The organism is Pseudomonas sp. ZY71 (genome assembly GCF_036542145.1).
GTDB classification, from domain to species: Bacteria; Pseudomonadota; Gammaproteobacteria; order Pseudomonadales; family Pseudomonadaceae; genus Aquipseudomonas; species Aquipseudomonas koreensis_A.
This window is the reverse complement of record NZ_CP144274.1, coordinates 4,302,681-4,360,351: the sequence shown is the minus strand read 5'-3', so window position 1 is coordinate 4,360,351 and position 57,671 is coordinate 4,302,681. Positions and strand designations below refer to the sequence as shown.

48 protein-coding genes and 1 pseudogene (2 of these 49 cut by a window edge) are annotated in these 57,671 nt (G+C 60.3%); 28 read left to right on the top strand and 21 right to left on the bottom strand.

Annotated elements, in window-relative coordinates; genetic code table 11:
- Positions 1-140 carry the 5' end (the start) of a 2-aminoethylphosphonate--pyruvate transaminase gene (locus VY732_RS19295; RefSeq protein WP_077573677.1) on the bottom strand. The gene continues 970 nt to the left of window position 1, outside the view, so 140 of the gene's 1,110 nt are visible here — the first part of the coding sequence; the start codon lies at positions 138-140; its stop codon lies off the left edge, out of view.
- A gap of 112 nt (positions 141-252) precedes the next feature.
- Here VY732_RS19295 and VY732_RS19290 point away from each other — a divergent pair, with 112 nt between their 5' ends.
- The gene (locus tag VY732_RS19290) at positions 253-1,119 is read left to right on the top strand and encodes a LysR substrate-binding domain-containing protein (RefSeq protein ID WP_331691520.1); all 867 of its coding nucleotides are present in this window, start codon (positions 253-255) and stop codon (positions 1,117-1,119) included.
- A 107-nt stretch (positions 1,120-1,226) separates the two neighbouring features.
- On the opposite strand, the gene VY732_RS19285 is transcribed toward VY732_RS19290, so the two are convergent.
- The gene (locus VY732_RS19285) at positions 1,227-2,105 is read right to left on the bottom strand and encodes a LysR family transcriptional regulator (RefSeq protein WP_110719328.1); all 879 of its coding nucleotides are present in this window, start codon (positions 2,103-2,105) and stop codon (positions 1,227-1,229) included.
- Between the two features lie 281 nt (positions 2,106-2,386).
- On the opposite strand from VY732_RS19285, the gene VY732_RS19280 reads away from it, so the two are divergent.
- Together VY732_RS19280 and VY732_RS19275 are read left to right on the top strand one after the other, a co-directional pair.
- Complete coding sequence (locus tag VY732_RS19280) at positions 2,387-3,712, top strand: MFS transporter (protein WP_331691519.1); 1,326 nt, start codon at positions 2,387-2,389, stop codon at positions 3,710-3,712.
- A gap of 72 nt (positions 3,713-3,784) precedes the next feature.
- On the top strand, positions 3,785-5,176 hold the full coding sequence (locus VY732_RS19275) for an FAD-dependent oxidoreductase (protein WP_331691518.1): 1,392 nt from the start codon (positions 3,785-3,787) through the stop codon (positions 5,174-5,176).
- A 29-nt stretch (positions 5,177-5,205) separates the two neighbouring features.
- Here VY732_RS19275 and VY732_RS19270 read toward each other — a convergent pair whose 3' ends face one another.
- Positions 5,206-6,603, bottom strand: a complete 1,398-nt coding sequence (locus VY732_RS19270) for a type VI secretion system Vgr family protein (protein WP_331691517.1) — start codon at positions 6,601-6,603, stop codon at positions 5,206-5,208.
- Between the two features lie 222 nt (positions 6,604-6,825).
- Here VY732_RS19270 and VY732_RS19265 point away from each other — a divergent pair, with 222 nt between their 5' ends.
- Positions 6,826-7,530 carry a YebC/PmpR family DNA-binding transcriptional regulator gene (locus VY732_RS19265; protein WP_102901638.1) on the top strand — a complete coding sequence of 235 codons (705 nt, stop codon included), beginning with the start codon at positions 6,826-6,828 and terminating at the stop codon, positions 7,528-7,530.
- A gap of 112 nt (positions 7,531-7,642) precedes the next feature.
- Here the strand turns inward: VY732_RS19265 and VY732_RS19260 are convergent, their stop codons facing one another.
- Positions 7,643-8,956 (bottom strand): leucine-rich repeat-containing protein kinase family protein, encoded by a 1,314-nt coding sequence (locus VY732_RS19260; protein WP_331691516.1) that lies wholly within the window; start codon positions 8,954-8,956, stop codon positions 7,643-7,645.
- 215 nt (positions 8,957-9,171) lie between these two features.
- On the bottom strand, positions 9,172-10,302 hold the full coding sequence (zapE, locus tag VY732_RS19255; protein ID WP_331691515.1) for a cell division protein ZapE: 1,131 nt from the start codon (positions 10,300-10,302) through the stop codon (positions 9,172-9,174).
- A 305-nt stretch (positions 10,303-10,607) separates the two neighbouring features.
- Between zapE and VY732_RS19250 the strand changes: the two genes are divergently transcribed.
- The 7 genes from VY732_RS19250 (at position 10,608) to VY732_RS19220 (ending at position 17,033) form a co-directional block, all read left to right on the top strand.
- Positions 10,608-11,111, top strand: a complete 504-nt coding sequence (locus tag VY732_RS19250) for a Csu type fimbrial protein (RefSeq protein ID WP_177412570.1) — start codon at positions 10,608-10,610, stop codon at positions 11,109-11,111.
- A gap of 99 nt (positions 11,112-11,210) precedes the next feature.
- A complete protein-coding gene (locus tag VY732_RS19245; RefSeq protein WP_331691514.1) occupies positions 11,211-11,744 on the top strand; it encodes a Csu type fimbrial protein in 534 nt (177 codons plus the stop codon).
- Positions 11,745-11,764: 20 nt separating this feature from the next.
- A complete protein-coding gene (locus tag VY732_RS19240; protein ID WP_064389251.1) occupies positions 11,765-12,301 on the top strand; it encodes a Csu type fimbrial protein in 537 nt (178 codons plus the stop codon).
- 4 nt (positions 12,302-12,305) lie between these two features.
- Positions 12,306-12,806, top strand: a complete 501-nt coding sequence (locus VY732_RS19235) for a Csu type fimbrial protein (RefSeq protein WP_331691513.1) — start codon at positions 12,306-12,308, stop codon at positions 12,804-12,806.
- Positions 12,807-12,839: 33 nt separating this feature from the next.
- Positions 12,840-13,628, top strand: a complete 789-nt coding sequence (locus tag VY732_RS19230) for a fimbrial biogenesis chaperone (protein ID WP_137219373.1) — start codon at positions 12,840-12,842, stop codon at positions 13,626-13,628.
- 79 nt (positions 13,629-13,707) lie between these two features.
- Complete coding sequence (locus VY732_RS19225; RefSeq protein WP_331691512.1) at positions 13,708-16,065, top strand: fimbria/pilus outer membrane usher protein; 2,358 nt, start codon at positions 13,708-13,710, stop codon at positions 16,063-16,065.
- Positions 16,062-17,033 carry a Csu type fimbrial protein gene (locus VY732_RS19220; RefSeq protein WP_123594159.1) on the top strand — a complete coding sequence of 324 codons (972 nt, stop codon included), beginning with the start codon at positions 16,062-16,064 and terminating at the stop codon, positions 17,031-17,033. The genes VY732_RS19225 and VY732_RS19220 overlap by 4 nt, the downstream gene beginning before the upstream one ends.
- A 123-nt stretch (positions 17,034-17,156) precedes the next feature.
- On the opposite strand, the gene VY732_RS19215 is transcribed toward VY732_RS19220, so the two are convergent.
- The gene (locus tag VY732_RS19215) at positions 17,157-17,912 is read right to left on the bottom strand and encodes an anti-sigma factor family protein (RefSeq protein WP_331691511.1); all 756 of its coding nucleotides are present in this window, start codon (positions 17,910-17,912) and stop codon (positions 17,157-17,159) included.
- Entirely contained in the window at positions 17,909-18,415 is a 507-nt protein-coding gene (locus tag VY732_RS19210; RefSeq protein WP_077573661.1) for an RNA polymerase sigma factor, read from the bottom strand. Before VY732_RS19210 ends, VY732_RS19215 begins: the two co-directional genes overlap by 4 nt.
- Positions 18,416-18,572: 157 nt before the next feature.
- Between VY732_RS19210 and VY732_RS19205 the strand changes: the two genes are divergently transcribed.
- Together VY732_RS19205 and VY732_RS19200 are read left to right on the top strand one after the other, a co-directional pair.
- Positions 18,573-19,679 (top strand): catalase family peroxidase, encoded by a 1,107-nt coding sequence (locus tag VY732_RS19205; RefSeq protein WP_331691510.1) that lies wholly within the window; start codon positions 18,573-18,575, stop codon positions 19,677-19,679.
- Positions 19,676-20,221, top strand: a complete 546-nt coding sequence (locus tag VY732_RS19200; RefSeq protein ID WP_331691509.1) for a cytochrome b — start codon at positions 19,676-19,678, stop codon at positions 20,219-20,221. The genes VY732_RS19205 and VY732_RS19200 overlap by 4 nt, the downstream gene beginning before the upstream one ends.
- Here VY732_RS19200 and VY732_RS19195 read toward each other — a convergent pair.
- A complete protein-coding gene (locus VY732_RS19195) occupies positions 20,218-21,411 on the bottom strand; it encodes an MFS transporter (RefSeq protein ID WP_331691508.1) in 1,194 nt (397 codons plus the stop codon). The two genes, VY732_RS19200 and VY732_RS19195, sit on opposite strands and share 4 nt — an antisense overlap.
- 148 nt (positions 21,412-21,559) lie before the next feature.
- Complete coding sequence (locus VY732_RS19190) at positions 21,560-22,711, bottom strand: M14 family metallopeptidase (RefSeq protein ID WP_137219379.1); 1,152 nt, start codon at positions 22,709-22,711, stop codon at positions 21,560-21,562.
- A gap of 96 nt (positions 22,712-22,807) precedes the next feature.
- Between VY732_RS19190 and VY732_RS19185 the strand changes: the two genes are divergently transcribed.
- On the top strand, positions 22,808-22,978 hold the full coding sequence (locus tag VY732_RS19185; RefSeq protein ID WP_331691507.1) for a hypothetical protein: 171 nt from the start codon (positions 22,808-22,810) through the stop codon (positions 22,976-22,978).
- A gap of 211 nt (positions 22,979-23,189) precedes the next feature.
- On the opposite strand, the gene VY732_RS19180 is transcribed toward VY732_RS19185, so the two are convergent.
- Positions 23,190-23,528 (bottom strand): DUF6124 family protein, encoded by a 339-nt coding sequence (locus VY732_RS19180; protein ID WP_077573656.1) that lies wholly within the window; start codon positions 23,526-23,528, stop codon positions 23,190-23,192.
- A gap of 130 nt (positions 23,529-23,658) precedes the next feature.
- Between VY732_RS19180 and VY732_RS19175 the strand changes: the two genes are divergently transcribed.
- A complete protein-coding gene (locus tag VY732_RS19175; RefSeq protein WP_077573655.1) occupies positions 23,659-24,318 on the top strand; it encodes a LexA family protein in 660 nt (219 codons plus the stop codon).
- Positions 24,319-24,358: 40 nt separating this feature from the next.
- Here the strand turns inward: VY732_RS19175 and VY732_RS19170 are convergent, their stop codons facing one another.
- The 4 genes from VY732_RS19170 to VY732_RS19155 all read right to left on the bottom strand — a co-directional run bounded on the left by VY732_RS19170 (position 24,359) and on the right by VY732_RS19155 (position 30,018).
- Positions 24,359-26,308 (bottom strand): acetyl/propionyl/methylcrotonyl-CoA carboxylase subunit alpha, encoded by a 1,950-nt coding sequence (locus VY732_RS19170; RefSeq protein WP_331691506.1) that lies wholly within the window; start codon positions 26,306-26,308, stop codon positions 24,359-24,361.
- The gene (locus tag VY732_RS19165) at positions 26,305-27,117 is read right to left on the bottom strand and encodes a gamma-carboxygeranoyl-CoA hydratase (protein ID WP_331691505.1); all 813 of its coding nucleotides are present in this window, start codon (positions 27,115-27,117) and stop codon (positions 26,305-26,307) included. The genes VY732_RS19170 and VY732_RS19165 overlap by 4 nt, the downstream gene beginning before the upstream one ends.
- A 117-nt stretch (positions 27,118-27,234) precedes the next feature.
- A complete protein-coding gene (locus VY732_RS19160; RefSeq protein WP_331691504.1) occupies positions 27,235-28,842 on the bottom strand; it encodes a carboxyl transferase domain-containing protein in 1,608 nt (535 codons plus the stop codon).
- A 12-nt stretch (positions 28,843-28,854) separates the two neighbouring features.
- Positions 28,855-30,018 carry an isovaleryl-CoA dehydrogenase gene (locus VY732_RS19155; RefSeq protein WP_008082097.1) on the bottom strand — a complete coding sequence of 388 codons (1,164 nt, stop codon included), beginning with the start codon at positions 30,016-30,018 and terminating at the stop codon, positions 28,855-28,857.
- A gap of 294 nt (positions 30,019-30,312) precedes the next feature.
- On the opposite strand from VY732_RS19155, the gene VY732_RS19150 reads away from it, so the two are divergent.
- Positions 30,313-32,010, top strand: a complete 1,698-nt coding sequence (locus VY732_RS19150; RefSeq protein WP_331691503.1) for an AMP-binding protein — start codon at positions 30,313-30,315, stop codon at positions 32,008-32,010.
- A gap of 667 nt (positions 32,011-32,677) precedes the next feature.
- Here the strand turns inward: VY732_RS19150 and VY732_RS19145 are convergent.
- The 3 genes and pseudogenes from VY732_RS19145 to VY732_RS19135 all read right to left on the bottom strand — a co-directional run bounded on the left by VY732_RS19145 (position 32,678) and on the right by VY732_RS19135 (position 35,227).
- Positions 32,678-33,577, bottom strand: coding sequence for a hydroxymethylglutaryl-CoA lyase (locus tag VY732_RS19145; protein WP_331691502.1), 900 nt, complete (start codon positions 33,575-33,577; stop codon positions 32,678-32,680).
- A 145-nt stretch (positions 33,578-33,722) separates the two neighbouring features.
- Positions 33,723-34,120: pseudogene (locus VY732_RS19140) on the bottom strand (MerR family transcriptional regulator).
- Positions 34,121-34,297: 177 nt separating this feature from the next.
- Positions 34,298-35,227 carry a LysR family transcriptional regulator gene (locus tag VY732_RS19135; RefSeq protein WP_016986544.1) on the bottom strand — a complete coding sequence of 310 codons (930 nt, stop codon included), beginning with the start codon at positions 35,225-35,227 and terminating at the stop codon, positions 34,298-34,300.
- A gap of 185 nt (positions 35,228-35,412) precedes the next feature.
- Between VY732_RS19135 and VY732_RS19130 the strand changes: the two genes are divergently transcribed.
- Positions 35,413-36,642: an acyl-CoA dehydrogenase gene (locus VY732_RS19130; protein WP_123594170.1), complete on the top strand. Its 1,230-nt coding sequence runs from the start codon at positions 35,413-35,415 to the stop codon at positions 36,640-36,642.
- Between the two features lie 137 nt (positions 36,643-36,779).
- Here VY732_RS19130 and VY732_RS19125 read toward each other — a convergent pair whose 3' ends face one another.
- Positions 36,780-38,114, bottom strand: coding sequence for a phosphate ABC transporter substrate-binding/OmpA family protein (locus VY732_RS19125; protein ID WP_331691501.1), 1,335 nt, complete (start codon positions 38,112-38,114; stop codon positions 36,780-36,782).
- A gap of 188 nt (positions 38,115-38,302) precedes the next feature.
- Positions 38,303-39,115 (bottom strand): exodeoxyribonuclease III, encoded by an 813-nt coding sequence (xthA, locus tag VY732_RS19120; RefSeq protein WP_331691500.1) that lies wholly within the window; start codon positions 39,113-39,115, stop codon positions 38,303-38,305.
- A 301-nt stretch (positions 39,116-39,416) separates the two neighbouring features.
- On the opposite strand from xthA, the gene VY732_RS19115 reads away from it, so the two are divergent.
- From VY732_RS19115 to VY732_RS19080, 8 genes are all read left to right on the top strand, one after another.
- Positions 39,417-40,067, top strand: a complete 651-nt coding sequence (locus VY732_RS19115) for a GNAT family N-acetyltransferase (protein WP_007912451.1) — start codon at positions 39,417-39,419, stop codon at positions 40,065-40,067.
- Between the two features lie 66 nt (positions 40,068-40,133).
- The gene (locus VY732_RS19110; RefSeq protein ID WP_331691499.1) at positions 40,134-41,861 is read left to right on the top strand and encodes an autotransporter assembly complex protein TamA; all 1,728 of its coding nucleotides are present in this window, start codon (positions 40,134-40,136) and stop codon (positions 41,859-41,861) included.
- Positions 41,858-45,532 carry a translocation/assembly module TamB domain-containing protein gene (locus VY732_RS19105; protein ID WP_331691498.1) on the top strand — a complete coding sequence of 1,225 codons (3,675 nt, stop codon included), beginning with the start codon at positions 41,858-41,860 and terminating at the stop codon, positions 45,530-45,532. The genes VY732_RS19110 and VY732_RS19105 overlap by 4 nt, the downstream gene beginning before the upstream one ends.
- Positions 45,533-45,650: 118 nt before the next feature.
- The gene (locus VY732_RS19100; RefSeq protein ID WP_331691497.1) at positions 45,651-46,970 is read left to right on the top strand and encodes a hypothetical protein; all 1,320 of its coding nucleotides are present in this window, start codon (positions 45,651-45,653) and stop codon (positions 46,968-46,970) included.
- Between the two features lie 229 nt (positions 46,971-47,199).
- Positions 47,200-47,682: a MarR family winged helix-turn-helix transcriptional regulator gene (locus tag VY732_RS19095; protein ID WP_095189882.1), complete on the top strand. Its 483-nt coding sequence runs from the start codon at positions 47,200-47,202 to the stop codon at positions 47,680-47,682.
- Positions 47,672-49,141, top strand: a complete 1,470-nt coding sequence (locus VY732_RS19090) for an efflux transporter outer membrane subunit (RefSeq protein ID WP_331691496.1) — start codon at positions 47,672-47,674, stop codon at positions 49,139-49,141. Before VY732_RS19095 ends, VY732_RS19090 begins: the two co-directional genes overlap by 11 nt.
- A 15-nt stretch (positions 49,142-49,156) precedes the next feature.
- Entirely contained in the window at positions 49,157-50,359 is a 1,203-nt protein-coding gene (locus VY732_RS19085) for an HlyD family secretion protein (protein ID WP_008082123.1), read from the top strand.
- 137 nt (positions 50,360-50,496) lie between these two features.
- On the top strand, positions 50,497-52,026 hold the full coding sequence (locus tag VY732_RS19080; RefSeq protein ID WP_016986555.1) for a DHA2 family efflux MFS transporter permease subunit: 1,530 nt from the start codon (positions 50,497-50,499) through the stop codon (positions 52,024-52,026).
- 179 nt (positions 52,027-52,205) lie between these two features.
- Here VY732_RS19080 and lpxH read toward each other — a convergent pair whose 3' ends face one another.
- Positions 52,206-52,952 carry a UDP-2,3-diacylglucosamine diphosphatase gene (gene lpxH, locus VY732_RS19075; RefSeq protein WP_007912467.1) on the bottom strand — a complete coding sequence of 249 codons (747 nt, stop codon included), beginning with the start codon at positions 52,950-52,952 and terminating at the stop codon, positions 52,206-52,208.
- A complete protein-coding gene (locus tag VY732_RS19070; protein ID WP_095118204.1) occupies positions 52,949-53,455 on the bottom strand; it encodes a peptidylprolyl isomerase in 507 nt (168 codons plus the stop codon). The genes lpxH and VY732_RS19070 overlap by 4 nt, the downstream gene beginning before the upstream one ends.
- Before the next feature lie 249 nt (positions 53,456-53,704).
- Between VY732_RS19070 and VY732_RS19065 the strand changes: the two genes are divergently transcribed.
- The 3 genes from VY732_RS19065 to VY732_RS19055 all read left to right on the top strand — a co-directional run.
- On the top strand, positions 53,705-55,402 hold the full coding sequence (locus VY732_RS19065; protein WP_016986557.1) for a glutamine--tRNA ligase/YqeY domain fusion protein: 1,698 nt from the start codon (positions 53,705-53,707) through the stop codon (positions 55,400-55,402).
- 21 nt (positions 55,403-55,423) lie between these two features.
- A complete protein-coding gene (cysS, locus tag VY732_RS19060) occupies positions 55,424-56,806 on the top strand; it encodes a cysteine--tRNA ligase (RefSeq protein WP_077573639.1) in 1,383 nt (460 codons plus the stop codon).
- A 457-nt stretch (positions 56,807-57,263) separates the two neighbouring features.
- Positions 57,264-57,671, top strand: partial view of an MFS transporter gene (locus VY732_RS19055; RefSeq protein WP_331691495.1) — the 5' end (the start) only. Its footprint extends 810 nt past the window's final position; only the first 408 of its 1,218 coding nucleotides appear in the window; its start codon is at positions 57,264-57,266; the stop codon falls past the right edge of the window.

Sequence of the window (57,671 nt, the reverse complement as noted above, 5' to 3'; positions counted from 1 at the left end):
AGCAGTTGTTCGCACAGACTGGCGGTCAGTTGATTGAAACGGTCATCCCATGACCCCCAGTCGACCATCATCGCCTGGCGGGTGCGGGCCGAAGTGGTCAACGGGCCGGGAGTGAGCAGGATGGGTTCGGCGATACTCATTCGTGTGTCCTCGGATTGCGCTGTGGGATGAAGCTACGGGGCATACGTTGCAATTCGCCGGTGTATCAATCAAATTGTTTGTTGTTATGCCAGCCATCAGTGAGAGTTATTCATGAATCTGTTCCAGCTCCGCGCCTTCGACGCCGTGGCCCGCGAAGGCAGCTTCACTCGCGCCGCCGCGCGCTTGTTCATCAGCCAGCCGGCAGTTACCGGGCATATCAAGGCGCTGGAGGAGCACTACCAGATCACTCTGTTGCGGCGCACCGCGCGACGGGTCGAACTGACCGAGGAGGGCACCAAACTCGCGGCGATTACCCGCGCAATGTTTGGCCTCGCGGAAGAGGCGCAGACGATGCTCGAGGCCAACCGGCAGTTGTTGACCGGACGGCTGGAAGTGGCGGCGGACGGGCCGCACATGGTCATGCCGATGCTGGCCAGCCTGCGTGCACGCTATCCGGGAATCACGGTGAATCTGCGTTTGGGCAATGCCCAGGAAACCTTGGCGGCGTTGTTGTCGGAACACGCGGATGTGGCGGTGTTGACTGAAGTGGAGCCGCGCAAAGGCCTGCATCTGCAAGCGTTGAGCGAATCACGGATTAGCGCGTTGGTACCGGCGGTGCACCCGTGGGCGGTGCGTGCTAGTGAAGTGAAACTCAAGGAACTGGATCAGGTGATCATGGTGCTGCGCGAGCCAAGCTCAATCACCCGGCGCACGTTTGATGACGCCTGCGCGCAGGCGTCGATCCATCCGCGCGTGCTGCTGGAACTCGATAGCCGTGAGGCGGTGACCGAGGCCGTTGCCGCTGAGTTGGGCGTTGGTGTGGTGTCATCGGTTGAGGTCAGCCATGACCCGCGCGTGGTGGCGATTCCGATTGTCGGGGCAGGGTTGGTCAATCGGCACATGATCGGCTGCATGGAACGGCGACGAGAGTTGCGCTTGATTCAGGCGTTCTTCGGTCTTGCGCCAGCCGCCCCGTGATCGTTCCCACGCTCTGCGTGGGAATGCAGCCCGGGACGCTCTGCGTCCCATCCAAAGCCGAACGCGGAGCGTCCGTTGAGGCGTTCCCACGCAGAGCGTGGGAACGATCAGGAACCGGGGAGACTGTCGCGAACCATATCGAGGAAGGTCGCCACCACCCGTCGATTGCTTTGCTCGCGCAAACACACTAGCGTCTCTGTCAGCCGTCGTGTGCAGTCGACAATCGGCAACGCACACACCCGCGAATCCGCACCAAACTCCGCCGCCGAAACCACGCCCACGCCAATCCCGACCACCACCGCCTCGCGTGCCGCTTCCCGTCCTTCCACTTGAATCGCCGGGCGAATGCGAAATCCGGCCCGGGCCATTTCCTCTTCCAGCGTCTGCCTTGTCACCGATCCGTGTTCACGCAGCACCAGCGGCGTGTCATCCAGGTCTTCCAGGCAAATCGATTCACGCTCGGCCCACGGGTGATTGCGCGAAACGAATGCCACCATCGGATCGTTACGCAATGGAACACACAGCAAGCGCTCATCGCTGACATCGCGCCCGAGCAACGCCAGATCGGCCTGATAGTTGAACAGACGAAACAGTGATTCATCGGTGTTGCCGGTCTCGATCTTCACGCTGATCCCCGGATAACGCTCACAGAACCGCGCGATCTGCGGCAGCACGTGCACCGGCGCATCCACCGCCAGAATCAGGCTGCCGGTCTGCAAGGCCTGAGATTCCTGCAGCAACTCCTGCGCTTCGGCTTCAATTACGAACAGGCGCTGGGTGATCGCCAGCAAGCGTTCGCCCAGGTCAGTCAGGCGCACGGAACGTTTATTGCGGTGAAACAGCAAAACGCCAAAACGCTCTTCGAGTTTGCGCACTTGGTCGGATATCGCCGGTTGCGTGAGAAAAAGGCGCTCGGCGGCTTTGGTGAAGCTTCCATGCACAGCCACGGCGTGGAAGGCTTTGAGTTGGGCGTGGGACACCGACATGCAGTCACCTGATCGTTTAGTCAGTAACAAGCTGAGCTTATGTGTGAAATACGATAAATCGATTTTATTTATTAAACAGTAATTGCTTTGATCGGCTCACGCCATCGCTGACTGCCCGCTCGGGCCGCACGGTAGCCATGAGCCTGTGCGTGCAACAACAGGACTCATCTGACCGGTATCGCCGTAGGGACGGGGTGATATCGCAGTGCTCAACAATAAAAACACAGGCGTTTTTCTTAACGATTCTGCCGGCACACTCACACCCTGAGGTCAGAACCACCATGAACAAGCACATCGGCACCATTGCGCGTTGGCGCGTGCAGATTTTCGCGATTACCTGGCTGGCGTACGCCGCTTTCTATTTCACCCGCAAAGCGTTTTCGGTGGCCAAACTGGGCATCGCCGAAGACCCGACCTTTATGCTCGACAAGATGGCCATGGCCAACCTCGATGCGATTTATCTGGCGGCTTATGCCCTCGGCCAGTTCACTTGGGGCATGCTCGCTGACCGCTTTGGCCCACGGGTCGTGGTGCTCGGCGGTTTGCTGATTTCCGCCGCCGCGGCGCTGGTGATGGGCAGTTACGCCACGTTGCCGATCTTCGCTACCTGTATGTTGATTCAGGGCTTGGCGCAGTCCACCGGCTGGTCGGGATTGTGCAAAAACCTCGGCAGTTTCTTCCCCTCTCAGCAGCGCGGGCGGGTGCTTGGCCTATGGAGTTCCTGCTACGCGTTTGGTGGTCTGGTGGCGTCGCCATTTGCCGGCTGGTGGGCGTACACCTTGATGGGCACCTGGCACGCGGCGTTCATTTCCAGTGCGGTGGTGGTTGCCGTGGTGGCGGTGTTGTTCTTTATCTTCCAGCGCAACAAACCGGAAGACGTCGGCTTGCCGGCGGTCGAGCCGGAACCTGGACTGACCGCAGAAGAAACCGAAGCCAACAGCAAGCTCAGTGTCTGGGAGCCGTTAAAGGAAATCCTGCGTAACCGCACGGTGCTGGTGCTGGGCCTGGCGTATTTCATGTTGAAACCGGCGCGTTACGCGATTCTGTTGTGGGGGCCGGTGATTGTTTTTGAACAAATGCCGAGTGTCGGCAAGGTTGGCGCGGCGATCATTCCCACCTCCTTCGAACTGGCCGGGTTGCTCGGGCCGATCCTGATCGGGCTGGCCTCGGACAAACTCTTCGGCGCCCGGCGCATGCCGGCCTGCGTGTTGAGCCTGTTGGCGCTGACCGTGACGCTGGCGCTGTTCATGGGCGCGCTGCACACCGGCAGTGTCTTGCTGGTGGTCGCGTTGCTGTTCGTCATGGGCCTGACCCTGTACGGCCCGGACTCAATGATCAGCGGTGCCGCCGCGATCGACTTCGGCAAAGCCAAGGCTGGCGCCACAGCGGCCGGTTTCGTCAACGGCTGCGGCTCGGTCGGCGCGGTGCTCGGTGGTTTGCTGCCGGGTTACTTCGACTCGGTGACGGTGTTTATCGTCTTCGCCGGTTGTGCGTTGTTCTCGGCGCTGGTGCTGATTCCGCACTGGAACAGTCGCCCGGTCGGGGTGATGGAACCGCGCGCCTCGATCCCCAATTGCCCGCTGACGATCAAACCCCTGCGTTCCTGAAACCCTGTGCCTCGCGGCCTGCTGCGACGCTCGCGGCAGGCTGTGTCGTGGCTATCTGACTGGAGAAACCCCATGAGACCGTTTTGGCTGGAGCAGGCCTTGCAGGCCGATACCTCGCAAACCTGCCCGCCGCTGCAGGGCGAAATCCGCAGCGATGTATGCATCGTTGGCGGCGGCTACACCGGGTTGTGGACGGCAATCATGCTCAAGCAACAGAACCCCGAACTTGATGTATTGCTAATCGAGGCGGACATCTGCGGCGCCGGCGCCAGTGGGCGTAATGGTGGTTGTGCGCTGTCATGGTCGGCAAAATATTTCACCCTTGAACGTCTGTTTGGCGTCGAGGAAGCGGTACGTCTGGTCAAGGAATCGGAGCGCAGCATCCATGCGATCGGTGAGTTTTGTGAGCAGTACGGCGTCGATGCCGATTATCGCCTCGACGGCACGCTGTACACCGCGACCAACCGTGCGCAAGTCGGCTCGACCGATGCGGTGATTGCCGCACTGGAACTCCATGGCATCAACTCGTTCACCCAGCGTCCGCTCGCCGATGTGCAACGCATGGCCGGTTCGAGCAAGCATCTGGAAGGCTGGTTCTCGCCGGCAGCGGCGAGTGTGCAGCCGGGCAAACTGGTGCGTGGCCTGCGTCGGGTGGCGTTGCAATTGGGCGTGAAGATTCACGAAAACACCGCGATGACCGGGCTGGAAGAAGGACGCCCGGCACGCTTGCAGACGCCGAATGGCACGGTGATCGCCGATCGCGTGGTGCTGGCAATGAACGCATGGATGGCCCGTGCTTTTCCGCAGTTCGAACGCAGCGTGGCGATTGTCTCCAGCGACATGCTGATCACCGAACCGCGCCCGGAGCTGTTGCAGGAGATCGGTTTGATCAGCGGGGTCACCGTGCTCGATTCGCGGATTTTCGTGCACTACTACCACAACACCCCGGACGGCCGGATCATGCTCGGCAAGGGCGGCAACACCTTCGCGTTTGGCGGGCGGATGCTGCCGGTGTTCGATCAGCCATCGCCTTATGCCGGCCTGCTGAAAAACAGCCTTGCGGACTTCTTTCCGGCGTTTGCCGATGTGAAAGTCGACGCCACCTGGAACGGCCCGTCGGATCGCTCGGTCACCGGTTTGCCGTTCTTCGGCCAGATGAGCAGCGCCGGCAATGTGTTTTACGGTTTCGGCTATTCGGGCAGCGGCGTCGGCCCGTGCCACATGGGCGGGCAGATTCTCGCTTCACTGGTGCAAGGCCTGGACAACCCGTGGACGCGCTCGCCGCTGGTCAACGGGCCGCTGGGCTATTTCCCGCCGGAACCTATCCGTTACCTCGGCTCATTGATGGTGCGTAACGCCATCCGCCGCAAGGAGTGCGCCGAGGATCATGGGCGGCGGCCGCGGCACCTGGACGTGCGTCTGGCGAAGTTCGCCGCCGCGGCGGGCAAGGCCGACAAAGCCTGAGCGCTTTTTGCTGATGTCCTACAAAGGGATCAGCGGGCGTCGCTGTTGAGGAGCCAGTCGAGCAACAAGCTGCTATCGCGTGCAGGCGGTGGTTCGCGAGGCGTGGGGTTGCGCGAGTTGCCCAGGCACAGAATCGGTCGATCCGGGTCGCTGTCAAGAAAACTCACCCACACTTCGCTGCCGGCGCAGGGCAGTTCGTCCAGTGTGATTCGACCATTGGCTCGCGTCATGGCGATGGGTAACCAGATCGTGTCGTCATCAAGTGCCTGCGGGTGTTCCGAGGGCCACAGCCTGACGGCGACTCGACCCTGCTCATCGAGTTGTGCCGGTTGCCCGGCAGGCCCGAACACCTGCGCCAGGTGATACCCGGCAATGCTCGGGCGGGTTTGTCTGAGCGCGGGACGAAAATCGGTTGACCAGGGCTGGGCAGTGAAATCGTTGTGGTAGCGGTGCAGGGCAGGGTTCGGGTCAAGAATCGACGGATGTTCCCCGTGATGGCGGATCGACGTGAGCCGCCATTGTTCGTTGAAGTGGCTGATCGGATGCGCCGATACTTGCAGCAGATGCCCACTGAGCAAACCGACCCGATCACTGCGGCCATTGATCGTGCGGTGCTGGCAGCGTTGCCGCTCCAGATGCCGACGGCTGCGTTGTTCGTGGTGACGTTGTTCAAGAGAAGGTATCGGCGGCAGGGGATTGGCTGTGATGTGATTGGCGGCGTCGTCGCGGATCGCCTGTTGCCCTCGATTACGCACCGCATGCAGCGTGGCGATGGGGGCTGCGTGGTGATGCTGGTACAGCGCACTGACGCTGGGTGATGGCGTTTGCTCGCCGGCCTTGAACGCAATCAGCACCGGCACTTGCGGCAGGCTCAGGCTGTCATCGGCAAACACGACAATATGCCCCTCCACCCGATGTTCGAAGTGGTAGTGGATGCCTTCTTCTTCACACAGCCTGTGCAGCAATGCCAGATCGCTTTCTTCGTACTGGATGCAAAACGCCCGGGGCGGGTATTGGCCGACAGTCATTTCAATCCGGTAGCCCTCAACGGGCAGGGCATTTTCCGTGAGCAATTGCTGGAGAATCTGCGGCACGCTGCGTTGCACAAACACGCGGCGCTTGTTCGGCTGGGCGAGCCTTTGCAGACGTGGCACTACGGTCAGTCGATAGCCGATCCGATGCGTGCCGCGATGTTCGCAACTGACACTGTCGATCACGCCGTGAATCCCATGCTGGTCGTCCAGGCGCAGAAATGCCGGTTGATGCAGGAAGGTACCCGGCGCCACGGCGGGGGCCAGGCCGATCAGTTCGATGTCGAAACGGTAGGGCTGGTTGAGTGCTTCCTCGCCATGAAAACGCACCACCGGCAGGCACAGGCCGCTGTCGGTCAGGGTCAGGGTAAAAGGACTTTCCTTGTCATTGAGCATTCGAACAGGCTCTGTCAGGCAATACGGGCCTGAGAGGGTACGAAACCACAGCGCTGAATGGTCATGTCAAAGGTGTTTTTCAGAATCCCCCTACAAGCACTGGTGAAGATGTCGATTCTGCATTGTGTTTTTTTTGGTCGATTGCCGACTTTAGGCCGTATAAACTTGGCGCCACGCGTCGGCCAATAGATGTCTCGGCGCCACAGATCAAGAGAGTGAGTAATGGGCGCACAGTGGAAGGTTAAACACAAAGAAGCGGCAGCCAACGCCAAGGGCAAGATCTTCGGCAAACTGGTGAAGGAAATCACCATCGCTGCCCGCAACGGTGCCGATACCACCACCAACGCACACCTGCGTCTGGTGGTCGAACAGGCCAAGAAAGCCTCGATGCCAAAAGAAACCCTGGATCGCGCGATCAAGAAAGGCGCCGGTCTGCTGGGTGAAACCGTGCAATACCATCGCGTGACCTACGAAGGGTTCGCCCCGCACCAGGTGCCGCTGATCGTCGAGTGCGTGACCGACAACATCAACCGTACCGTCGCCGAAATCCGCGTGGCGTTCCGTAAAGGCCAACTGGGTGCCTCCGGCTCCGTGGCCTGGGATTTCAACCACGTCGGCATGATCGAAGCTTCGCCGGACACCCCGGACGCCGATCCGGAAATGGCCGCCATCGAAGCCGGTGCTCAGGATTTCGAGCCGGGCGAAGACGGCGCAACCCTGTTCCTGACCGACCCTACCGATCTGGATGCGGTGCAGAAAGCGCTGCCAGAGCAAGGTTTCACCGTGCTGTCGGCCAAGCTCGGCTACCAGCCGAAGAACCCGGTCAGCGGTTTGAGCGACGAGCAGATGGCTGAGGTTGAAGCATTCCTCGAAGGCCTCGACAACCATGATGACGTGCAGGACATGTTCGTCGGCCTGGCGGGCTGATCGACCGCGTCAGTGATGGCCTCATCGCCAGCAGGCTAGCTCCCACAGGGGATTTGTGAACGCCACAGATCCAGTGTAGGAGTGAGCCTGCTCGCGATTGACCGCGCAGCGGTCACAGATCTTCAAGTTGTCGCATGACCTCAGCAAACCCCGGCCGCGCCAGCACCTCCGCCTGACAGCAACGCCGCTCCAGTTCCTCAAGCACCGCACGTCGCTCATCACTCAACCCCGAGTCGATGCGCGCCAGCAACTCACCCAGCAGAATCCCGAACGCACGTACTTCGATGCGTTGCAACGCGCGCGTTTGCGCCGTGTCGGCAATAGCGTGGAACGACGCCCCGCCAAAATCCCCGAGCAGGCAATCGCCGCGCTCGTTCAACAAAATGTTGTGCCCGTAGAGATCGCCGTGGGTGATGCCTTGCTGATGCAGATGCTCCGCTGCCGAGGCGATGCCTCTGGCAATGTTCAGCGCCACCTCGGCACTGAACCGGCAATCATCGGCGTACACATCGCGTGAGCAGGACGCCAGGCTTGGCAGGTCGGCGAGGTTATGGAAGGACGGATCGATCAGTTGCATCACCAGTCCCTGTTGGCCGTCGGGATGGCCACTGATGCGCCCCTCGATGCGGATCAGATTGGGATGCAGGCCGGCGGTGATACAGGCATTCATTTCGTGCAGCGGCGAACCGTCGCTGGTCATTTCACCTTTGTACAATTTCACCGCAACCGACGTCACTGAGCCATCGTCGCGCTGCCAGCTCGCCCGGGAAATCACCCCCGAGGCACCTTCACCCAACTGTTGCTGCAGACGCAGCACCGACCAGTCGATTAGCGGTGTCGCCTCCAGTGCGGCGGCGTCTGCCTCGGTTTCCAGCGGGTTACCGGCGTAGGCCAGCCACTTCAGGCTCGGCAGCGCGAGCAGCCATTGCGGCAGCTCGGTCAGGCGGTTGGCGGCAATGCGCAGCAACTCAAGTCGATGGCAGTTGCTCAACGAAGGCGGCAGCGCTTGCAGACGATTGCCGGACAGCATGAGCTTTTGCAGGGCCGGGCGCTCACCGAGTTCACTCGGCAGGCTTTCGATGCAGTTGTCGGTCAGGATCAGCCAGCGCAGTTGTGGCGGCAGGGCTTGAGCGGGGACGTTGACGATGCGATTGGCTCTGAAGCCGACCATCGTCAGCGCCGCGCATTGGCCGAGACAGGCCGGCAGTTCAGTGAACGGGTTGTCGGAGCAGAACAGCACGCGCAGGCGAGTCAGGCGATGCAAGTCGTCCGGCAGGCTGCTCAGGGCATTGCCGCTGAGATTGAGAATTTCCAGAGTGTCGGCCAGCTGGAAAATCTCGACCGGGAACTCGGTCAGTCCGCAAGACAGATCCAGCCGCGTGATGCCCGACAACTCGCCGGCGCGCAATTGAGCAAGGGTGTGCATGTTGGGGTTCGCTAATGATCAGTGGAGCGACGCTGAGGCGCTGGGAATGGGCGACATGATAACGGCAATACCCGGATTTGAAATTGGGTAGGTGGCGAAACTTCAGCTGCCTTTTGTGGGAGCGAGCCTGCTCGCGAAAGTGGACTGTCGGCCGCTTATGTATTGACTGACACCGCGCCTTCGCGAGCAGGCTCGCTCCCACAGGGTCAGTGTGCTCAGTCGTCGTTGTGCATCTCCTGCAACTGCCCCAACCGACTGCGCGTGCGCGCCAGGTCAATGGCGTAGCCGTCGAGGCTTTCGCGCAAGGGCAGGCGACCCAGCAACGTCAGGTGCTTGTCCTGGTCATACAGCACGTCGATCAGGTTGATGAAGCGTTGTTGTGCGGCGATCGGGCATTCTCCCAGTTCCGGGAGATCATCAATGATCCAGCGGTCGAAACGTCGACACAGCTCCAGATAATCCATGACCGCCGTCGGCTGTTCACACAGATCGTTGAAGGTAAAACCGACACTTCGCTCTTCACACCAGCGAGCCCGAATCTGCCGGGTGCCGACGGTTAGCGCAACGGCTGGCGCATCTGCAGGTGGCAGCTGCAGAGCGGCGCGTTGCGCTGGCGTGGCTGGCCACACGTAATGGCCCTGAGTGAATAACTGCTGCGCAGAGTGGCGCGTGTGACTGCGGTAATCGTGCGGCCCGCCGACTTCCATCACCTGCATATGCGTATTGATCAGTTCGATCACCGGTTTGAAGCGGGCGTGATAGAGCGGATTGGGCAGCAGGCCATCCGGCGCATAGTTGGAAGTCACCAGCAGCAGAATTCGCCGTTTGAACAATGCTTTGAACAGCCGGGTGATGAGCATGGCATCGCCGATGTCATGCACATGAAACTCGTCGAAACACAGCACCCGACAATCCTCCAGCAATTCGTCGAGGGTCACTTCGAGGGCATCGTCCTGCTCGCGATGGCTGAACATGCCCTGATGCAATTGCGCGAAAAACTGATGGAAATGCAGGCGCCGTTTCTGCGTGATCGGCAGGGCCTGAAAGAAGCCATCGAGCAACCAGCTCTTGCCGCGTCCGACGGCGCCGAACAGATACAGGCTTGGCGCAGTTCGGCCGCTTGCGCCCAACAACAGGCTGGCCTGCTGCGCCATGCACTCGATGACGCGCTGCTGGCTGTGGCTGAGGGTGTAACCCTGCACACTGGCCTTGTGCCGGAAGTAATCATGGATCGACTGGGCACTGGCGTCATGCCCGACACTGGCCGGCAAACCCTTGCCCAACCAACGGCGCAACGCCGGCCAGCGCTGGATCAGTCGCGATCGTTTCGGCAGGTGGGCAGGCACTGTGGGCGTCTCCGTGATCGTCAAAACCGGCTCCCGGGAGCGCGGCGACACAGTGTAACCAGACGCCGGGTTGGCCAGCCACCACAGCGGATCGACAGTGGGCGGTTATTGAACAAATTTGTGCCGCGCGTACAGCTATTTTTAGCGACATGGCTCGACCGGTTGCCAACCTTTCGAAACATATCCCGGGCGATCCCTGGATCCAATCGACTGGCGGAATCGTCGACCGTTGCTAACCTCAATCACAGAAACGACGTCGCAAGTGATCACTGACAAGGAACGGCGCAGTGAATGTACAAGTGGTCATGGGCCTGCTGGGGGTACTCGTTGTGCCTGCTCATGCGGCAGATCTTCAAGTCGAAGTGCGCGTTGACGTGCAGCGCGGCTGCCAGTTGATCGGCCAACAGCGTGGCGCCGGCATTGAGCAACTGGGTGTGCTCGACTTCGGCAGCACCGCGCGCCTTGACGACCCGACCGGGCCATTGGGCGCGGCGTTGACCAATCAGCGCCTGCCACGGCTGGAGTGCAACCCGGACACGCCGTACCAGATGCGCGTCGATGGCGGCTTGCATGGCGGTGTCGGTGAGGTCCGCTACATGGCCGGTTCGGTCGGCAGCAAACCTATTCCGTATCGCTTGTATCAGGATGCGGCGCGCCGGGTACCGCTGGTGGTGGACGTGCCGGTCAGCGGACGGGTGCCGGACAGCGGCACGGTGGAATTACCGTTGTACGCGCGCATCGAACGCTTGGCTGAAGTGCCGCGAGTCAGCCGTTATTCGGATCTGGTCAAGGTGACGGTCACCTGGTGATCGCGGTTTCAAGACACCCGGTGGACGCGGGTGTGCAAGGAAGGCGTTCCATGATGAACGCGGTGAATGAGTCAGCGTAAGGGAGCAGGGACGGGCGCAATGACAGGCAAACACTGGATGGTGGTAGCGGCAGGTACGCTGGCTATGCTCGCAGACAACGCGCAAGCGGCGGTCAGCGGGCAGATCAATGCGCGGCTGATCCTGATTGCCGGCTGCGAAGTTACCAATACCAGCACGCCCGAGAGCCCGGTCAGCGATTTCGGCACCCTCGATTTCGGCCTTCAGGGGCCCACCTGGAACGCGCCGATCAAGGCCAGTCTGGATGGCGACAGCAGCGGCAAACTCAACGTTGCCTGCAATCCTTCGGTCACCGGCTTCACTGTAACCATCGACGGCGGCAGCCACGGTGACGGCAACACCCGGCGCCTGAGCAACGGCCGCCAGACCCTTCCCTATCAGCTGTTCGTCGATCCCTCCGGCGTCCGGAGCTACAGCATCGGCCAGCAACACAATTTCGCTGTCACCAGCGCTGCGCAGATACCCATTCCGGTATTTGGCTCGGTGGTGGCGAATACCCGCGCGGTACCGGCAGGTGTCTATACCGACACGCTGACGGTGACGCTCGACTGGTAACCCCGGAGAGGACGGACACCATGCGTATGTTTGCATCAAGGATAGGTTTGTCATTGCTTGGCCTGGCGCTGGTTTCCAGTGCCAACGCCGCCACCACGGTCACCGGCCAGATCACCTCCAGCCTGATTCTGATCAGCAGTTGTCAGGTCAACGGCGCTGGCGGTTCCACCGGGCTGAACTTCGGTGCGTTGAACTTCGGCACCGCCAACAGCCTGTTCACCACCGCCACCGGACAAGTGTTGGGCGGAGGCGGCGGGGCGTTGTCGATTCTCTGTTCCAGTGGCACCACGCCGACGGTCAAGGTGCGCGCCGGCTCCCATGACGGCATGTCGCCGGGCGGCACACGAGCGTTGTACGACGGTGTCGCCAATTACGTGCCGTACGACTTGTACACCGATGCCGGGCACTCGCAACTGCTGGCGATCGACGGGACCATCAATCTTGCGGCCAGCACCGGAGTCGCACAGACGGTGAACATCTACGGTCAGGCGGTGGGCAAGGCCGGTTTGCCGGCGGGGACATACACCGACACCGTCGCTGTTGAACTGACGTTCTGATGCCATGCGCCGCCATGGCTGTGCCGCGCTGCTCCTGCTCTGTGCCGGCAGTGCACCGCTGCCGCTGACCGCAGCGACGAGCCAGAGCTTTCAGGTCAGTGCCACGGTCACTGCCGGGTGTCTGGTGGTGGGCGGGGTGTCGAACTATGGCGGGCTGAATTTCGGTTCGCGTTCGGCATTGGCCACCGGCACCGTGCAGGTCGCGCTGACCGGCGGGGTGCAATTGCAATGCACGCCGGGGGTGACGCTGAACATGAGCGTCGATGGCGGCCAGTACAACAGCAGCGGTCGGCACATGCAGGTCAACAGCGGCAGCGCGCGGGTGGCGTATGCACTGTTTCGCGATTCGGCGTACAGCCAGAGCCTGGGCATTGGCCAGAGTGTGGCGGTGGCTTACAGCGACGCGAACAACATCAGCCTGCCGATTTACGGTCAGGTGCAATTGCCGGGCAATCAGCCTGGGGGGACGTACAGCGACGTGTTGCAGGTGCAACTGTCGTGGTGAGGCGAAGTTGAATGGCCGACAAGGAGCAGTTTTATGGGGTCAGTGACGTCACGGCATTCTTTCGTGCGCTGTGTGATGTGGACGATGTTCATGCTTGGCGCAAGCCAGGCGCACGCGGCGAGTTCGGTGCTGATCTGGCCGATCGATCCGGTGCTGGAGGCTGATCAACAGGCCAGTGCGCTGTGGCTGGAAAACCGCGGCAGCGAAACCGCCAATCTGCAGATCCGCGTGTTCGGCTGGAGCCAGAGTGGTTTCGCCGAGCAATACCAGAACCAGCGCGACGTGATCGGCAGCCCGCCAGTGGCGAAAATCGAACCGGGGCAGAAACAACTGGTGCGTCTGACCCGCACCAAGGACGTACCGCCGGGCCAGGAGCTGGCCTACCGGATCATCATCGACGAAATTCCTTCCGCGCAACCTGCAACCGCTGACGGAGGCAAAACCGCCGCAGCGATCCGCTTCCAGATGCGTTATTCGGTGCCGCTGTTTGCCTATGGCGCCGGGTTGTGGAGCAAAGAGGACAGCAGCCGTGCGCGTGATCCCAAGGGCGTTGGCCTGCCGCAGTTGAGCTGGCGCACGGTAGCCGTGGACGGCAAGCCTTATGTGGAAGTGCGCAATCAGGGCGCGGTGCATGCGCGGCTGACCGACGTGGCAATCAAACAGGCCGGGCAGAGCAAGCCATTGGCCGAAGGGTTGTTGGGTTATGTGCTTCCCGGCGCGGTGATGCGCTGGCCGGCGCCCGGGCCGTTGGCCGGTGAGTCAGCGTTGCAGGTACGAGTAAATGGCGCGGCACAGGTGCAGAACATCACGCCCGCCAAGTAAGTGAGTCGTAGCGCGGGCATCTGGCGTCGACGCAAGCGGTATCAGGAGGATTCAGTCCATTGACGGACGTAAAACGCGTATGAACCCAGGACGGGTTCGCCGTATTCAGCGTCCGTTGTGGCTCATCACCGGCGCGTGTTGCCTGATGTTCATTCAACCATCCGGGGCCGGCGATCTGCCGCCGCCTCCCAGCGGCATGGAGGCCGTCAGTGATGCACAGTTGTTTCTGGAACTGGTGGTCAACCAGATGAATACCGGGCGCGTAGTGGCGGTGCAGCAGCGCGACGGACGCTTGTTTTTGCCAGCGACGGCGTTGCGCGAAACCGGCATGAAACTGCCCGACAGCCTCGGCGCCGAGGTCGATCTCGACAGTCTGGCGGGGCTGCACAGTGACTACGACAGTGTTGGTCAACGTTTGCTGCTGGACGTGCCGCCGGACTGGCTGCCGGAACAGTTCATCGGCAATCGTCAGGCTTACCCGCGCACCCCGGCGCTGAGCAGTTTCGGCGCGTTGTTCAATTATGACCTGTACCTCAATGACACTGACGATGCCGGCACTTATCTGGCGGCGTGGAACGAAGTGCGGCTGTTCGACAGCTGGGGCACGCTGTCCAACACCGGGCAGTATCGGCAAACCTTGTCCCGTGATTCGCTCAACACGCTGGACAACGGCTACTTGCGATACGACACCACCTGGCGTTACTCCGACGACGAGCGAATGCTCACCTACGAGGCCGGTGACGTGATCAGCGGTGCTTTGCCGTGGAGCAGTTCGGTGCGTCTGGGCGGCGTGCAGTTTTCTCGGGATTTTGCCGTACGCCCGGATCTGGTGACCTATCCATTACCGCAATTTGCCGGTGAAGCGGCGGTGCCGTCCTCGGTGGATCTGTTCATCAATGGCTACAAGTCCAGCAGTGCAGATTTGCAGCCCGGGCCATACACGCTGACCAATATTCCGTTCATCAACGGTGCGGGCGAAGCTGTCGTAGTGACCACTGATGCGCTCGGTCGGCAGGTCTCGACCACGGTGCCGTTCTATGTCACCAGCACCTTGCTGCAAAAAGGCTTGAGCGATTTTTCCGTGGCCGCCGGTACGCTGCGTCGCGACTATGGTTTGAAGGATTTCAACTACGGCCCGGGTGTCACCTCCGGCAGTCTGCGCTATGGCGTCAGCGACAGTTTCACCGTGGAAAGCCATGCCGAAGCGGCCGATTCGCTGACACTGGGCGGCCTCGGCGGCAATTGGCAGCTCGGTAACTTCGGTGTGCTCAACAGTGCACTGAGCCAAAGCCGTTTCGACGGCGAGGGCGGCCAGCAATTAAGCCTGGGCTATCAGTACAGCAATCAGCGTTTCAGCTTTTCCTATCAGCGGCTGCAACGTCACGATCAATACGCCGACCTGAGCGTGGTCGACAGCCCCTATATCAGCCTTAGCCGGCGCAGCGAGCAAGCGACCCTGAGCCTTAACCTCGAACGCTGGGGCAGCCTTGGTGCGGGTTATTTCGATGTGCGCGCGGCGGACGATTCGCGCACGCGGCTGCTCAACCTCAGCTGGAGCAAACCGTTGTGGCGCAACAGCAGTTTCTACCTGTCGGCCAACCGTGAGATCGGCGACAGCAACTGGGCGGTGCAGGCGCAACTGGTGATTCCGTTCGATCTGCGCGGCAGCCTGGCGATCAGCAGTGATCGCAGTAAAACCGGGCAGAGCCAGCAGCGGGTCAACTACAGCCGCGCGGTGCCGACCGAGGGCGGCGTAGGTTTCAATCTGGGTTACGCCAAGGGTGATGGCGCTGATTATCGTCAGGCCGACGTTACCTGGCGTCTGCAATCGGTGCAGTTGCAGGCCGGTGTCTATGGCACTTCCGACGCCGAAACCCGATGGGCCGATGCCAGTGGTTCACTGGTGTGGATGGATCGCCAGGTGTTTGCCGCCAACCGTATCGACGATGCGTTTGTGGTGGTGAGCACCGAGGGTTTTGCCGACATTCCGGTGCGCTACGAAAATCAGCAGGTCGGTCAGACCGACAAGAACGGTCATTTGCTGGTGCCATGGAGCAGCGCCTATTACCGCGGCAAATATGAAATCGACCCACTGAATCTGCCGGCCAACGTGCGCAGCCCCAACGTCGAACAGCGCATCGCCGTGCGGCGTGGCAGCGGTTATCTGCTGGAGTTTCCGCTGACCCGAGTGATTGCCGCGAGCATCGTGCTGGTCGACGCGCAGCAGCGAGAACTGCCGCTGGGCGCGGGTGTTTTGCATGAGCAGAGTGGCACGCGAACGGTCGTCGGCTGGGATGGGCTGGTCTATCTGGAAAACCTGCAGGCGCAGAACTCGCTGCAGGTGACGCTGGCCGACGGCAAGACATGTCATGCGCAGTTCAGCGTCGATCTGAATCAAAATCAGGTGCCGTTGATTGGCCCGCTGGTGTGTCAATGATCCGCGCGCGCTGGCTTCTGTTGCTGGCGCTAATGTTGCCGGCGGCGGTGCAGGCTGCGTGTTCGGTGGTCAGCACCACGCCGGCGGCGTTCGGTATGCTCAGTTCGATCGCCGTGCGCACGACTTCACAGCCCAGTTCCACACTGAACGCGGGTTTGAGTTGCACCGGTTCGCTGCTGTCCCTGCTGACCAGCAATGACCACTTCTGGGGCACCGTTTCATCGACTCAAAGTGGTCTGGTCGGGCCGACCGGCGATGTCATCAATTACACGATCTACGCCAACAACAGCACCAGTTACCCGCTGACCCGCGGCACCGCCTATGACTTTGCGCGCAACGGCATTATCGATGCCTTGGGCCTGCTCAATGGTACGACGCCGAAAACCGTGCCGCTGTATCTCGGTACCACCATTGGCAGCAACGTTGCCGCCGGGGTGTACACCGAGACCCTGAGTATTTTCTGGAACTGGAATTACTGCTCGGGGATTGGTATTGGTTCTGTCTGTCTTGGGCGCGACATCGCCAGTGGCACGACGTCGTTGACGGTGAACATGACGGTGTCCAACGATTGCACGATTACTGCGCCGAACATTGCCTTCGGCAGCGCGCCGGTGGTCAGCGCGTTCACCCCGGTGACCGGTCAGACGATCAATCTGGCCTGCACCAAGGGTAGTGCCTACACCGTGGGGTTGAGTGACGGGCAGAACGCGGTGAGTGTCGGCGGGCGGCGACGGATGATTTCCGGGAGCAATTATCTGGCTTACGACATTTTCAAAAGCGCCGGCACCACGCGCTGGGGCAGTGTCGGCACGGCGCGGCGGGCGAGTACCGATGCCGAGGTCAATCCGGGTAACGGGCTGGGCACGGGCAGTCAGATCTTCAACTACAACGCGAAAATCTACACCGACCAGACCACGCCACCGGCGGGCACCTATCTGGATAATGTCGTGCTCGATGTGGGTTTCTGAGGCTGAAGCTGATCCCTTGTAGGAGCGAACCTGCTCGCGAATGCGGTGTGTCATTCAGCAACGATGCGACTGATCTGGCGCCTTCGCGAGCAGGCTCGCTCCCACAGGGGAGAGGTGGAACTCTCAGAATTGCAGCGATTGCTTGAGCTGTTGCGCCGCTGGCGTATCGACCGGGCTGACCATCGCATAGTTATACCCGCCGCCCGACCAGTACTCGGCCTGCAAGTCGCCATCACTGCGGCTGCCACGGGGCAAAAAGGTGTTTTTCGGGCCCGGCGGGCGCACGTAGAAACTCACCTTGTGCCCGCGGCCATCCTCATACATGACCATCGCTGCCGGGCCTTCGTCGGTGCTGAGCAGGCGTCCGCTGACCGGTTTAAACCCGGCCGCCTTCAGATCAGGCAAGCGACTGGCCCGGGTGAAATAGCGGTCGAGCCAGCGTTGCATATCACCCTCGCTGTCGACTTTGTAATCCGCTGGCAGCATGCCTTGCTGGGCAATCAAGCGATAGGCCTGCAAGGCGTCGGTCATCGGCAGCATTGTCGAGTGCACAAGGGTCATTTCCCGCGCCTGCCAGCCGCTGAAGCCGCCGACACTGACCGCAATCAGCAACACCGCCGCGCTGGCCAGATGACGCCGTGACTGACGCTGACGGCGCTGGCGAATCATCGCCGGATCAAGCGCCGGATTGGCCGGTTGCTGCAACGCGCCGCTAAGTGCCGCGCGCAGTTGCTGGGCATCCTGTTGCCAGGCGCGCACCTGCGCCGCTTCGTCCGGGTGACTGGCCAGCCAGGTCTCCAGCACACGCCGGTCGGCGTCGCTGAGCTGGTGGTCGACATAGGCGTGCAAATCACGCTCGTTGGGAGGCAGGCTGATCATTTGAGTATCCGCAAAGAAGGGCTGCTGATTTCGCCGTCGCTGAGTTGGCGCAAGGCCTGGCGGGCACGGGACAGGCGCGACATCACGGTGCCGATCGGGGCGTCGAGAATCTCGGCGACCTCTTTATAGGAAAGGCCTTCCACCGAGACCATCAGCAACAAGGCGCGCTGTTCGGTGGGCAGACGGTCGAAGGCTTGCAGGGTCGACTGGGCAATGACGGTGCGCTCCGCCGAGGGTTCGGCATCGTCGCGACCGGTGAAGAATTCGAGCATCCGCGCGTAGCGTCGCGAGCGGCGATGGGCGTCGAGAAACTGCCGATAGAGGATCGCAAACAGCCAGGCACGCAAGTCGCCGTCGGCGCGTTTATCACCCCAACTCGACAGCGCCCGCTCAAGGCACGCCTGCACCAGATCGTCGGCGCTGCTGCTGTTGCGTGTCAGTGACACGGCAAAGCGGCGCAATCTGGGAATGATTTCTCTCAACTGTTCGTCGAATTCGCTCATGAAATTCTGCTAGTCACTACGCTGTGGACTAGGGAGACGCCCGCCGTTGAAGGTTATTCCACGTTCGGAAAAATAAATACCGTCGTGTGGAATAAACCCGGACGCGGCGCGTCTTGCTGATTCTTCCTACTTGTGGCCGATGGCCCTGGAGTTTTTCATGGTTGATCGCACCTCACCCAACGCTTCACCGCCCGGCGGGCCGCAACGCCCGCCACTGAGTGCCGCGAGCCTGATATTGCGTCTGGGCGGCATTGCCGTGGTAGTCGCTGCGGTGGCCGGGGCGTTTGCCTACGTTCACGGTAACTTCGACCCACAACGTCTGACGCCAAAAGCGCTGGTCGATGTGCTGGAGAAGAACAACGGCGTGCATCCCGGGTTTCGTCGTAACCACGCCAAAGGCGTGTGCGTGATCGGGCATTTCGAAAGCACTGGTGAGGCGCGGGTATTCTCCACCGCGCAGGTGTTCAACGAACCGCAGACGCCGGTGGTCGGGCGTTTCGCGCTGCCGGCGGGCAGTCCGTATGCACCGGACAGCAGCGTGCCGATTCGCAGTCTGGCGCTGCGGTTCACCCAGGCCAACGGGCAGCAGTGGCGCACCGGGATGAACAGCATGCCGGTGTTCCCGGTCGGTACGCCTGAGGCGTTTTATCAATTGCAGCAGGCACAGTCGCCGGATCCAGCCACGGGTAAACCTGATCCGAGCAAGGTCCCGGCGTTCTTTGCCTCGCACCCGGAAGCCGTGCCGTTTCTGACCTGGGTGAAAACCGCCAAGCCGTCGGCCAGTTATGCCACTGAAACCTACAACAGCGTCAATGCGTTTTATCTGGTCGACGCCAGCGGAAAAAAGCAGGCAGTGCGCTGGAGCATGACGCCGTTGGCGCGCGATGCTGCGGGCGCCACCGCGCCTGAGGGTGGCGATTTTCTCGAGAAAGATCTGGTGCAACGATTGGCATCCGCGCCGCTGCGCTTTCAGCTGAATATCACCCTGGCCAATCCTGAGGATCCGGTGAACGACGCCAGCAAGACCTGGCCCGAGGGGCGCAAAGTGTTGAACGCCGGCACGCTGGTGCTGGAAAAAACCCAGCCACAACTGAGCGGCGAATGCCGTGACATCAACTATGACCCGCTGGTGTTGCCGGCCGGGATTCAGGGTTCCGCCGACCCGTTGCTCGCGGCCCGTTCCGCCGGTTACGCCGATTCCTATCTGCGTCGCACCAGCGAAGTCAGCCAGTTGCCCGCCGCTAAACAGGAGGCTCGTCCATGAGCACTCAACCGACGCATTTCGCCCTGTTGGCGCGACTGCTGCATTGGCTGATGGCGATCATGATCATCGCCATGCTGTTTATCGGTGCAGGGATGGTCACCTCGGTTTCCGAGCGGCATGAATGGCTGATCCATCTGCACAAACCGCTGGGAATCGCGATACTGGCGCTGGTGATTGTGCGTTTGCTGGTGCGACTGACTACGCGCCAGCCACCGTTGCCAGCGGATCTGCCGGGCTGGCAAGTGCTGGCGGCCAAGGCATCGCATTTGTTGTTGTATGCATTGATGCTGGTGTTGCCGTTGCTCGGCTGGGCGATGATCAGCGCTTCGGGTGAACCGGTCATGCTCAGCACAACGTTGCAGTTGCCATCGATCGTTCCGGCCGATGCGCAGTTGTTCGCGTTTTTGCGCAAGGCTCATGGCTATCTGGCCTATTTGTTGTTCCTGACGGTGCTGCTGCACCTGGCGGCGGCGTTGTTTCATGGCTGGATCCGCCGCGACGAAGTGCTCGACAGCATGTTGCGCGGTCGCGATCGCAGTTAACCCGCTTGAGTGGCGCATCGAGCCGGTGCGCCGCTTTTCAGGGTCAGCCACCAGTACGCGAGCGCCACGGCGTTGATGCCCGCGCCGAGCAGGCACACGCCAATCCAGCCGGCCCACGCGTACATGGCGGTCGAGCCGATGGAGCCGAGTGCGCTGCCGATCGAGTAAAACAACATGTAACCGGCGGTGAGACGGCTTTGCGCTTCGGGGCGCACACTGTAAATCATGCTTTGGCTGGTGACGTGCACGGCTTGCAGGCCCAGATCAAGGGTGATCACGCCGAGCAACAAAGCCCACAACGAGGATTGGGTGAGGGCGATCGGCAGCCAGGAGGCGAGCATCAGCAACAGTGAAAGACCGCTGACCCATTGCCCGAGACCGCGATCCGCCAGATGCCCGGCCCGTGCGGCGGCCAGCGCACCGGCGGCACCGGCCAGCCCGAATAGTCCGATTTCACTGTGCGACAACGACAGCGGTGGGGCGGCCAGTGGCAGCACCATTGGCGTCCACAGCACCATCGCGCTGGCGAAGGTCAGCAGGGCGAGGATCGCGCGTTGGCGCAGCACCGGTTCTTCTTTGAACAGGCTGAATACCGAGGCAATCAGTGCAATGTAGCCAGTCGCCGGTTGTGGGGATTCATGCTTGGGTAGAACTCGAAACAGCAGCAACGCCATCAACAGTGTCAGCCCTGCCGACAGAAAGTAGATTGCACGCCAGCCGGCCAGATCGGCCATGCCGCCGGCGACCGTGCGTGCCAGCAAGATGCCCACGACGATGCCGCTGGTCACCACACCGACCACGCGCCCGCGTTGGGCCGGGATCGCCAGGGTGGCGGCGTAAGCCACGAGCACCTGCGTGACCACGGCGAGCAGCCCCGTCAACGTCATGCCGAGCAGCAGCCAGACACTGCTGGGCGCCAGCGCGATCATCAACAATGCCGCTGCCGACAGCAGGGTTTGAGTGACGATCAACCGGCGTCGATTGAGCAGATCGCCGAGGGGCACGAGTAACACCAGACCGATGCCGTAACCGATTTGCGTCAGGGTGATGACGATGCCGATGGTCGCCGGCGACATCGCAAACGCCTCGGCCATCGCGTCCAGCAATGGCTGGGCGTAATACACATTGCCCACGGCCAGACCGCAGGCCACAGAGAAAAGCAAAACGGTGCTGCTTTTGAGAGGTTTCATATCCCGCATCCTTTTAGGTTTCAAAATAAAACCTTGATAACGGTATTGATTCAGGTTTTATTTTGCAACCTGTTTGCGCGAAGGTACGAATGGCAGAAAGCAAAAGATCGCAGACAAGCTGCGATCTTTTGCGGGACGGAGGAGGGGATCAGCGCAGGGTATCAACCATGTCAGCGATGGTGGTCAGCACGTCTTTGCCCAGCTGTTTTGAGCGTTTGCCCGACCAGCCGGTTTCCTTGTCGGGATGGTCGTCGTGATCCTTGAACGGCATTTCCAGGGTCAGCGACAGGCAGTCGTATTTCTGTCCGACGCTGTTGCACGCCAGGGTCATGTTGGCCTGGCCCGGTTCGTCGCGGGTGTAGCCGTGCTTGGTCTGGAAATCTTTAGTGGTGTGTTTCAGGTGGCTGCGGAAATGCTCTTCGAGCTTTTCGATGCGCGGCGTGTAACCCGGATTGCCTTCACAACCGGCGGTGAATACGTGGGGGATTTCTTCGTCGCCATGTACGTCGAGGAACAGATCGACGCCGTACTTTTCCATTTGCTGCTGTACGAAAAGTACCTCGGGGCTGACGTCCTGACTGGCGTTCTGCCAAGCGCGGTTCAAGTCCTGGCCCATCGCGTTGGTGCGCAAGTGACCGTGGAAGGCACCGTCGGGATTCATATTCGGCACCAGGTACAGATCAGCGCTGGCCAGCAGTTTGTTCAGCACAGGATCGTCGTGTCTTTCCAGGCGTTCGATCACGCCTTCCATGAACCATTCAGCCATGTGTTCGCCGGGATGTTGTTGAGCAATGATCCAGATTTTGCGCTGACCTTCGGCGCCGGTGCCTTTGCGCAGCAGTTGAATATCGCGACCTTCGACGCTCTTGCCGGTGGCCAGCAATTCGGTGCCGGCCTTGCTCAGGGCCTGATCGATCAGCCAGTCATGACGACCACGGCTGTAGGGTTCGAAGTAGGCGAACCAGGCATGGGTTTGCTCGGCTTCGAGGCAAAAGCGCAGGCTGTCACCTTCAAAACTGGTTGGAATGCGGAACCAGTTGACGTGGTCGTAGGAGGCGACTGCCTGATAGCCGGTCCAGGCTTTGTTATAGGAGGACTGGCTGGCGTTGACCAAGCGGAACCAGTGTTCCTGATGAACATGCAGACCGCTGGCCTTGAAGTGGAACCACTGAAAATGGGCGCTGCGGGTGTCCGGGCGAATGGCCAGAACCGGATTGAGCGGGTTGCTGATGTCGATGACTTGGATGTTGCCGCTGTCGAAGTTGGCGCTGATGTCGAACGAAGATTTGGCCACGGTCATAATCGATTCCTGAATATGATTTTTATGGCCGTTACTGTACACGCAGGCAGGGCTGAAACCGAGGGGATTTGAGGGGTGTGGCGGGGGGCGTCCTCCATGACGCGCAAGCAGCTTAGAGAGTGTGCGATTGATTCTCAAGTGCTAATTGTCATTAGTTTGCCCCAATCTGGCCGGGCTTCGCTTGCCAAGCGATATTCTTTTGATATTATCCGCGCCATCGAATTTGCAGCACCTAAAGACTTCATTAGCCTGAAGCCACAAGCCTGAAAAACGGGCAAAAAAAGACCCGGCAAAAAGCCGGGTCAAAAACCGTGATTAGCCTGATGAGGAGATAGTCCAGAGACCGACCTAAGGTCTCTGGTCCATCGACTGATCTCGCGACCAGCTGCATGCAATAATAATCATTATCATTTGCAAGTCAAATGTTTTTACCTGCGCGATAGGAAAATTCTTTCCTGTCCGCCCGGACTGCTCCTCCTCAGGCGTCATCGCCATCGAGCGAATGGTCAACCATCGCCCGCGCCATATCCACCATGTGCACCACTGAAAATGCCAGATCGCGACTCGCGCCTTGCAGGTTTTCGGCTGCCTTGAACGCAGTGGCTGCGGCACAGCGCAACAGATCCGAGGCGTGCACCAAGGCTTCTTCGCCACTGAGATGGCGCCTGACATCGAAAAAGCGTTCGTCGACTGCCGGTTCTGACACAGCTGGTTTCAAGTAATAGTCCAGCGCTCGCTGCGCTGCCGCATTGCCCTGAGGGGAGGTGAAGGTGGTGTCCATTTGCAGATCGGGCAAGTCTTTGCTGCTGATATTCATGATGAAGAGGCACTCCTTGGTCGATTGAAAATCCGTGCCTTCAGAATAGTACTCTGTGTAGTTGTGACCAGAATTTAAATACTACAATATGTGTTTTGCTGGCCGAAGGCGTCGACGTAAGGTGCTGCACATGGATAAATGGATTGAGTTGGTCAAGGCCAAGATGAGTGAACTCAAAATCACTCAAACAGAGCTCGGAGAGCGCGTCGGCATGTCCCAGGGCGGGATCGGCCATTGGCTGAACAAGCGTCGCGAACCCGGCATCACGGAAATGAATCGCGTGCTGCAAGCGCTGGGCATGGATTTTCTGGAAGTGGTGCTGGTTATCCGGGAACCGCAAATAACATCTGACGACGACATGCCGCTGGCGCAGAAGTACAACCCTTACTTCCGTTACCCGGTCAGCGATTGGCAGACGACCTGCGAGGTGCGCGAGAGCGATCCGGCGTCCTACACGAAGGCATCCGGCAAACAGCGTTTCGAACTGACGGATTACCACGCGCGTGGCCCGGCGTTCTGGCTGACGGTGACGGGGGATTCGATGACCGCTCCCAGTGGCCAGAGCATTGCCGAAGGCATGCTGATTCTGGTCGACCCGGCAGCGGAGGCGGTGCCCGGCAAACTGGTGATCGCCCAGTGGCCAGACAGCCCTGAAGCGATCTTCCGCAAGCTGGACGAAGAGGGCGGCCAGCGTTACCTGGTGCCGCTCAATCCGACCTGGCCGAAAGCCCTGCTGACCGATGAGTGTCGAATCATCGGAGTTGTGGTTCAGGCAACGGCGCGTTACTAGTCAGATCGATCCTCGCCAAGCGTAGGATCGATCCTCATATTCACACTGCTTCCAGTTCAACCAGAGCGCTGCCTTCGCCAACCATTTCACCTTCCTGGCAATACAGTGCTTTGATCACCCCGGCATGCGGCGCGCGGATGCTGTGTTCCATCTTCATCGCTTCCAGCACCACCAGTTGTGCCCCGGCCTCTACCGATTGCCCAGCCTCGACCAGCACGCGGACAATGCTGCCGTTCATCGGCGCGGTCAGTCCGCCCTGATGGCTGTGACTGGCTTCGACGGCGCTGATCGGATCGTACGTTTCGATGCGCCGCAACTCACCTTCCCATTGCAGGTACAGAGAATCCCCTTGGCGGATGGCACGCAATGTACGACGAACGCCCTCGTGCTCGACGATGAGTGCTTCGCCGGACAGTCTGGCGTGATCATCGGTACTCAACGTCAAAGCGCGATCTTGCCCCTCGCAACTCAAATGCAGGGTGATTTCCCTTGGCAGACCCGCGCGCAAACCGCTGTTGAGTGACCATGGCGAAGCAGGATCATCCTGACGCGCCAATTGCGGCAGACTCTGCGCCACGGCCTGCGCCGCCGCGCTCCAGAACGCATCGCTCAACATGCCTGGAGCAGGCAGCAATTGCTCCTGATAGCGCGGAATAAACCCGGTATCCAGTTCCGCCGTCGCAAACGCCGGGTGCGCGATGATCCGTCGCAAAAAATTGATGTTGGTTTTCAAACCGCCAATCGCAAATTCGTCGAGCATGCTCAACAAGCGCAACCGGGCCTGTTCACGATCCTCGCCCCAGGCAATCAACTTGCCGAGCATCGGGTCGTAGAACGGCGAAATCTCATCGCCTTCCTCAACCCCGCTATCGACTCGACGCCCGGGCCCTTCAGCGGACTCGCGATACAAATCCAGACGTCCGGTTGCCGGCAGAAATTCATTTGAAGGATCTTCGGCATACAAGCGCACTTCGATTGCATGGCCGTTGAGCGGCACCTGTTCCTGAGTGATCGGCAGCGCTTCACCACGGGCAACGCGGATCTGCCACGCGACCAGGTCCAGCCCGGTGATGGCCTCGGTCACTGGATGCTCCACTTGCAGCCGCGTATTCATCTCCATAAAGAAGAACTCACCGCGCGCATCCAGCAAAAATTCCACAGTACCCGCGCCGACATAGCCGATCGCCTGCGCCGAGCGCACAGCCGCTTCGCCCATCGCCCGACGCAGTTCCGGGGACAAGCCAGGTGCCGGCGCTTCTTCGACGACTTTTTGGTGCCGACGCTGGATCGAGCAATCACGCTCATTGAGGTACAGGCAGTTGCCATGCTGATCGGCGAACACCTGAATTTCCACGTGACGCGGCTTGAGCAAGTATTTCTCCACCAGCATCCGCGAGTCGCCGAACGATGACTGCGCTTCACGCTGAGCCGAGGCGAGGGCTTCGGCCAATTGGCTGACGTCCTCGACGACTTTCATGCCTTTGCCGCCGCCGCCGGCCGTGGCCTTGAGCAGCACCGGATAACCGATACGTGCGCAAGCATCGCGGAAGGTCTCGAGATCTTGTGCTTCACCGTGATAACCCGGCACCAGTGGCACACCGGCGGTTTCCATCAGCGCTTTAGCGGCGGATTTGCTGCCCATGGCGTCGATGGCCGAGGCGGGCGGGCCGAGGAAAATCAGCCCGGCCGCTTCGATGGCGCGAGCGAATCCGGCGTTTTCCGAGAGAAACCCGTAACCCGGATGAATCGCCTGCGCGCCACTGGCCTTGGCCGCTGCGATCAGTTTGTCGATTTGCAGATAACTGTCGGCCGCTTTGCTGCCACCCAGATCGACGCGGATGTCCGCTTCACGGCTGTGCCGCGCCTCGCGGTCGATGGCGCTGTGCACGGCGACCGTGGTCAGGCCCAGCGCTTTGGCGGTGCGCATCACGCGGCAAGCAATTTCGCCACGGTTGGCCACCAGCAGAGTGGTGAGAACAGGTGCGCTCATCGACGCGGCTCCTTGGTTGCGGCTTGCCAGTTCGGCGGACGTTTTTGCAGAAAGGCCCGCAAGCCTTCCTGACCTTCAGGGCTGACGCGGATGCGGGCGATGGCATTTTCGGTATAGCGGCGCAGCGCCGGGGTCAACGCGCCGTTGCCGACTTCACGCAGCAAATCCTTGCTGGCGCGCATCGCGGCGGGGCTGTTGAGCAGCAGGTTGTTGATCCACTGTTCGACTTGCTGATCAAGTTCAGCGGCCGGATAGCTCTCGGACAACAAACCGATTTCCCGTGCGCGTTGGCCGCCGAAACGTTCAGCGGTCAGCGCATAGCGCCGCGCAGCACGTTCGCCGATAGCCTGTACAACGAACGGACTGATCACCGCCGGCGCCAGACCAATGCGCACTTCCGACAGGCAGAATTGCGCGTCATCGGCGCCAATCGCCATGTCACAGCAACTGATCAGCCCCAATGCGCCACCGAATGCCGCGCCTTGCACCACGGCCACTGTGGGAATTTTCAGCTTGGCGAGGTTGTACATCAGCTCCGCGAGTTCGCGGGCGTCGTCGAGGTTGGTGTGGTAATCGAGCTCGGCCGATTGCTGCATCCACGCCAGGTCAGCGCCAGCGCTGAAATGCTTGCCACGGCCACGCACCAGCAAGAAACGCAGGCTGGCGTCGCTGGCGACTTTGTCGAGGGCGAGGATCAACTCGCGGATCATCTCGGCATTAAAGGCGTTGTTCTTTTCCGCGCGGTTAAGCCACAGCGTCGCAAAACCGCGTGGGTCGCTTTGCAGTTCGAGGGTGTTGAAATCACTCATTTTCATCCGTCTCCACGGTTCCTGTGGGAGCGAGCCTGCTCGCGAAAGCGTTGTACCAGTCGACATTTCCGCTACCTGACAAAGCGTATTCGCGAGCAGGCTCGCTCCCACAAAAAATCACATCCGGAACACGCCGAAGCGGCTCGGTTCGATTGGCGCGTTCAGCGACGCGGACAAGGCCAGGGCCAGCACATCGCGGGTCTGCGCCGGGTCGATGACGCCGTCGTCCCACAACCGTGCGCTGGAATAGTAGGGGTGACCCTGCTCTTCGTACTGGTCGAGAATCGGTTGCTTGATCTCGGCTTCCTGCTCAGCGCTGAAGGCCTGACCACTGCGTTCAGCCTGTTCGCGTTTGACCTGCACCAACACGCCCGCTGCCTGCTCGGCACCCATCACGCCGATCCGTGCGTTCGGCCACATCCACAGGAAGCGCGGATCGTAAGCGCGCCCGCACATGCCGTAGTTACCGGCGCCAAAGCTGCCGCCGATGATCACGGTGAATTTCGGCACTTTCGCGCAAGCAACGGCGGTTACCAGTTTGGCGCCATGTTTGGCGATGCCGCCGGCCTCGTATTTCTGCCCGACCATGAAGCCGGTGATGTTTTGCAGAAACAGCAGCGGAATGCCGCGCTGGCAGGCCAGTTCGATGAAGTGCGCGCCTTTCTGCGCGGCTTCGGCGAAGAGGATGCCGTTGTTGGCCAGAATCGCGATCGGGTAGCCGTGCAGGTGCGCAAAGCCACACACCAGCGTGGTGCCGAACAAAGCCTTGAATTCATCGAACACCGAAGCGTCGACCAGTCGCGCAATCACTTCGCGCACGTCGAACGGTTGCTTGGCGTCGGCGGACACCACGCCGTACAACTCATCGCTGGCGTACAGCGGCGCAATCGGCGCGCGCTGCTGCACCTCGCCGAGCTTGCGCCAGTTAAGGTTGGCGACGCTGCGGCGGGCGAGGGCGAGGGCGTGTTCGTCACTGTCGGCGTAATGATCGGCGACCCCGGAAATCTTGCAGTGCACATCAGCGCCGCCCAGATCCTCGGCGCTGACCACTTCGCCGGTCGCGGCTTTCACCAGCGGCGGCCCGGCGAGGAAAATCGTCGCCTGATTACGCACCATGATCGCTTCGTCAGCCATCGCCGGCACATAAGCACCACCCGCAGTGCAGGAACCCATGACCACGGCGATCTGCGGGATGCCCATTGCACTCATGTTGGCCTGGTTGAAGAAGATCCGCCCGAAGTGCTCGCGATCCGGAAACACTTCGTCCTGACGCGGCAGGTTGGCGCCGCCGGAGTCCACCAGATAGATGCACGGCAGGCGATTCTGCTGCGCGATGGTCTGCGCGCGCAGGTGTTTTTTCACGGTCAGCGGGTAGTACGAGCCACCTTTCACCGTCGCATCGTTGGCGACGATCATGCATTCGACGCCCTCAACCCGGCCGATACCGGCGATCACACCAGCGGCCGGTACGTCTTCGCCATACACAGCGTGGGCGGCCAATTGACTGATTTCCAGAAACGGTGAGCCCGGATCGAGCAGGCGATTGATGCGTTCACGCGGCAGCAGTTTGCCGCGTGAGGTGTGACGTTCCTGAGCTTTCGCGCCGCCACCCTGCGCCACTTGGGCGAGCAGGGTGTGCAGGGCGTCGACCTGTTTGAGCATCGCCGCGCTGTTGGCGGCGAACTCCGCTGAGCGAGGATTGAGCTGAGTGTGCAAGGTAGCCATGGCCAGCTCCGTTTAGCGGGTTTCGTTGAACAGTTCGCGACCGATCAGCATGCGACGGATCTCACTGGTGCCGGCACCGATTTCGTACAGCTTGGCATCACGCAGCAAGCGGCCCGCCGGGAATTCGTTGATGTAACCGTTACCGCCGAGAATCTGGATCGCGTCGAGGGCCATTTGTGTGGCGCGTTCGGCGGTGTAGAGGATCACTCCGGCGGCGTCTTTGCGGGTGGTTTCGCCGCGTTCGCAGGCCTGGGCAACCGCATAGAGGTAGGCGCGGCTGGCGTTGAGTTGGGTGTACATGTCGGCGACTTTGCCCTGGATCAGCTGGAATTCGCCGATGCTTTGGCCGAACTGTTTGCGGTCGTGGATGTACGGCACGATCAGGTCCATGCACGACTGCATGATCCCGGTCGGGCCACCGGAGAGAACCACGCGCTCGTAATCGAGGCCGCTCATCAGCACTTTGACGCCGCCGTTGAGCACGCCGAGGATGTTTTCTTCCGGCACTTCAACGTCATCGAAGAACAGTTCGCAGGTGTTGGAACCGCGCATGCCGAGCTTGTCGAACTTGTTGCTGCGGCTGAAGCCTTTCCAGTCGCGCTCGACGATGAAGGCGGTGATGCCGTGCGGGCCTTTTTCCAGGTCGGTCTTGGCGTAGATCACGTAAGTGTTGGCGTCAGGGCCGTTGGTGATCCAGGTTTTGCTGCCGTTGAGGACGTAACGGTCGCCGCGTTTGTCGGCGCGCAGTTTCATCGAAACAACGTCGGAACCGGCGTTTGGCTCGCTCATGGCGAGGGCGCCGACGTGTTCGCCGCTGATCAGCTTCGGCAGGTATTTGGTTTTCTGTTCGTGGTTGCCGTTGCGGTTGATCTGGTTGACGCAGAGGTTGGAGTGCGCGCCGTAGGACAACGCCACCGAAGCCGAACCGCGGCTGATTTCTTCCATCGCCACCACGTGTGCCAGGTAACCCAGGCCCGCGCCGCCGTACTCTTCCGGCACGGTGATGCCGAGCAGGCCCATGTCACCGAACTTGCGCCACATGTCGGCGGGGAACAGGTTGTCGCTGTCGATCTGCGCCGCGCGCGGGGCGATCTCCTTGGCGACGAAGGACTGCACCTGATCGCGCAACATGTCGATGGTTTCACCGAGGGCGAAGTTCAGGGATGGATAGCTCATGGGTCACCTTTTGGCTTTTTTGTAGGGTGGGGAGGGCGGTCACTCGGCTCTCACCTTTACGTTAACGTAAGCCTGTGATGGGTGGCTGTCAATCACCCTTTACGTTAACGTCAACTTGAGCGAGAGTAGGGGCAGTTCAAGATTGAAAGCTGATTAGTTTTTGTAGGAGTGAGCCTGCTCGCGATCGCGTTGTGTCAGTCGACGTAAATGTTGACTGATGGATCGAGATCGCGAGCAGGCTCACTCCTACAAGTGACCGTCGGCAACCCATAAATAAAGACAATAGGGGTCGTCATGGATCAACCCAGTGCAAACCCGCAGCGCAGCTACACCCGTGGCTCACAAGACAAAGCCTTGCTGGCGATGACCATCGGGCAGAAGTTCGATCAGACCGTCGCGCAGTATCCCGACGGCGCAGCGCTCGTCGTGCGCCATCAGCAACTGCGCTATTCCTGGCGACAACTGGCCGATGCAGTCGATCTGCACGCCAGAGCGCTGCTCGCTCTGGGTTTGCAAGCGGGGGATCGGCTCGGTATCTGGGCACCCAACTGCGCACAATGGTGCATTACACAATTCGCCACCGCGAAAATCGGCGTGATCCTGGTCAACGTCAACCCGGCCTACCGCAGCTCCGAACTCGAATACGTGCTCAAACAATCCGGCTGCCAATGGCTGGTCTGCGCCGGGGCGTTCAAGTCCTCCAATTACCACGGCATGTTGCAGGGACTGGTGCCGGAACTGGCCGAACAATCCATCGGCCAATTGCGCAACGAGCGCCTGCCGGACTTGCGCGGGGTGATCAGCCTCGATGCGCAGCCACCGTCAGGTTTCCTGCCGTGGTCGCAATTGGCCGACATGGCAAGCAGTGTCTCCAAAGAACAACTACACGAACGCAGCGACAGCCTGCACTTCGATCAAGCGGTCAACATCCAGTACACCTCCGGCACCACCGGTTTCCCCAAGGGCGCGACCCTCAGCCACTACAACATCCTCAACAACGGTTACATGGTCGGCGAAAGCATCGGCCTGACCCCGCGCGATCGCCTGGTGATCCCGGTGCCGCTGTACCACTGCTTCGGCATGGTCATGGGCAACCTCGGCTGCATCACCCACGGCAGCACGATGATTTACCCCAACGACGCCTTCGACCCGTTGTTGACCCTGCAAACCGTCGCCGAAGAAAAAGCCAGCGGCCTCTATGGCGTACCGACCATGTTCATCGCCATGCTCGACCAGCCACAGCGCGGCGAATTCGATCTGTCGAGCCTGCGCACCGGGATCATGGCCGGCGCAACGTGCCCGATCGAAGTGATGCGCCGGGTCATCAGCGAGATGCACATGAGCGAAGTGCAGATCGCCTACGGCATGACGGAAACCAGCCCGGTGTCGCTGCAAACCGGGCCAAACGATGAACTGGAATTACGCGTGACCACCGTTGGCCGCACCCAGCCACAACTGGAAAGCAAGATCATTGACGAAGCCGGCAACCTCGTGCCGCGCGGCACCATCGGCGAACTGTGCACCCGTGGTTACAGCGTGATGCTCGGCTATTGGAGCAATCCGCAGGCCACCGCTGAAGCCATCGATGAGGCGGGCTGGATGCACACCGGCGACCTGGCGAGCATGAACGAGGAGGGTTACGTCAACATTGCCGGGCGTAACAAGGACATGATCATCCGTGGCGGCGAGAACGTTTATCCGCGTGAGCTGGAAGAGTTTTTCTTCACTCACCCGGCGGTGGCGGACGTGCAGGTGATCGGCATTCCCTGCTCGCGTTACGGCGAGGAGATTGTCGCCTGGATCAAATTCCACCCTGGCCACAATGCTTCCGAGTTGGAGCTGCAAACCTGGTGCAAGGAACGCATCGCGCACTTCAAGACGCCACGGCACTTCAAGTTCGTCGAAGAGTTTCCGATGACGGTCACGGGCAAGATTCAGAAATTCAGAATGCGTGAAATAAGCATTGAGGAGCTGCGCGAAAAGCAGGCCTGACACAAACCCCTGTAGGAGTGAGCCTGCTCGCGATAGCGTCGTGTCAGTCGATGCAAATACTGACTGATACACCGCTATCGCGAGCAGGCTCACTCCTACAGGGGATCGGTGTTGGAAAGAGGAATCACAGAAAGCACAAAGGGGAGCCGAGGCTCCCCTTTAATTTTGTCGTCGCGTGCTCTTTTTTATTATTGAGGGTCGGTCTGTTGTTGTTTTTGGCAACCGTGGCCCTTTACCGCTGTTTTTGGCGACCCCCATCCGGGGTCAAGAGCAAACGTATTTTTTTGAGCGCTGATCTGCTTTCTCGCTAAGCGATCCAACCGATTCGGGAGCTACCTGAAGGTAGTTTTATTGTTCTCTGCCCGGTTGCGGGTCACTCCTGAGAGCACCCTGAAAAGTACACCTTCTCCAAAAAAATCTGTTAGCTGCGTCTCTGCCGTGTTGTTTTTGTTATGTCAGAGTCGGTACGTCTTATTTTTATTGGTTTGCTGCTTTTTATTCTTGTTATGCCATAGAGATAGCAGAAGCCGTGCCAACTTTTAAAATCCTTTATAAATCAATAGCTTGAAAATTACGGCGTTTTTTCACTCCGGCGAAACCAGACAATTTGTTTCCGTGTTACTCGCTTCAACCCACATTCCAGACACAGCGGTAACACCTTGTCCCCTCACTGTGCGCTGCGAGCCTTGGCCACGCGCGAACCGCTCGGGCGACCGAGCACCGCGCTGATCTGCTGACCCGCAGCAATCAAGGCGTCCAGGTCGATTCCGGTCTTGATGCCGAGGCCGTTGAGCAGGTACACCACATCTTCGGTAGCAACGTTACCGCTCGCGCCTTTGGCGTACGGACAGCCGCCGAGGCCCGCGATAGAGCTGTCGAACACCGAAATCCCTTCGAGCAGGCTGGCGTAGATGTTGGCCATGGCCTGGCCGTAAGTGTCGTGGAAGTGCCCGGCTAGATTTTCCCGTGGCACTTGCGCCGATACCACCTCGAACAAGCGACGAGTCGCGCCAGCGGTGCCGGTGCCAATGGTGTCGCCCAGCGATACTTCGTAGCAGCCCATCGCATACAACTCGCGCGCGACCATCGCCACTTGCTCCGGCGCGACCGTGCCTTCGTACGGGCAGCCGAGCACGCAGGACACGTAACCGCGCACGGTAACGCCGTGCTGTTTCGCCGCTTCCATGATCGGCGCAAAACGCGCCAGACTTTCGCTGATCGAGCAGTTGATGTTGCGCTGTGAGAACGCCTCAGACGCGGCGGCGAACACCGCGACTTCCTTGACCCCGGCGGCTATGGCGTCCTCGAAGCCGCGCAGGTTTGGCGCCAATGCACCGTAGGTCACGCCGGGTTTGCGCTGGATTTGTGCGAACACCTCGGCGGAACCGGCCATTTGCGGTACCCATTTCGGCGAAACGAAACTGCCGACTTCTATATAGCCGAGACCGGCGGCGCTGAGAGCATCCACCAGTTGCACCTTGTCGGCGACGCTGATCGGTTGGGCTTCGTTCTGCAGGCCATCGCGCGGGCCGACTTCGATCAGGCGTACTTGGGAGGGGAGGGACATGGCGGTTGACCTGCTCTTTTGAATTCGTGGAGAACCCTTGTAGGAGTGAGCCTGCTCGCGATAGCGGTGTGTCAGATAATATTTGTTCGACTGAAACACCGCTATCGCGAGCAGGCTCACTCCTACAGGGGATTTGTGGTGTTTGTCAGATCGCTTGCTGGTTCTTGAGGGTTTGCTCCAGCGCCTGCACGCAGCGCTCTTCAGCGGTATCGAGTTCCAGCTTCATCTGTTCGATATCCAGCAACTGCTGCTCCAGCTGCTCGCGGCGTTCGCTGATTTTCGCCAGCATGCTGTTGAGCTGCTTGGTGTTACCGCTGGACGGGTCGTAAAGCTCGATCAGTTCGCGGCATTCGGCCAGCGAGAAACCGATGCGTTTGCCGCGCAGGATCAGCTTCAGGCTGACCTTGTCGCGTGGCGAATAGATACGTTCCTGGCCACGACGCTCAGGGCTGAGCAGGCCTTGCTCTTCATAAAAGCGGATCGCTCGGGTGGTGATGTCCAGCTCGCGGCGAGGTCGGAGATGCTGTAAGTCTGGCTGCTCATGGAAGCGCTCGGAAAAAGGTCTTGGCGCTAAGCTAATGGCAGGTTGACGTTTACGTCAAGCGGGATGATTTGTGGTGTTCATGCTGGCCTCATCGCGAGCAGGCTCACTCCTACAGGGAACGCATTCCACATGTAGGAGTGAGCCTGCTCGCGATGGTAGCGCCGCGGTAAAAAGCCCTACACCTTATCGAGCTTCTTCTCCTGCGCCGTCACCTGCTGGCACAACTCGATCATCTGCTCGCGCATCCAGCGATTCGCCGGGTCCTGGTCAGTACTTTCATGCCAATACAGATGCGTCTCCACCGGCGGCACATCATTCACCGGCAGATTAAACGCCTGCAATTCATGCCGACGGGCAAAGCGCTCCGGCACGGTCATGACCATGTCGGTCTGCTGCATCACCTGCGACGCCATCAGATAGTGCTGCGAGCGCAGGGCAATCTTGCGCTGAATGCCCATTTTGCCCAGCGCCAGATCGACATAACCCAAACCACTGCGGCGGCTGGAAATGTGGATATGCGTCAGCGACAGGTAATCATCCAGCGAGAGCTTTTCCTTGCCCGCCATCGGATGACCTTTGCGCATCGCACACACGTAGCGGTCTTCCATCAGCTTGACGTGGCGCACCTGCGGGTCGGTGTTGAGCGGTGCATCCACGGCAAAATCCAGGCGTCCGGCGGCGAGTTCCTTGGTGGTCTCGCGGCGTTTGGACAGAAAACTTTCGATGATCACTGTTGGTGCCAGACGGCGCAGGCGCTGGAACAGCGGCGGCAAAATCACCGCTTCGGTGAGGTCGGTCATGCTGATGCGGTAGGTCTTGACCGCTTGCGCCGGGTTGAAGATGCGGCTTTCCTGCACCGACACGCGCAGCAACGACAACGCGTTGCGCACCGGGCCGATGATGTTTTGCGCCATCGGTGTCGGCACCATGCCCTGCGCGGTGCGCACGAACAGTGGATCGTTAAAGGTTTCGCGCAACCGCGCCAAGGCGTTGGATACCGCCGGCTGGGTGATGCCGACAATCTGCCCGGCGCGGGTCAGGTTGGCTTCGGTGTAGATCGCGTCGAAGACGATGAAAAGGTTGAGGTCGACCTTACTCAGATTCATAACGCGGCTTCTCTTGTTATTTAGGGCGGTGTTTTGGGGGCTGGCAATCAGCCGATCATATATCGGTGATGAATGTTTATACACGCCGAGAATAGGCTAGGTAAATTATCAGCGCTGTTCTAGCATCGATTGCATGGCTTAAACAACCTCTGCTCAAGAACTGCCTTAATCATCGGGAGCTGCTCATGGATTTCGCTTATTCGCCCAAGGTGCAAGAACTGCGTGAGCGCGTGACCGCGTTCATGGACACTTACGTTTACCCGGCCGAAGCCGTGTTCGAGCGCCAGGTTGCCGAAGGCGATCGCTGGCAGCCGACGGCGATCATGGAAGAGCTCAAAGCCAAGGCCAAAGCCGAAGGTTTGTGGAATCTGTTCCTGCCGGAATCGGAACTCGGCGCCGGCCTGAGCAACCTCGAATACGCGCCATTGGCGGAAATCATGGGCCGCTCGCTGCTCGGCCCCGAGCCGTTCAACTGCTCGGCGCCGGACACCGGCAACATGGAAGTGCTGGTGCGCTACGCCAACGAAGAACAGAAACAACGCTGGCTCGAACCACTGCTGCGCGGCGAGATCCGCTCGGCATTCGCCATGACCGAACCGGACGTTGCCTCTTCGGACGCGACCAACATGGCTGCCCGCGCCGTGCGTGATGGTGACGAGTGGGTGATCAACGGCAAAAAATGGTGGACCTCCGGCGCCTGCGATCCGCGCTGCAAGATCCTGATCTTCATGGGCTTGAGCAACCCCGATGCACCACGCCATGCCCAGCACTCGATGATCCTCGTGCCGGTCGACACTCCCGGCGTGAAGATCGTCCGTCCGTTGCCGGTGTTCGGTTACGACGACGCGCCACACGGCCACGCCGAAGTACTGTTCGACAACGTACGTGTGCCGTACGAAAACGTCCTGTTGGGTGAAGGTCGCGGTTTCGAAATTGCGCAAGGTCGCCTTGGCCCAGGCCGCATTCACCACTGCATGCGCTCGATTGGCATGGCCGAACGTGCGTTGGAATTGATGTGCAAACGCGCGGTGAGCCGCACTGCCTTCGGCAAACCGCTGGCGCGTCTGGGCGGTAACATCGACAAGATTGCCGACTCGCGGATGGAGATCGACATGGCGCGCCTGCTGACGTTGAAAGCCGCGTACATGATGGACACCGCCGGTAACAAAGTGGCGAAAAGCGAAATCGCGCAGATCAAGGTTGTTGCGCCGAACGTGGCACTGCGGGTGATCGACCGAGCGATCCAGATGCATGGTGGGGCAGGAGTCTCCAACGACTTCCCGCTGGCTTACATGTACGCCATGCAACGCACCCTGCGCCTGGCCGACGGCCCGGACGAAGTGCACCGTGCGGCGATCGGCAAGTTCGAGATCGGCAAGTATGTGCCAAAGGAGATGCTGCGTAGCGAACGCTGATCCGGCACCGCGTTATCGTTCTTCGCGAGCAGGCTCGCTCCCACATGGGATCGCATTCTTCCAATTGGAATGCGGCTAAATGTGGGAGCGAGCCTGCTCGCGAAGGGGTCTGAACATTCAGTACATAACCATCAGGCTCAATACACCCAAACCTCAACCCGACGATTCTTGATCCTTCCTTCATCCACATTGTTCGCCGCCACCGGCATCAACGCACCAAAGCCGCGAACCTCGCGCAGCACCACGCCGTTCTTCACCAATTCCCGCCGCACCGCCATCGCCCGCAACTTCGACAGCAGGTCCGCCCGCGCCGGGTCATCCTTGGCATCACCAAACCCAACCAAGGTTACCGAGCGTTCAGTCTTGTCATGACGCTTTATATAGTCGAACACCCGCGCCAGATCCTGACGCGCCTTGTTATCGAGATTCGCGCTGCCTTCCTCGAAACGGAAATTCACCGTCAGACGCTGGGCGTGACGGCTGAGGGATTGATAACCCTCGGGCATCAGCGCATTCGGCGCGACGCTCATGGCGTGCACGGTCTGGCTGATAAATCCGCTGGCCGCCACGATTGCCTGGCCTTGGCGGCTTTGCGCAAACGTCACCAAGGCTCTCGCCCACGGATTGTTGCTGTCGGGCGGCAGATAGAAGAACAGCCGTCGCGACAGCGGATAGTCTTCAGTGGCGATCAAGCTGTTGAGTGGCAGCATTGATTGTGACGCGCCGTCGGCAATGGCCACCGCTTTGGCCTGACGCACGTAGGGCAAACCGATAAAACCGATGCCCTGCGGATCTGCGCTGACGGCGTCGGATAATTGCTCGCTGGATTCAAACCGTTTCGCCGCGTTGCTCAGACTTTTCCCACGACGACTGAGGACCAACTCCTTAAACGTGTCATAGGTGCCGGACTGATCATCGCGCGCATATAAATGAATAGCACCGCCACGCCCGCCGAGGTCTTCCCAGGTTTTCACCTCACCGGCAAAGATCCGCGCCAGTTGCTCAGTGTCCAGTTGTTGGAGGGGATTGTCGGGATGAAGGATGATCGCCAGGCCGTCGATGGCGATGACTTGTTCGGCGGCGGGATTTTTCAGATCGCCCAGTGATTGCAGGGCCTGCAATTCACTGTCCTTGATTTCGCGGGAGGAGGCGGCAAGGTCGGCGCTGGCATTTTTCAACGCGGTGAAACCGGTGCTGGAACCGTGGGCGGCGACTTCAACGATCACGCGTTTGCCTTGGACGGTCTGGCCGACGATGCGCAACTCGTTGGCGGTGTCCGGGGTTTCGCGGTGGATTTTCAGCAGGCCTTGCTCTTGCAGCAGGCCTTCGACCAGCGCCGGGCCGAGTTCGGCGCCGATGGTGTTGGAGCCTTGAATGCGCAGCGCGGGGCCGTTTTCAGGGAGGGGCAGCGCAGCGGCAGACACCGTCAGCCACGCACTCAAGAGAAAAACGCACAGAACACGCAGGGTCATGCCGGCACCGAATCAAGCCAAGGGGATTGCCGGGGAGATTAAGTCAGGCGCATGACCGAAAGATGACAGCGATCCCCTGTAGGAGTGAGCCTGCTCGCGATAGCGGTGTACCGGTCAACATTTATGTCGACTGATTCACCGCTATCGCGAGCAGGCTCACTCCTACAGGGATTGCGTAAGGCTAGGGATCAGCTGAGTTCAAGCCAAATCGGCGCATGATCGGACGGTTTTTCCATCCCGCGCAATTCATAGTCGACACCCGCTGCCTTCACCCGCGGCAACAAACCATGCGACGCCAGAATCACGTCAATGCGCAGGCCACGCTTCGGCTCATCTTCAAAGCCACGGCTGCGGTAATCGAACCAGCTGAACATGTCGGTCACGTCCGGGTTCAAGTGGCGATAGCTGTCAGTCAGACCCCAGTTCTTCAGGCGTGCCATCCACTCGCGCTCTTCCGGCAGGAAGCTGCATTTGCCGGTTTTCAGCCAACGCTTCATGTTGTCCGGGCCGATGCCGATGTCGCAGTCTTCCGGGGAAATGTTCACATCGCCCATCACCACCACAGGCTGTTCGTTGTGGAACTGGGTTTCCAGCAGCGCTTGCAGATCGCTGTAGAAACGCTGCTTGGCGGGGAATTTAGTTGGATGGTCGCGGCTTTCGCCCTGTGGGAAGTAGCCGTTCATGATCGTCACCGGCACGCCATTGGCGTCGGCGAAGGTGCCCCAGATAAAGCGACGCTGAGCGTCTTCTTCGTCGGTGGCGAAACCTTTGTGGATCGCAATCGGTTCCTGACGCGAGAGCATCGCCACGCCGTAGTGACCTTTCTGGCCGTGGAAATACACGTGGTAACCGAGGGCGCGGACTTCTTCGAGCGGGAACTGGTCGTCGTGGACCTTGGTTTCCTGCAGGCCGATCACGTCCGGCTGGTGTTTTTCGATCAGCGCTGCCAGCTGATGCGGACGGGCGCGCAGTCCGTTGATGTTGAAGGAAACGATCTTCATGGTCGGCAGTCCTGGCAAAAGGGCGATGCTAGCTGACATGTGGGATGGGGGCCAGTGTGGGGTAGGGGAAATCGTCTTTGCCTGCCAGATAGATGTTGTCTGAACCGGCGTCATCGCGAGCAGGCTCACTCCTACATTTGAAATGCGTACCCCTGTAGGAGTGAGCCTGCTCGCGATAGCGGTCGCCCAGTCGATGAAGATCCCGACTTGGTCTATACCTGTGGGGAACCACGCCACCCGTAAAAGGTTCGTACCAACAAGAGCGCCGCCATTTGCACGCGCCCCGGGGAGATTCACCGTCATGCCTGAAACCCAGACCGCCATCGCCGACATACATATGCTCGACCGCGGCTACTCGCGCGAAGCCCGCTCGCTGCTCTATCAGGCCTATCGCCACGAACCGACCTTCGGCTACCTGTTCGAAGCCGAACGCCCCGGTTACGAACAGCGCGTGCGGGCGACGGTGCGTGAACTGGTCAAGCAACACTTCCTTCAGGATCTGCCCGCCATCGGCCTGCTGGTCAACGACCGCCTGATCGGCATCGCCCTGATCGCGCCACCGCAACGGCGCCTGGGCATCACCGAAAGTTGGGCTTGGCGTTTGCGCATGGTGCTCAGCACCGGTTTTCGTTGCACCCGACGCTATCTGGAATACCACGACGCCGTGGCCGCCTGCGTGCCCAGCGATTCCGTGCACATGCTTCCCTTGTTGGGCATTCACCCGCAATTCCAGGGCAAACACTTTGGCGAACAACTGCTGACGGCCGTACACAACTGGTGCGCCGTCGACGAAACCTCCCAAGGCGTGGTGCTCGACACCGGCAACCCGCGTTATCTGGAATTCTATAAAAGGCAGGGTTACGAAGAGATCGGCGAAGTTGCCGTCGGCCCGGTGCGCGAACACGTGTTTTTCCACGCCAATCCGCAGGTGTTACAAACTGCAACAGCATAACAATCGAACTTCTTGGGAAATTTCCTGTTCTATCACGCTCCCAAGCCCGTGATAGCATCCGCGCCTATGAAGTTTCCAGGAAGATTTACCAGTGGCGTGCTCATGCTGTTAACCAGCTGCGCGGCGCTGGCGCAAAGTGAATTGGATGTGCGGATCAAACCGTCCAACGATGAACTCAAGGCCAATATAGAAGGCTATATCGGCAGCCTCGGCGATCGTGACGAAGAAGCCCTGCAGCGCTTCAGTCGCGGTGCCGAAGAGCAGGCGCGCAAAGCGGCTCAGGCGTTGGGCTACTACCAGCCGCAGATCGAAAGCGACGTCAAGGGTGGCGACAAGCCGCGCCTGGTGTTGAAGATCGATCCCGGCGAGCCGATTCACCTGCGCAACGTCACCCTCCGTGTCGACGGCCCGGCGGCCTCCCTCAAATCCTTTCGAGTCCCGAAAAGCGACGCGCTCAAGTCCGGCGCGGTACTCAATCATGGGCGTTACGAAGACGCCAAAAGACTTATTCAGAATCAGGCCTCGCGCTTCGGTTTTTTCAGTGGCCACTTTACTAGCCAAAAACTCATGGTCGACCCGCGCGCCGGTGTCGCCGACATCGAACTGATTTACGAAAGCGGCCCGCGTTATGCGCTGGGCAAAGTCAAATTCGAAGGCGACACACCGTTCGACGAAGACCTGTTGCAACGCATGGTGCCGTTCAAGGAAGGCGAGCCGTACGACTCCGAGCTGATCGCTGAGCTCAATCGCGATCTGCAATCGAGCGGTTACTTCGAAGGCGTACGCGTCGATGCCGCACCGACGACGGCGAAAAATGACGTGATCCCGGTCGACGTCAAACTCGACACGCGCAAGCCGCGCACCATGGGCCTGGGCCTCGGTTATTCGACCGACGTCGGCCCGCGCATCAAAGCCAACTGGACACGCCACTGGGTCAACCCGCAAGGCGACAGCTATGGCTGGGAAGCCGAACTCTCGGCACCACGGCAAAACGTTGGTTTGTTCTACGACATCCCGCTCGACCCGCCACTGACCGATAAATTGCGTTGGGCCGGCGGTTATCAGTTCGAAGACATCGACGGTTCCGACACGCTCAGCAAGCTGCTGACCTTCGGCCCGGAATGGCACAGCAAATTACCGAGCGGCTGGCAGCGGGTGATCTCGCTGAAATGGCAGCGTGAAGAATATGAACTCGGCGATGACTCCGGCCTGAGTACCTTGCTGATGCCCGGCATCAGTTACTCGTACCTGAAAAGCGACAACCGCATCGACCCGCACAACGGCTATCGCCTGAGCTTCGAAAGCAAAGTGGCGAAGGAAGGCCTCGGCTCCGACAACAACCTTTTATATGGCACCGCGCTGGTCAAAGGCCTGACCACGGTGTTCGACAAACACCGCTTCCTCGGTCGCGTGCAGGTCGGTGGCAGCGCCACCAACGGCTACAACTCGGTGCCGCCGTCGCTGCGCTTCTTTGCCGGCGGCGATCAGAGTGTGCGCGGCTATGACTACCAGAGCCTGTCCCCGGAAAACTCCAAGGGTGATCGCATCGGTGGCCGCTACATGGTCGCCGGCAGCGTCGAGTATCAATACTCGATCGCCGAGAAATGGCGCGTCGCGACTTTCGTCGACCAGGGCAACTCTTTCAACAAACTCGAACTGCCGAACCTCAAGACCGGGGTCGGTATTGGTGTGCGCTGGGTCTCGCCGGTGGGGCCGATCCGCCTCGACCTGGCCCACGCACTCGACGACGATGGCGGCATCCGGCTGCACTTTTCCATGGGGCCTGAGCTGTGAAGCGTGGTTTGAAAATTACGGCGCTGGCGTTGTTGGCGCTGCTGTTGTTGATTGTATTGAGTGTCACCGCCGTCCTCGGCACGGCGGCCGGCAGCCGCTGGGTGCTGGGCCTCGTGCCGGGCTTGAGCGTAGAAAATTTCCAGGGTCGCCTCGGCGGGCAGTGGAGCGCCGATCATCTGCTGTGGCAGCAAGACAGCAGCCGCGTCGAGCTGAACCAGGCAATCTTCGCTTGGTCGCCGCTGTGCCTGACGCGCATGACCTTGTGCATCGAACAGCTCAAGGCTGATCAGGTCATTCTGCAATTCCCGCCGAGCGAAGAAACCACCGAAAGCGGCCCGATCAAACTGCCGGATCTGCAATTGCCGGTGGCCATCGAACTGGGTGACGTGCAGGTCGGCAGCCTGCTGTTCAACGGCAGCGAACAGCTCAAAGGCTTGCAACTGGCGGCGCACTGGACCACTCAGGGCATGCAGATCGACAGCGTGAAATTGCAGCGCGACGACCTCAGTCTGAACCTGTCTGGCACACTCACGCCGACCGGCAACTGGCCGCTGAACATCGCCGGTGACCTGACATTACCGTCGCCGGGCACGGGGCCGTGGACACTGGCGTTGAAGATCGACGGCGACCTGTTGAAAACCCTCAACCTGCACGCCGACAGCCGTGGTTACCTCGACGGCCAGTTGAGCGGCGAGTTGCAACCGCTGGCGGAAAACCTCCCGGCCAAGGTGCGCATCACTAGCGACGCGTTCAAGCCAAGCGCCGATTTGCCGGACACCCTGCAACTCAATCAATTGCTGCTGACCGGTGAAGGCGACCTGAAAAACGGTTACCAGCTCAACGGCAACGCCACGCTGCCCGCCGACAAAGGCCCGGTGGCGCTGTTGCTCAAAGGCAAAGTCGACGCCAGCGGCGCGCAGATCGCCGGTCTCGACCTGACGGCCAACGACAAGCAAAGCCTGAAACTCACGGGCAGCGTCGACTGGAGCAAAGGCCTCAGCGCCCAAGCCAACATCAATTGGCAGGACTTTCCGTGGCATCGGCTCTACAACGAAATCGACGAGCCACAAGTCGCCTTGCGTACGTTTACTGGCGAAGTCTCCTACACCGACGGCCAATACCTCGGCAACTTCGCCGCCGCACTGGATGGCCCGGCGGGCGCGTTTACCCTGAGCAGTCCGTTCAGCGGCAGCCTTAAACAGATCGCTTTGCCGCAACTGAAAATGCAAGCCGGGCAGGGTAAGGCTGAAGGGCACGTCAATGTGCAGTTCGCCGACGGCATCGCTTGGGACACGGCGCTGGAGCTGTCGGCGCTGAACCCGGCGTACTGGGTCGCCGAGTTGCCGGGCACGTTAGCTGGACCGCTGAAAAGCCAAGGCGAAATGAAAAACGAACGCCTGAGCCTCACCGCCGACCTCGACTTGAAAGGCAAACTGCGCGGCCAACCGGCGATCCTTCAGGCCAAGGCCGACGGCGCTGGCGAGCAGTGGAACCTGAACGCCCTGCAAATCCGCCTCGGCGACAACAGCATCAACGGCAAGGGCAGCCTGCAACAGAAACTCACCGGGCAGATCGACATCAAGCTGTCGCGTCTGGCTCAGCTCTGGCCGCAACTGCGCGGGCAGGTCAACGGTCAGGTCAATGTGGCCGGTACGTTGAAAGCACCGCAGGGCAAACTCGGTCTGCAAGGTTCGCAACTGGCGCTCCAGGACAATCGCCTGCAAAGCCTCAACCTCGACGCCACCCTCGACAGTGCGCAAAGGGCGAAGATCGATCTGAAAGGTGCCGGCATTCAGGCCGGTGACACTTCATTGGGCACGCTGACTGCCAGCGCTCAGGGCGATATCAAAAACCAGAAACTCAACCTCGACCTGATCGGGCCGAAGCTGAAACTGGCCCTCGGTCTGGATGGCAATCTGGACAAAGGCAACTGGCGCGGGCGCCTGGCCAGCGGCGATATTCAGGCCGGTGGTCAGGACTGGAAACTGCAAAGCCCGGCCAAGCTTGAACGTCTGGCTGACGGCAAAATCAACTTCGGTGCGCATTGCTGGATGTCCGGCAATGCCAGCCTGTGCGGTGAAGATCAACGGCTGATGCCGGAGCCGAAACTGCGCTACCACCTCAAGCAGTTCCCGATTGAAAGTCTGGCGCAATGGCTGCCGAAAGACTTTGCCTGGCAGGGCAGGCTAAACGCCGATCTGCAACTGGATCTGCCGGCCAGCGGCCCGAACGGCGTGGTCAGCATCGACGCCAGCGGCGGTACTTTGCGCATGAAGGAAAAGGATCAGTGGCTGGATTTCCCCTACCAGACCCTGAAACTCACCAGCAAACTCACGCCTAAGCGCGTCGACACTGAACTCAATTTCGTCGGCGGCAAACTCGGCGAGTTGCTGGTGCAGGCGCAGCTCAATCCGCTGCCGAAAAACAAACCGTTGAGCGGCTCGTTCCGTCTCAGCGGGCTGGACCTGTCGGTGGCACGGCCGTTTGTGCCGATGGTTGAAAAACTCACCGGCCGCCTGAATGGCAGCGGGACGATTTCCGGCGGACTGCTGGCGCCGCTGGTCAACGGCACCGTGCAACTCAGCGATGGCGAAGTGTCCGGCGCCGAGCTGCCGATGGAGCTGCAGAGCCTGCAACTCACCGCTCTGATTGCTGGCGAATCGGTGCGCCTCGACGGCGGCTGGAAAAGTGGCAAGAGCGGGCAGGGCAGCCTCAACGGTAACGTTGCCTGGGGCCAGGCACTGGTGGTTGATCTGGCGTTGAAAGGCACGCAATTGCCGGTCTCCGTCGAACCGTATGCCAAACTGGAAGTAGCACCGGACCTGAAGATTTCCATGGCCGGCGACGAGCTGAAAATCGCCGGCAAAGTGCAGGTGCCCAAAGGTGAAATCACCGTGCGTGAACTGCCGCCGTCAACGGTGAAAGTCTCCGATGACACGATCATCGTCGGTGCGCAGACCGAAGAGGGCAAACCACCGCTTGCGATGAAAATGGACATCGACGTGGTAGTCGGCGAAGACAAACTGGCCTTCGCCGGTTTTGGTCTGACCGCCAACGTGCAAGGTCATGTGCACATCGGCGACAACATGGACACCCGTGGTGAGCTGTGGCTCAACGACGGCCGCTACAGTGCCTATGGCCAGCGCCTTCAAGTGCGGCGTGCGCGTCTGTTGTTCGCCGGCCCCCTCGATCAGCCGTATCTGGACATCGAAGCGATCCGCCAGACTGACGACGTGATCGCCGGTATTCGCCTCAGTGGCAGCGCCGAGCAACCAACCACGCAGATCTTCTCCGAGCCGGCGATGAGCCAGGAGCAGGCGCTGTCCTATCTGGTCTTGGGTCGCCCGCTGAGCACCAACGGCGAAGACAACAACATGCTTGCGCAAGCGGCGTTGGGGCTGGGCTTGATGGGCAGTTCGGGAGTCACCAGCAGTCTGGCCAAGGATCTGGGGATTCAGGATTTCCAGCTCGACACTGCAGGCAGCGGCGATGCCACCAGTGTTGTGGCCAGCGGCAATATCACCGAGAAGCTCAGTTTGCGTTATGGCGTGGGCGTGTTTGAACCAGCCAGCACCATTGCGCTGCGCTACAAGCTGAGCAAGAAGGTTTATGTCGAGGCTGCGAGTGGCGTAGCCAGTTCGCTGGATATCTTCTACAAGCGCGATTTCTAACGCGCGTTTCCCATCGCCGGGTCGCGTCGCTGCGATCCGGCTTTTGCAGAATGGATTAGACTCACCGCCACTGGAAAGCTGCGCGGTTGGCGGCTACCCGAAGAGAACGGGGGCGCAAATGGTCCGCTTGAGTATGGTCTTGCTCGGTCACGAATTTGTCCGCAAGCGTTGGTCCGCGCTGGCGCTGACGGGCATTGTCTGGGGCGCGGCCGGTGTGGGCATCTTCATTGATGCGCTGGACGGCGTTCTGTATTTTCCGCTGCATCTCTTCGGCTATCTGTTGCTGCTCGAAGCGCTGATCCTGCTGCTGGTGCCGGCACCGCAAGCCGGGACCGCTGCGGCCCTGCGCAGAGCGCGCGGACTGGCTTTTCTCTTGCTGGGACTGCTGATCGTCGACCGGCAACACGCTGCCGGGCTGATTCTGGCGGTGCTGTTTGGCGGGGCTTTTTTGCTCGATGGCGGTTTTCGGCTGGCGGCGGCGCTGGTGGTGCGCTTTGTCGGTTGGCAAGTGTCGCTGCTGGCGGGATTGTTCGAAATCGGCTTTGGCGTGTTTATCCTTGAGCCGTATCCGACGCTGTATAAGGGCACGGTGCCCTTTTGCATCGGCATGAGCCTCTTTCTCACCGGTTGCGCCTTATTGCGGCAAGCCGTGCGCTTCAAAAACCAGCCGCCCCTGACAAGCCCTTTGTCAGTCAATGCGCCGGCCAGCAGCGATGCGTTGGTGATTCACGTCTGGACCCCCAGCGGCACCGTCGACGACACCCTGGTGCGCAATCGCCTGCTCAACCGCTACATCGCGGCGGTCGATATCAACGGCGTGATCTCCGCCGGCCACGCGGCACTGGAATGCGGGCCGGACATTTACATCAGCCATTACCCGCAGGACGACATTGATCGCTCGGCGGGGGATTTTGTGCGCTTGCTGCGGGCGACGCCGAACAACGATGTTGCCGGCAGGTTTCTGCCGGATTATGCCGGCGAGGTGGCTGACTGGTGTCCGTCTTCGGTGCAGGTCAGTTTTGCCCATTACGACGCCCGGCGACTCCATGCGTTCTGGACGGACTATCGGCAGAACAGCACGTACAACCTCACCAGTCGCAACTGTTCCAGCGCCGTCGCCCATAGCCTCGAAGCGGCCTTGGAAGGGGCGATGAACCGGGGGCATTCGAGCATGCTGGATTTCGCCCGGGTCATTTTCAGCCCCGAGTTCTGGGTCGCCGCGCAAGTGCGCAAACGGGCAGAGGCGATGGCCTGGACGCCCGGACTGGTGCTTGATTATGCGCGGGCATTGCATGCTGCGATCGAGCCGGCACCGCCGGGCTGGCACAGCATTTATGCGGTGAGCAAACGGGCCTTTGGGTATGTGGCCACTGCGTTGCGCGGGCGTGAGGTGCATCCAGTGCAGCCGCCGCCTGTACATCCTTCCGACGATTCCTGACCGACTTCACACCGAGTCGCTCCAATCGCGAGCAGGCTCACTCCTACATTTGAAATGCGTTCCCTTGTAGGAGTGAGCCTGCTCGCGATGGCGTCCGTCTGTGCAACACAAAAACCCAGCCCACTGGTCAACTAATTGCAAAGCAACCTAACTATTGCGTTGACATTCGCTGCCTAGGCAGTAACATCTCGACATACATTCACTGCCTAGGCAGTTATTAGGTGAGCAAATGAAGCATTTCACCCCGGACGAATTCAAACATTGCCATCTCGGCCTGTTGCTTGGCCGTGCGGCGCTGCTCAAGGACCGGATCATCGACACCCACATGGAACCCCACGGCATCACCGCCGCGCAGTTCAAGGTGTTGATCATCATGGCCCAGTTCGGCGTCGATACCCCGGCCGAGCTGTGCCGGCATCTGTCGCTCGACAGCGGTTCGATGACACGCATGCTTGATCGTCTGGAGCAGAAAGGCTTTTTGGCTCGCCACCGCAGCGAAGGCGATCGCCGTCAGGTGCAACTGAAACTGACTGAGCAAGGCCAGCAACTGGCCGATCGCCTGCCGCACATCGGCGCCGATGCCATGAATGAACTGGCCGGCGCCGTCACTCCGGACGAGTTGAAGACCCTGGAATACATCCTCAAGAAAATTCTGCTGGCAGCCGGTGACCCGATCACCATCCAGCGGTTAGGTGAACACAATGAGCGGTAAAACCTTGCGCAGCAGCCTGACGCTGGTGCTGTCGGCGATGATCCTCGCGGGTTGCGCCAACTACAGCGGCCTCGACACTCAAGGCAAAAGCCTTGATGCGAAAAGCCTCAACGCCAGCCAATCCCTCAACGGCGTGACCCTGTCGCCGGCCGCGTGGCCGAAGAGCGACTGGTGGACCAGCCTCGGCGACCCGCAACTCGACGGTCTGATCCGCGAAGCGTTGCACGACAGCCCGGACATGCAGATCGCCGAAGCTCGCGCGCATCAGGCCAGCGCCGCCGCGTATGCCGCCGATGCCGAACGTTATCCGACCCTCGACGCCAGCGCCGGCATCAGCCGTTCGCGTCTGGCCAAGGATCAGGACCCGCGAGGGCAGGGCGACGCCTACGCCACCGTGCGTAACGTCAGCGCCGGTTTCAATTACAACTTCGACCTGTGGGGCGGCCAGCGTGATGCCTGGGAAGCTGCACTCGGTCAGGCCCGCGCCGCTGAAGTCGATCGTCAGGCTGCGCAGTTGACGCTTGCTGCTGATGTGGCTCGCGCTTACAGCGATCTCGGTCAGGCGCACATCGTTTATGACCTGGCCAACGACGATCTCAAGCGCACCAAGCAGATGCTCGACTTGAGCCAGCGTCGCCTGAGCTCCGGGATCGACAGTCAGTACCAGTTCCAGCAAACGCAAAGTCTGGAAGCCAGTTCCGAAGCCAGCCTGATCGACGCAGAGAAGCGCCTGAACAGCGCCAAAATCGCCTTGGCCGTGCTGCTCGGCAAAGGCCCGGATCGCGGCAACGAAATCGCCCGACCGAAAGTCCTGCAAGCCAGCGCTGTCGCCGTGCCGTCGGTATTGCCAGCGGAATTGCTCGGTCGACGCCCGGATCTGGTCGCTGCGCGCTGGCGCGTCGAAGCGGCGAGCAAAGACATCGACTCGGCGAAAACCCGCTTCTATCCCAACTTGAATCTCACGGCTTCGGCCGGTGCCGAGTCCTTGTTGGGTGACGCGATGTTCGGTTCGGCCAGTCGCTTCTTCAACATTGCCCCGACCATTTCGGTGCCGATCTTCGACGGCGGACGCCTGCGCGCCAACCTCGATGCCCGCGACGCCGATTACGACCTCGCGGTGGCGCAGTACAACAAAAGTCTGGTGAAAGCACTGGGCGATGTCAGCGACACGATCAATCAGTTGCGTGACATCGGCCGGCAGATCGGTGCGCAGCAGCACGCCACCGACATTGCCCAGGATTCTTACAACACCGTGGTCCAGCGTTACGGTTCCGGCATCGGCAACTACCTGGACGTGCTCAGCATCGAGCAGCAATTGCTGCAGGCCCAGCGTCAACTGGCCAACCTCAATGCCGAGCAAATCGATCTGTCGATTCAACTGATGCAAGCGCTGGGCGGCGGCTTCCAGGGGCAAACCCTGACCGCAGCCAACGCCAGCCCAGCCACGCCGCACAACTAATTCAAGGTAATTGTCATGGCCACTGCCGAAAATACCCAAGCTCAAGGCAACACCCCGGATACCGGCAACCCGCGCAAGCGCAAAGTCATGCTGCTGGTGCTGGCCGTTGTCGTTGCACTCGCCTGCGCCGGCGTCTGGGCGTATCACGAATTCATCGGGCGCTTTAACGAAAGCACCGACGACGCCTACGTAAACGGTAACGTCGTCGAAATCACCCCGCTGGTGACCGGCACCGTGGTCAGCATCGGCGCTGACGATGGTGATCTGGTTCACGAAGGTCAGGTGCTGATCAACTTCGACCCGAACGACGCTGAAGTCGGCCTGCAAAGTGCCCAGGCGAAACTGGCGCGCACCGTGCGTCAGGTGCGCGGCTTGTACAGCAACGTTGACGGCATGAAAGCCCAGGTCAATGCGCAACAGGCCGAAGTGCAGAAAGCCCAGGACAACTACAACCGGCGGAAAAACCTCGCGCAGGGCGGGGCGATTTCCCAGGAAGAACTGTCCCACGCTCGCGACGACCTGACCTCGGCGCAAAACGCCCTGGCCAACGCCAAGCAGCAGCTGAAAACCACCAGCGCGCTGGTCGATGACACCGTGGTCTCGTCGCACCCGGACGTGATGTCGGCCGCTGCCGATCTGCGTCAGGCGTACCTGACCAATGCCCGCAGCACCTTGATCGCGCCGGTCACCGGTTACGTGGCCAAGCGCACCGTGCAACTCGGCCAGCGTGTGCAGCCGGGCACGGCGTTGATGGCGGTGATTCCGCTGGATCAACTGTGGATCGACGCCAATTTCAAAGAAACCCAACTGCGTGACATGCGCATCGGTCAGCCGGTCGATATCGAATCCGATATCTACGGCAGCGACGTGAAATACAGCGGCACCGTCGACAGCCTCGGCGCCGGTACCGGCAGCGCGTTTGCCTTGCTGCCAGCGCAGAACGCCACCGGTAACTGGATCAAGATTGTGCAGCGTGTGCCGGTGCGGATTCACATCAACGCCGAAGAACTGGCCAAGCATCCGCTGCGCGTTGGCCTGTCGACCAACGTTGAAGTGAACCTGCACGACCAGAGCGGCCCGGTGCTCGCACAGCAGCCACCGCAAAAAGCCTCGTTCAGCACCAACGTCTACGACCGCCAACTGGCTGAAGCCGACGCGATGATTGCGCAGCTGATCCACGACAACAGCGCAGCGGTGAGCAAAACCGCACAACGCTGACCTGCACTGACTTTGTAGGAGTGAGCCTGCTCGCGATAGCGGTGTGTCAGACCCAATTCCTCGACTGATACACCGCTATCGCGAGCAGGCTCACTCCTACAGGGCTGCGGCGACCATCAGGTTTCATAGGATTCACAATGAGCAATAACGCCTCTTTCACGCCGCCCAGCCTGTTGCTCAGCACCATCGGCCTGTCGCTGGCGACCTTCATGCAAGTGCTCGACACCACCATTGCCAACGTGGCGCTGCCGACGATTTCCGGCAACCTCGGGGTGAGTTCGGAGCAGGGCACCTGGGTGATCACCTCGTTCGCCGTGAGCAACGCGATTGCGCTGCCACTGACCGGTTGGCTTAGCCGTCGGTTCGGCGAGGTGAAACTGTTTCTCTGGGCCACCATCCTGTTCGTGCTGGCCTCGTTTCTCTGCGGTATCTCGACGTCGATGCCGGAATTGATCGGCTTCCGCGTCCTGCAAGGTCTGGTCGCCGGGCCGCTGTACCCGATGACGCAGACCCTGTTGATCGCGGTGTATCCGCCCGCCAGGCGCGGCATGGCCCTGGCGTTACTGGCGATGGTCACGGTGGTCGCGCCGATTGCCGGGCCGATTCTCGGTGGCTGGATTACCGACAGTTACAGCTGGCCGTGGATCTTCTTCATCAACGTGCCAATCGGCATCTTTGCGGTGATGGTGGTGCGCTCGCAACTGGCCAAACGTCCGGTGGAAACCAGCCGTCAGCCGATGGATTACGTCGGTCTGATCACGCTGATCATTGGTGTCGGCGCGTTGCAGGTGATCCTCGATAAGGGCAATGACCTGGATTGGTTCGAGTCGAACTTCATCATCATCGGTGCGGCGATTTCGGTGATCGCGCTGGCGGTGTTCGTTATCTGGGAAATGACCGACCAGCATCCGGTGGTGAATCTGCGGCTGTTCGCCTACCGCAACTTCCGCATCGGCACGTTGGTGTTGGTGCTGGGGTACGCCGGGTTCTTCGGTATCAACCTGATCTTGCCGCAATGGTTGCAGACACAGATGGGTTACACCGCGACCTGGGCCGGTTTGGCCGTGGCGCCGATCGGCATTCTGCCGGTGCTGCTGTCGCCGTTTGTCGGCAAGTACGCGAACAAGTTCGACCTGCGCTTACTGGCCGGGCTGGCGTTTCTGGCGATTGGCTTGAGCTGCTTCATGCGCGCCGGATTCACCAATGAAGTGGATTTCCAGCACATCGCGCTGGTGCAGTTGTTCATGGGCATTGGTGTGGCGCTGTTCTTCATGCCGACCCTGAGCATTCTGATGTCGGACCTGCCGCCGAGTCAGATTGCCGACGGTGCCGGTCTTGCGACTTTTCTGCGAACGTTGGGTGGTAGCTTTGCGGCTTCGTTGACTACGTGGATCTGGATTCGCCGGGCGGATCAGCATCATGCGTATATGAGTGAAAGCATCAGCACCTTTGAGCCGGCGACTCGCGAGACCTTGAATCATTTGGGCGGGGCGAGCCAGTCGGCGTATGCGCAGATGGATCAGATTTTGACCAGCCAGGCGTACATGCTCTCCACCGTGGATTACTTCACGTTGTTGGGCTGGGGGTTTATGGGGTTGATTCTGATTGTGTGGCTGGCTAAGCCACCGTTTGCCGCGAAGGCAGGGCCTGCTGCTTCCGGGCACTGAGGTCAAAAGCCCCTCACCCTAACCCTCTCCCGGAGGGAGAGGGGACTGACCGTGGTTTGCTTTCGAGGTACGCCGACCTGAGCCACCGAGTTGAACTCAGGTTTTGAACAGCGTGAAGATCGGCTCCCTTTCCCCCTCGCCCCCCTGGGGGAGAGGGCTGGGGTGAGGGGGGGCGATATTCAGCCGTGCGGCAAAGCCAGCGGCGGGGCGAAGTCGAACGGCGCCAAGGCATACCCGCTCTCATCCACCTGCAACGCCCAACCCTGCCGATCCCAATCCCCCAGCACAATGCGCTTCGCCGCTTGCTCACCGAGCTGCAACTTGTGAATCGCCGGGCGGTGGGTGTGGCCGTGAATCAGGGTTTTCACGCCAAATTCCTGCATGATCCGCGGAATCTCTTCCGGCGTGACATCGACAATGTCATTCGCCTTCATCCGCGTCTGTGCCTTGCTCTCGCTGCGCAGTTTGCGCGCCAGTTTATGGCGGCTGCTCAAGGGCAGATTGCGCAGGATAAACAGCGTGATCGGATTACGCAGATAACGCCGCAGCTTCATATAGCCAACGTCGCGGGTGCAGAGGCTGTCGCCGTGCATCAACAGCACCGGCTCGCCGTAAAACTGCACGACACTCGGGTCCTTCAACAACGTACAGCCGGCCTGCTTGCAGAAGGCCTTGCCGAGCATGAAGTCGCGATTGCCGTGCATCAGAAAAATCGCCGTGCCGCTGTCGCTGAGTTCGCGCAGGGCTTGGCAGATGGAACGCTGGAAGGGCGTCATGGCGTCGTCGCCAATCCACGCTTCGAAGAAGTCGCCAAGAATGTACAACGCACTCGCCGAGCGGGCGCGTCCGGCGAGCAAATCCAGAAACGCCCGGGTAATGTCCGGGCGCTCCTCTTCCAGATGCAAGTCTGAAATCAGCAATATCACGCTTCGATGATCTCGGCTTTCTCGATGATCACGTCGTCTGCTGGTACGTCCTGGTGGCCGGCCTTGGAAGTGGTCGACACACCTTTGATCTTGTCGACAACGTCGGTACCGGCGGTCACTTTACCGAATACTGCGTAGCCCCAGCCTTGCACGTTCTTGCCGCTGTGGTTGAGGAAAGTGTTGTCGGCAACGTTGATGAAGAACTGCGCGGACGCCGAATGCGGCTCCATGGTGCGGGCCATGGCAACGGTGTATTTCTCGTTGGAAAGACCGTTGTCGGCTTCGTTCTGGATGCTTGGACGCTTGTCTTTCTTTTCCTTCATGCCGGGCTCGAAACCGCCGCCCTGGATCATGAAGTTACCGATGACGCGGTGAAAAACGGTGTTTTCGTAGTGACCGGCGTTGACGTACTCGATGAAGTTGGCGACGGTGATCGGCGCCTTTTCAGCGTTCAGTTCGATGACGATGTCGCCATGATTGGTGGTCAATTTAACTTGAGTCATGATCGCTACTCTTTAGAGGAATTCGTGGTTTTGGGACATCGAGCCCCCAAACCGGTTCAGCCAGCGTGGGCCAAGGTGCGCAGTTTAGCGTGACAGGCGCGAATTTCGAGGCTGTTTTTCAATTCCCGGCGATTAAATGCGCTCCTTTATAGGCCGTGCTCTGTCAGCCCCTTGACAGCATCGGCTATGATAGCGGCTTTGTTTTGTCTGGCCCCCTCTGCGGCCGCGCACATGTAAGTCAAGGATCCTATGAGCAAGCCCACTGTCGACCCTACCTCGAATGCCAAGTCCGGCCCTGCCGTGCCGGTCAATTTCCTGCGGCCGATCATCCAGGCAGACCTGGACTCGGGCAAGCACACGCAGATCGTCACCCGTTTCCCGCCTGAGCCCAACGGCTACCTGCACATCGGCCACGCCAAGTCGATCTGCGTGAACTTCGGTCTGGCCCAGGAGTTCGGCGGCGTCACGCACCTGCGTTTCGACGACACCAACCCGGCCAAGGAAGACCAGGAATACATCGACGCGATCGAGAGCGACGTCAAATGGCTGGGCTTCGAATGGTCCGGCGAAGTGCGCTACGCCTCGCAGTATTTCGACCAGTTGCACGATTGGGCCGTCGAGCTGATCAAGGCCGGCAAAGCCTACGTTGACGACCTGACTCCAGAGCAAGCCAAGGAATACCGTGGCAGCCTGACCGAGCCGGGGAAGAACAGCCCGTTCCGCGACCGTTCGGTTGAAGAGAACCTCGACTGGTTCGCCCGCATGCGTGCCGGTGAATTCCCGGACGGCGCCCGCGTGCTGCGTGCGAAGATCGACATGGCTTCGCCGAACATGAACCTGCGCGATCCGATCATGTATCGCATCCGCCACGCGCATCACCACCAGACCGGCGACAAGTGGTGCATCTACCCGAACTACGACTTCACGCACGGTCAGTCGGATGCCATCGAAGGCATCACCCACTCGATCTGCACCCTCGAGTTCGAAAGCCATCGTCCGCTGTACGAGTGGTTCCTCGACGCGCTGCCAGTGCCGGCGCACCCGCGTCAGTACGAGTTCAGCCGTCTGAACCTCAACTACACCATCACCAGCAAGCGCAAGCTCAAGCAACTGGTCGATGAAAAGCACGTCAATGGCTGGGACGATCCGCGCATGTCCACGCTGTCGGGCTTCCGCCGCCGTGGCTACACGCCGAAATCGATCCGCAACTTCTGCGAAATGATCGGCACCAACCGTTCCGACGGCGTGGTCGACTTCGGCATGCTCGAATTCAGCATCCGTGACGACCTCGACCAGACCGCACCGCGTGCGATGTGCGTGCTGCGTCCGCTTAAAGTGGTCATCACCAACTACCCGGAAGGTCAGGTCGAAAACCTCGAACTGCCGCGCCACCCGAAAGAAGACATGGGCGTGCGCGCTCTGCCATTCGCTCGGGAAATCTACATCGACCGTGACGACTTCATGGAAGAGCCGCCGAAGGGCTACAAGCGCCTGGAACCGGCCGGTGAAGTGCGTCTGCGCGGCAGCTACGTGATCCGTGCCGACGAAGCGATCAAGGACGCCGATGGCAACATCGTCGAACTGCGTTGCTCGTACGACCCGGAAACCCTCGGCAAGAACCCTGAAGGCCGCAAGGTCAAAGGCGTGATCCACTGGGTGCCGGCCGCGGCCAGCGTCGAGTGCGAAGTGCGTCTGTACGATCGTCTGTTCCGTTCGGCCAACCCTGAGAAGGCCGAAGACAGCGCGAGTTTCCTCGACAACATCAACCCTGATTCGCTGCAAGTGCTGACCGGTTGTCGTGCTGAGCCATCGCTTGGCAATGCACAGCCGGAAGACCGTTTCCAGTTCGAGCGCGAAGGCTACTTCGTTGCGGATTTGAAGGACTCGAAACCAGGTCAGCCGGTATTCAACCGTACCGTGACCCTGCGTGATTCGTGGGGCCAGTGATTCAGCGTCAAGGGAAATAACGTGCTAACGATCTACAACACGCTCACCAAGAGCAAAGAAGTCTTCAAGCCGCTGGATGGCAACAAGGTGCGCATGTACGTCTGCGGGATGACCGTGTACGACTACTGCCACCTTGGCCACGGCCGCAGCATGGTCGCGTTCGACCTGGTGACCCGCTGGTTGCGGTTCAGCGGTTACGACCTGACCTACGTGCGCAACATCACCGACATCGACGACAAGATCATCAACCGTGCCAACGAGAACGGTGAATCGTTCGAAGCGTTGACCGAGCGCATGATCGCCGCGATGCACGAAGACGAAGCGCGCCTGAACATCAAGAAGCCGGACATGGAACCGCGCGCCACGGATCACATTCCGGGCATGCACGCGATGATCCAGACCTTGATCGACAAGGGTTACGCCTACGCTCCGGGCAACGGTGACGTGTACTACCGCGTCGCGAAGTTCATGGGCTACGGCAAGCTGTCGCGCAAGAAAATCGAAGACCTGCGCATCGGCGCGCGCATCGAAGTCGACGAGTCGAAACAGGACCCGCTCGATTTCGTGCTGTGGAAAGCCGCCAAACCGGGCGAGCCAAGCTGGGAATCGCCATGGGGCGCCGGGCGTCCGGGCTGGCACATCGAGTGCTCGGTGATGTCCACCTGCTGCCTCGGCGAGACCTTCGACATTCATGGCGGCGGCAGCGATCTCGAGTTCCCGCACCACGAAAACGAAATCGCCCAGAGCGAAGCGGCCACTGGCAAGACCTACGCCAACGCGTGGATGCATTGCGGCATGATTCGCATCAATGGCGAGAAGATGTCCAAGTCGTTGAACAACTTCTTCACCATCCGCGACGTGCTGGAAAAGTACCACCCGGAAGTCGTGCGTTACCTGCTGGTGTCGAGCCACTACCGCAGCGCGATCAACTACTCGGAAGACAACCTCAAGGACGCCAAAGGCGCGCTGGAGCGTTTCTACCACGCGTTGAAAGGTTTGCCGAACGTCGCACCGGCTGGCGGCGAAGCCTTCGTCGAGCGTTTCACCACGGTGATGAACGACGACTTCGGTACGCCGGAAGCGTGCGCGGTGCTGTTCGAGATGGTGCGTGAGATCAACCGTCTGCGCGAGAGCGATCTCGATGCAGCGGCAGGTCTGGCGGCACGTCTGAAAGAGTTGGCTAGCGTGCTGGGTGTGTTGCAGCTGGAGGCGGATGACTTCCTGCAGGCGGGCGCTGAAGGGCGTGTCGATGCGGCTGAAGTTGATGCGCTGATTGCGGCGCGTCTGGCGGCACGTGCGGGTAAGGATTGGGCTGAGTCGGATCGGATTCGTGATCAGCTCACCGCCATGGGCGTGGTGCTGGAAGACGGTAAGGGTGGGACTACCTGGCGTCTGGCTGACTGATAGCTGTACTTGTTACAAACAAAACCCGCCGTGTGCGGGTTTTTGTTTGGCTGCGAAGAAGAGCCCCTCACCCTAACCCTCTCCCAGAGGGAGAGGGGACTGAATGGGGGATGCTCAAAAGATACGCCGACCTGAAAGTTTTTCTCCGAATCCATAATCGACACAGTCTTTCAGGTCGATGCACAACGCCAGACACCTCGGTCAGCTCCCTCTCCCTCCGGGAGAGGGCTGGGGTGAGGGGAATGGCGTCAAAGAGATCCACCGACTTGTACCTGCTTCGAATCCATAATCGACTGTTTTTTTCAGGACGATGTACAACGCCAGACACCTCGGTCAGCTCCCTCTCCCTCCGGGAGAGGGCTGGGGTGAGGGTTGCTTTTGCCGTTCGCGTAGGTCTTGATGTCGGCAACGCGTTCAGCCGGATGCTGATCAGCGACGATTATCGAAGGGAAACATCATGGCCAATCACTATCGCGAGCTACTAACCACCCCCGGCGCCACCGGGCTAGTGCTCGCGAGTTCTATCGCCCGCTTGCCACAGGCAATGATCGGCATCGGCATCATCACCATGCTGGTGCAGCAAACCGGGGTTTACTGGCTGGCCGGCACCGTCGCCGGGACGTTCACCCTGGCCAACGCACTGCTCGGCCCGTACATCTCGAGACTGGTCGATCAACATGGCCAGAGCCGCGTGCTGCCCGTCGTCACGGCGTTCAGCATTGCCATGTTGCTGGCCCTGATCATTGCCGTCCACTGGCGCGCACCCGCCACATTGCTGTTTGTTCTGGCGGCACTGGCGGGGACGATGCCGAGCATGCCGTCGATGATCCGCGCGCGATGGTCGCAGTTGTTCCGGGGCAAGCCT

Excerpts from the sequence above, each read along its gene's own strand:
- VY732_RS19290 (WP_331691520.1), top strand. The coding sequence starts at position 253 with ATGAATCTGTTCCAGCTCCGCGCCTTCGACGCCGTGGCCCGCGAAGGC.
- VY732_RS19285 (WP_110719328.1), bottom strand. The coding sequence starts at position 2,105 with ATGTCGGTGTCCCACGCCCAACTCAAAGCCTTCCACGCCGTGGCTGTG.
- VY732_RS19280 (WP_331691519.1), top strand. The coding sequence starts at position 2,387 with ATGAACAAGCACATCGGCACCATTGCGCGTTGGCGCGTGCAGATTTTC.
- VY732_RS19275 (WP_331691518.1), top strand. The coding sequence starts at position 3,785 with ATGAGACCGTTTTGGCTGGAGCAGGCCTTGCAGGCCGATACCTCGCAA.
- VY732_RS19270 (WP_331691517.1), bottom strand. The coding sequence starts at position 6,603 with ATGCTCAATGACAAGGAAAGTCCTTTTACCCTGACCCTGACCGACAGC.
- VY732_RS19265 (WP_102901638.1), top strand. The coding sequence starts at position 6,826 with ATGGGCGCACAGTGGAAGGTTAAACACAAAGAAGCGGCAGCCAACGCC.
- VY732_RS19260 (WP_331691516.1), bottom strand. The coding sequence starts at position 8,956 with ATGCACACCCTTGCTCAATTGCGCGCCGGCGAGTTGTCGGGCATCACG.
- VY732_RS19250 (WP_177412570.1), top strand. The coding sequence starts at position 10,608 with ATGGGCCTGCTGGGGGTACTCGTTGTGCCTGCTCATGCGGCAGATCTT.
- VY732_RS19245 (WP_331691514.1), top strand. The coding sequence starts at position 11,211 with ATGACAGGCAAACACTGGATGGTGGTAGCGGCAGGTACGCTGGCTATG.
- VY732_RS19240 (WP_064389251.1), top strand. The coding sequence starts at position 11,765 with ATGCGTATGTTTGCATCAAGGATAGGTTTGTCATTGCTTGGCCTGGCG.
- VY732_RS19235 (WP_331691513.1), top strand. The coding sequence starts at position 12,306 with ATGCGCCGCCATGGCTGTGCCGCGCTGCTCCTGCTCTGTGCCGGCAGT.
- VY732_RS19230 (WP_137219373.1), top strand. The coding sequence starts at position 12,840 with ATGGGGTCAGTGACGTCACGGCATTCTTTCGTGCGCTGTGTGATGTGG.
- VY732_RS19225 (WP_331691512.1), top strand. The coding sequence starts at position 13,708 with ATGAACCCAGGACGGGTTCGCCGTATTCAGCGTCCGTTGTGGCTCATC.
- VY732_RS19220 (WP_123594159.1), top strand. The coding sequence starts at position 16,062 with ATGATCCGCGCGCGCTGGCTTCTGTTGCTGGCGCTAATGTTGCCGGCG.
- VY732_RS19215 (WP_331691511.1), bottom strand. The coding sequence starts at position 17,912 with ATGATCAGCCTGCCTCCCAACGAGCGTGATTTGCACGCCTATGTCGAC.
- VY732_RS19210 (WP_077573661.1), bottom strand. The coding sequence starts at position 18,415 with ATGAGCGAATTCGACGAACAGTTGAGAGAAATCATTCCCAGATTGCGC.
- VY732_RS19205 (WP_331691510.1), top strand. The coding sequence starts at position 18,573 with ATGGTTGATCGCACCTCACCCAACGCTTCACCGCCCGGCGGGCCGCAA.
- VY732_RS19200 (WP_331691509.1), top strand. The coding sequence starts at position 19,676 with ATGAGCACTCAACCGACGCATTTCGCCCTGTTGGCGCGACTGCTGCAT.
- VY732_RS19195 (WP_331691508.1), bottom strand. The coding sequence starts at position 21,411 with ATGAAACCTCTCAAAAGCAGCACCGTTTTGCTTTTCTCTGTGGCCTGC.
- VY732_RS19190 (WP_137219379.1), bottom strand. The coding sequence starts at position 22,711 with ATGACCGTGGCCAAATCTTCGTTCGACATCAGCGCCAACTTCGACAGC.
- VY732_RS19185 (WP_331691507.1), top strand. The coding sequence starts at position 22,808 with ATGACGCGCAAGCAGCTTAGAGAGTGTGCGATTGATTCTCAAGTGCTA.
- VY732_RS19180 (WP_077573656.1), bottom strand. The coding sequence starts at position 23,528 with ATGAATATCAGCAGCAAAGACTTGCCCGATCTGCAAATGGACACCACC.
- VY732_RS19175 (WP_077573655.1), top strand. The coding sequence starts at position 23,659 with ATGGATAAATGGATTGAGTTGGTCAAGGCCAAGATGAGTGAACTCAAA.
- VY732_RS19170 (WP_331691506.1), bottom strand. The coding sequence starts at position 26,308 with ATGAGCGCACCTGTTCTCACCACTCTGCTGGTGGCCAACCGTGGCGAA.
- VY732_RS19165 (WP_331691505.1), bottom strand. The coding sequence starts at position 27,117 with ATGAGTGATTTCAACACCCTCGAACTGCAAAGCGACCCACGCGGTTTT.
- VY732_RS19160 (WP_331691504.1), bottom strand. The coding sequence starts at position 28,842 with ATGGCTACCTTGCACACTCAGCTCAATCCTCGCTCAGCGGAGTTCGCC.
- VY732_RS19155 (WP_008082097.1), bottom strand. The coding sequence starts at position 30,018 with ATGAGCTATCCATCCCTGAACTTCGCCCTCGGTGAAACCATCGACATG.
- VY732_RS19150 (WP_331691503.1), top strand. The coding sequence starts at position 30,313 with ATGGATCAACCCAGTGCAAACCCGCAGCGCAGCTACACCCGTGGCTCA.
- VY732_RS19145 (WP_331691502.1), bottom strand. The coding sequence starts at position 33,577 with ATGTCCCTCCCCTCCCAAGTACGCCTGATCGAAGTCGGCCCGCGCGAT.
- VY732_RS19135 (WP_016986544.1), bottom strand. The coding sequence starts at position 35,227 with ATGAATCTGAGTAAGGTCGACCTCAACCTTTTCATCGTCTTCGACGCG.
- VY732_RS19130 (WP_123594170.1), top strand. The coding sequence starts at position 35,413 with ATGGATTTCGCTTATTCGCCCAAGGTGCAAGAACTGCGTGAGCGCGTG.
- VY732_RS19125 (WP_331691501.1), bottom strand. The coding sequence starts at position 38,114 with ATGACCCTGCGTGTTCTGTGCGTTTTTCTCTTGAGTGCGTGGCTGACG.
- xthA (WP_331691500.1), bottom strand. The coding sequence starts at position 39,115 with ATGAAGATCGTTTCCTTCAACATCAACGGACTGCGCGCCCGTCCGCAT.
- VY732_RS19115 (WP_007912451.1), top strand. The coding sequence starts at position 39,417 with ATGCCTGAAACCCAGACCGCCATCGCCGACATACATATGCTCGACCGC.
- VY732_RS19110 (WP_331691499.1), top strand. The coding sequence starts at position 40,134 with ATGAAGTTTCCAGGAAGATTTACCAGTGGCGTGCTCATGCTGTTAACC.
- VY732_RS19100 (WP_331691497.1), top strand. The coding sequence starts at position 45,651 with ATGGTCCGCTTGAGTATGGTCTTGCTCGGTCACGAATTTGTCCGCAAG.
- VY732_RS19095 (WP_095189882.1), top strand. The coding sequence starts at position 47,200 with ATGAAGCATTTCACCCCGGACGAATTCAAACATTGCCATCTCGGCCTG.
- VY732_RS19090 (WP_331691496.1), top strand. The coding sequence starts at position 47,672 with ATGAGCGGTAAAACCTTGCGCAGCAGCCTGACGCTGGTGCTGTCGGCG.
- VY732_RS19085 (WP_008082123.1), top strand. The coding sequence starts at position 49,157 with ATGGCCACTGCCGAAAATACCCAAGCTCAAGGCAACACCCCGGATACC.
- VY732_RS19080 (WP_016986555.1), top strand. The coding sequence starts at position 50,497 with ATGAGCAATAACGCCTCTTTCACGCCGCCCAGCCTGTTGCTCAGCACC.
- VY732_RS19070 (WP_095118204.1), bottom strand. The coding sequence starts at position 53,455 with ATGACTCAAGTTAAATTGACCACCAATCATGGCGACATCGTCATCGAA.
- VY732_RS19065 (WP_016986557.1), top strand. The coding sequence starts at position 53,705 with ATGAGCAAGCCCACTGTCGACCCTACCTCGAATGCCAAGTCCGGCCCT.